General features: G+C 36.8%; 46 protein-coding genes and 2 pseudogenes (1 of these 48 running past the window's edge). 12 read left to right on the top strand and 36 right to left on the bottom strand.

Annotated features, from left to right (window positions below):
• From gyrA to AWV75_RS16235, 11 genes are all read right to left on the bottom strand, one after another.
• Window positions 1-1,225, bottom strand: partial view of a DNA gyrase subunit A gene (gene gyrA, locus AWV75_RS16285; protein WP_060875372.1) — the 5' portion only. The gene continues 1,337 nt to the left of window position 1, outside the view; 1,225 of the gene's 2,562 nt are visible here — the first part of the coding sequence; it begins with the start codon at window positions 1,223-1,225; its stop codon lies beyond the left edge, outside the window.
• 261 nt (window positions 1,226-1,486) lie between these two features.
• On the bottom strand, window positions 1,487-2,287 hold the full coding sequence (locus AWV75_RS16280) for an ABC transporter substrate-binding protein (RefSeq protein WP_060875371.1): 801 nt from the start codon (window positions 2,285-2,287) through the stop codon (window positions 1,487-1,489).
• Complete coding sequence (gene pyrF / locus AWV75_RS16275; RefSeq protein ID WP_060875370.1) at window positions 2,284-3,105, bottom strand: orotidine-5'-phosphate decarboxylase; 822 nt, start codon at window positions 3,103-3,105, stop codon at window positions 2,284-2,286. Before pyrF ends, AWV75_RS16280 begins: the two co-directional genes overlap by 4 nt.
• Window positions 3,106-3,164: 59 nt before the next feature.
• The gene (prfA, locus tag AWV75_RS16270) at window positions 3,165-4,238 is read right to left on the bottom strand and encodes a peptide chain release factor 1 (protein WP_060875369.1); all 1,074 of its coding nucleotides are present in this window, start codon (window positions 4,236-4,238) and stop codon (window positions 3,165-3,167) included.
• 94 nt (window positions 4,239-4,332) lie between these two features.
• Window positions 4,333-4,935, bottom strand: a complete 603-nt coding sequence (locus tag AWV75_RS16265; RefSeq protein ID WP_060875368.1) for a YceI family protein — start codon at window positions 4,933-4,935, stop codon at window positions 4,333-4,335.
• A 112-nt stretch (window positions 4,936-5,047) separates the two neighbouring features.
• Window positions 5,048-5,473 carry a hypothetical protein gene (locus AWV75_RS16260; protein WP_060875367.1) on the bottom strand — a complete coding sequence of 142 codons (426 nt, stop codon included), beginning with the start codon at window positions 5,471-5,473 and terminating at the stop codon, window positions 5,048-5,050.
• 207 nt (window positions 5,474-5,680) lie between these two features.
• On the bottom strand, window positions 5,681-7,153 hold the full coding sequence (locus tag AWV75_RS16255; protein WP_060875366.1) for an aminoacyl-histidine dipeptidase: 1,473 nt from the start codon (window positions 7,151-7,153) through the stop codon (window positions 5,681-5,683).
• A 142-nt stretch (window positions 7,154-7,295) separates the two neighbouring features.
• A complete protein-coding gene (locus AWV75_RS16250; protein WP_060875365.1) occupies window positions 7,296-8,138 on the bottom strand; it encodes an EamA family transporter in 843 nt (280 codons plus the stop codon).
• A 144-nt stretch (window positions 8,139-8,282) separates the two neighbouring features.
• Window positions 8,283-9,290: a hypothetical protein gene (locus AWV75_RS16245; protein WP_060875364.1), complete on the bottom strand. Its 1,008-nt coding sequence runs from the start codon at window positions 9,288-9,290 to the stop codon at window positions 8,283-8,285.
• Window positions 9,277-9,873, bottom strand: coding sequence for a nicotinamide riboside transporter PnuC (gene pnuC / locus AWV75_RS16240; protein ID WP_060875363.1), 597 nt, complete (start codon window positions 9,871-9,873; stop codon window positions 9,277-9,279). Before pnuC ends, AWV75_RS16245 begins: the two co-directional genes overlap by 14 nt.
• 222 nt (window positions 9,874-10,095) lie before the next feature.
• Window positions 10,096-11,511 carry an aminotransferase-like domain-containing protein gene (locus tag AWV75_RS16235; RefSeq protein ID WP_197429597.1) on the bottom strand — a complete coding sequence of 472 codons (1,416 nt, stop codon included), beginning with the start codon at window positions 11,509-11,511 and terminating at the stop codon, window positions 10,096-10,098.
• Between the two features lie 87 nt (window positions 11,512-11,598).
• Between AWV75_RS16235 and AWV75_RS16230 the strand changes: the two genes are divergently transcribed.
• The 4 genes from AWV75_RS16230 to lpdA all read left to right on the top strand — a co-directional run bounded on the left by AWV75_RS16230 (window position 11,599) and on the right by lpdA (window position 15,920).
• Window positions 11,599-12,474, top strand: a complete 876-nt coding sequence (locus AWV75_RS16230) for a DMT family transporter (protein ID WP_060875361.1) — start codon at window positions 11,599-11,601, stop codon at window positions 12,472-12,474.
• A gap of 172 nt (window positions 12,475-12,646) precedes the next feature.
• Window positions 12,647-13,240 carry a TetR/AcrR family transcriptional regulator gene (locus AWV75_RS16225; RefSeq protein WP_060875360.1) on the top strand — a complete coding sequence of 198 codons (594 nt, stop codon included), beginning with the start codon at window positions 12,647-12,649 and terminating at the stop codon, window positions 13,238-13,240.
• A 94-nt stretch (window positions 13,241-13,334) separates the two neighbouring features.
• Window positions 13,335-14,501, top strand: coding sequence for a thiolase family protein (locus tag AWV75_RS16220; RefSeq protein WP_060875359.1), 1,167 nt, complete (start codon window positions 13,335-13,337; stop codon window positions 14,499-14,501).
• Between the two features lie 15 nt (window positions 14,502-14,516).
• The gene (lpdA, locus tag AWV75_RS16215) at window positions 14,517-15,920 is read left to right on the top strand and encodes a dihydrolipoyl dehydrogenase (RefSeq protein WP_060875358.1); all 1,404 of its coding nucleotides are present in this window, start codon (window positions 14,517-14,519) and stop codon (window positions 15,918-15,920) included.
• A gap of 115 nt (window positions 15,921-16,035) precedes the next feature.
• On the opposite strand, the gene AWV75_RS16210 is transcribed toward lpdA, so the two are convergent.
• Window positions 16,036-17,139 carry a hypothetical protein gene (locus AWV75_RS16210; RefSeq protein ID WP_060875357.1) on the bottom strand — a complete coding sequence of 368 codons (1,104 nt, stop codon included), beginning with the start codon at window positions 17,137-17,139 and terminating at the stop codon, window positions 16,036-16,038.
• A 244-nt stretch (window positions 17,140-17,383) separates the two neighbouring features.
• On the opposite strand from AWV75_RS16210, the gene AWV75_RS16205 reads away from it, so the two are divergent.
• A complete protein-coding gene (locus tag AWV75_RS16205; RefSeq protein WP_060875356.1) occupies window positions 17,384-18,055 on the top strand; it encodes an endonuclease III domain-containing protein in 672 nt (223 codons plus the stop codon).
• A 15-nt stretch (window positions 18,056-18,070) separates the two neighbouring features.
• On the opposite strand, the gene AWV75_RS18910 is transcribed toward AWV75_RS16205, so the two are convergent.
• Together AWV75_RS18910 and AWV75_RS16200 are read right to left on the bottom strand one after the other, a co-directional pair.
• Window positions 18,071-18,226, bottom strand: coding sequence for a hypothetical protein (locus AWV75_RS18910; RefSeq protein ID WP_197429596.1), 156 nt, complete (start codon window positions 18,224-18,226; stop codon window positions 18,071-18,073).
• A 49-nt stretch (window positions 18,227-18,275) separates the two neighbouring features.
• Window positions 18,276-18,860: a sigma-70 family RNA polymerase sigma factor gene (locus tag AWV75_RS16200; protein WP_060875355.1), complete on the bottom strand. Its 585-nt coding sequence runs from the start codon at window positions 18,858-18,860 to the stop codon at window positions 18,276-18,278.
• Between the two features lie 222 nt (window positions 18,861-19,082).
• On the opposite strand from AWV75_RS16200, the gene uvrA reads away from it, so the two are divergent.
• Window positions 19,083-21,893 (top strand): excinuclease ABC subunit UvrA, encoded by a 2,811-nt coding sequence (gene uvrA / locus AWV75_RS16195; protein WP_060875354.1) that lies wholly within the window; start codon window positions 19,083-19,085, stop codon window positions 21,891-21,893.
• Between the two features lie 83 nt (window positions 21,894-21,976).
• Here the strand turns inward: uvrA and AWV75_RS16190 are convergent, their stop codons facing one another.
• The 4 genes from AWV75_RS16190 to AWV75_RS16175 all read right to left on the bottom strand — a co-directional run bounded on the left by AWV75_RS16190 (window position 21,977) and on the right by AWV75_RS16175 (window position 26,696).
• On the bottom strand, window positions 21,977-23,281 hold the full coding sequence (locus AWV75_RS16190; protein WP_060875377.1) for a glycosyltransferase family 4 protein: 1,305 nt from the start codon (window positions 23,279-23,281) through the stop codon (window positions 21,977-21,979).
• 25 nt (window positions 23,282-23,306) lie between these two features.
• Window positions 23,307-25,736, bottom strand: coding sequence for a YfhO family protein (locus tag AWV75_RS16185; protein ID WP_060875353.1), 2,430 nt, complete (start codon window positions 25,734-25,736; stop codon window positions 23,307-23,309).
• A 213-nt stretch (window positions 25,737-25,949) separates the two neighbouring features.
• Window positions 25,950-26,243: a DUF4834 family protein gene (locus AWV75_RS16180; protein WP_060875352.1), complete on the bottom strand. Its 294-nt coding sequence runs from the start codon at window positions 26,241-26,243 to the stop codon at window positions 25,950-25,952.
• A 78-nt stretch (window positions 26,244-26,321) separates the two neighbouring features.
• A complete protein-coding gene (locus AWV75_RS16175) occupies window positions 26,322-26,696 on the bottom strand; it encodes a rhodanese-like domain-containing protein (protein ID WP_060875351.1) in 375 nt (124 codons plus the stop codon).
• A 91-nt stretch (window positions 26,697-26,787) separates the two neighbouring features.
• Here AWV75_RS16175 and hemN point away from each other — a divergent pair, with 91 nt between their 5' ends.
• From hemN to AWV75_RS16160, 3 genes are all read left to right on the top strand, one after another.
• On the top strand, window positions 26,788-28,149 hold the full coding sequence (gene hemN, locus AWV75_RS16170) for an oxygen-independent coproporphyrinogen III oxidase (protein WP_060875350.1): 1,362 nt from the start codon (window positions 26,788-26,790) through the stop codon (window positions 28,147-28,149).
• Between the two features lie 8 nt (window positions 28,150-28,157).
• Window positions 28,158-28,358 carry a hypothetical protein gene (locus AWV75_RS16165; protein ID WP_002985014.1) on the top strand — a complete coding sequence of 67 codons (201 nt, stop codon included), beginning with the start codon at window positions 28,158-28,160 and terminating at the stop codon, window positions 28,356-28,358.
• A gap of 271 nt (window positions 28,359-28,629) precedes the next feature.
• Entirely contained in the window at window positions 28,630-29,034 is a 405-nt protein-coding gene (locus AWV75_RS16160) for a DUF5367 domain-containing protein (RefSeq protein WP_231738182.1), read from the top strand.
• Window positions 29,035-29,110: 76 nt separating this feature from the next.
• On the opposite strand, the gene AWV75_RS16155 is transcribed toward AWV75_RS16160, so the two are convergent.
• The 6 genes from AWV75_RS16155 to ychF form a co-directional block, all read right to left on the bottom strand.
• Window positions 29,111-30,037: a phospholipase A gene (locus AWV75_RS16155; RefSeq protein ID WP_231738181.1), complete on the bottom strand. Its 927-nt coding sequence runs from the start codon at window positions 30,035-30,037 to the stop codon at window positions 29,111-29,113.
• 63 nt (window positions 30,038-30,100) lie between these two features.
• Window positions 30,101-32,746, bottom strand: coding sequence for a DNA gyrase/topoisomerase IV subunit A (locus AWV75_RS16150; RefSeq protein ID WP_060875347.1), 2,646 nt, complete (start codon window positions 32,744-32,746; stop codon window positions 30,101-30,103).
• A 3-nt stretch (window positions 32,747-32,749) separates the two neighbouring features.
• Entirely contained in the window at window positions 32,750-34,603 is a 1,854-nt protein-coding gene (locus tag AWV75_RS16145) for a DNA topoisomerase IV subunit B (RefSeq protein ID WP_060875346.1), read from the bottom strand.
• Window positions 34,604-34,689: 86 nt separating this feature from the next.
• Entirely contained in the window at window positions 34,690-35,613 is a 924-nt protein-coding gene (locus AWV75_RS16140; protein WP_060875345.1) for a YihY/virulence factor BrkB family protein, read from the bottom strand.
• Between the two features lie 2 nt (window positions 35,614-35,615).
• Window positions 35,616-36,284 carry a TIGR02117 family protein gene (locus AWV75_RS16135; protein ID WP_060875344.1) on the bottom strand — a complete coding sequence of 223 codons (669 nt, stop codon included), beginning with the start codon at window positions 36,282-36,284 and terminating at the stop codon, window positions 35,616-35,618.
• Window positions 36,285-36,366: 82 nt separating this feature from the next.
• Complete coding sequence (gene ychF, locus AWV75_RS16130; RefSeq protein ID WP_060875343.1) at window positions 36,367-37,461, bottom strand: redox-regulated ATPase YchF; 1,095 nt, start codon at window positions 37,459-37,461, stop codon at window positions 36,367-36,369.
• A 190-nt stretch (window positions 37,462-37,651) separates the two neighbouring features.
• Between ychF and AWV75_RS16125 the strand changes: the two genes are divergently transcribed.
• Window positions 37,652-38,128 (top strand): GNAT family N-acetyltransferase, encoded by a 477-nt coding sequence (locus AWV75_RS16125; RefSeq protein ID WP_060875342.1) that lies wholly within the window; start codon window positions 37,652-37,654, stop codon window positions 38,126-38,128.
• Between the two features lie 96 nt (window positions 38,129-38,224).
• On the opposite strand, the pseudogene AWV75_RS16120 reads toward AWV75_RS16125, so the two are convergent.
• The 4 genes and pseudogenes from AWV75_RS16120 to aroB all read right to left on the bottom strand — a co-directional run.
• Window positions 38,225-38,521 (bottom strand): annotated as a pseudogene (locus tag AWV75_RS16120) (DNA primase); the annotation flags it as partial.
• Between the two features lie 98 nt (window positions 38,522-38,619).
• Entirely contained in the window at window positions 38,620-39,594 is a 975-nt protein-coding gene (locus AWV75_RS16115) for a deoxyhypusine synthase family protein (RefSeq protein ID WP_002985058.1), read from the bottom strand.
• A gap of 26 nt (window positions 39,595-39,620) precedes the next feature.
• The gene (locus AWV75_RS16110; RefSeq protein ID WP_060875341.1) at window positions 39,621-41,024 is read right to left on the bottom strand and encodes an arginine decarboxylase; all 1,404 of its coding nucleotides are present in this window, start codon (window positions 41,022-41,024) and stop codon (window positions 39,621-39,623) included.
• A 299-nt stretch (window positions 41,025-41,323) separates the two neighbouring features.
• Complete coding sequence (gene aroB / locus AWV75_RS16105; protein ID WP_060875340.1) at window positions 41,324-42,391, bottom strand: 3-dehydroquinate synthase; 1,068 nt, start codon at window positions 42,389-42,391, stop codon at window positions 41,324-41,326.
• A gap of 94 nt (window positions 42,392-42,485) precedes the next feature.
• On the opposite strand from aroB, the gene AWV75_RS16100 reads away from it, so the two are divergent.
• A complete protein-coding gene (locus AWV75_RS16100; protein ID WP_060875339.1) occupies window positions 42,486-43,658 on the top strand; it encodes a proline dehydrogenase family protein in 1,173 nt (390 codons plus the stop codon).
• An 80-nt stretch (window positions 43,659-43,738) separates the two neighbouring features.
• Here the strand turns inward: AWV75_RS16100 and AWV75_RS16095 are convergent, their stop codons facing one another.
• A complete protein-coding gene (locus tag AWV75_RS16095) occupies window positions 43,739-44,128 on the bottom strand; it encodes a hypothetical protein (RefSeq protein WP_060875338.1) in 390 nt (129 codons plus the stop codon).
• A 238-nt stretch (window positions 44,129-44,366) separates the two neighbouring features.
• Here AWV75_RS16095 and AWV75_RS16090 point away from each other — a divergent pair, with 238 nt between their 5' ends.
• Window positions 44,367-44,897, top strand: coding sequence for a DMP19 family protein (locus AWV75_RS16090; protein ID WP_060875337.1), 531 nt, complete (start codon window positions 44,367-44,369; stop codon window positions 44,895-44,897).
• 88 nt (window positions 44,898-44,985) lie between these two features.
• On the opposite strand, the gene AWV75_RS16085 is transcribed toward AWV75_RS16090, so the two are convergent.
• From AWV75_RS16085 to AWV75_RS18905, 7 genes and pseudogenes are all read right to left on the bottom strand, one after another.
• Window positions 44,986-45,855 carry an AraC family transcriptional regulator gene (locus AWV75_RS16085; protein WP_060875336.1) on the bottom strand — a complete coding sequence of 290 codons (870 nt, stop codon included), beginning with the start codon at window positions 45,853-45,855 and terminating at the stop codon, window positions 44,986-44,988.
• Window positions 45,856-46,119: 264 nt separating this feature from the next.
• A complete protein-coding gene (locus AWV75_RS16080; protein ID WP_060875335.1) occupies window positions 46,120-48,081 on the bottom strand; it encodes an OmpA family protein in 1,962 nt (653 codons plus the stop codon).
• 12 nt (window positions 48,082-48,093) lie between these two features.
• Window positions 48,094-49,026 carry a PorP/SprF family type IX secretion system membrane protein gene (locus AWV75_RS16075; RefSeq protein WP_060875334.1) on the bottom strand — a complete coding sequence of 311 codons (933 nt, stop codon included), beginning with the start codon at window positions 49,024-49,026 and terminating at the stop codon, window positions 48,094-48,096.
• A gap of 11 nt (window positions 49,027-49,037) precedes the next feature.
• Window positions 49,038-50,363: a gliding motility-associated C-terminal domain-containing protein gene (locus AWV75_RS16070; RefSeq protein ID WP_060875333.1), complete on the bottom strand. Its 1,326-nt coding sequence runs from the start codon at window positions 50,361-50,363 to the stop codon at window positions 49,038-49,040.
• Window positions 50,364-50,419: 56 nt separating this feature from the next.
• Window positions 50,420-50,968 (bottom strand): hypothetical protein, encoded by a 549-nt coding sequence (locus AWV75_RS16065; protein WP_060875332.1) that lies wholly within the window; start codon window positions 50,966-50,968, stop codon window positions 50,420-50,422.
• Window positions 50,969-51,037: 69 nt separating this feature from the next.
• On the bottom strand, window positions 51,038-55,561 hold the full coding sequence (locus AWV75_RS16060; RefSeq protein ID WP_060875331.1) for a hypothetical protein: 4,524 nt from the start codon (window positions 55,559-55,561) through the stop codon (window positions 51,038-51,040).
• Between the two features lie 64 nt (window positions 55,562-55,625).
• A pseudogene (locus tag AWV75_RS18905) lies at window positions 55,626-57,671 on the bottom strand (hypothetical protein); the annotation flags it as partial.

Below are 57,671 nucleotides of genomic sequence, written 5' to 3'. Positions count from 1 at the left end.
CAATTAATTTAGCTCTTGCTTCATCTGCATTGCTAGAAGAACGAATTAAAGCAATCACTTCATCAATATTATCTGATGCAATGATTAACCCTTCTAAAATATGCGCACGCTCTTCTGCTTTTCTCAATTCATACTGTGTACGTCTAACAACTACATCATGTCTGTGCTCTACGAAGTGATAGATTAACTCTTTTAAATTAAGCGTTTGCGGACGTCCATCAACCAAGGCGATATTATTCACACTGAAAGAGGATTGTAACTGCGTATATTTATATAGTGTATTTAATACAATGTTTGGAATAGCATCGCGTTTCAATACGTATACAATACGCATCCCTTTACGATCCGATTCATCGCGAATAGTAGCAATTCCTTCGATTTTCTTCTCGTTAACTGCTTCTGCCGTTTTCTTAATCATTTCGGCTTTGTTCACCTGGAACGGAATTTCCGTTACCACGATACACTCTCTACCATCCACTTCTTCAAAATTGGCCTTTGCACGCATAACTACACGTCCACGTCCCGTTTTGAAAGCTTCTCTTACTCCTTCATAACCATAAATAATTCCTCCAGTAGGAAAATCAGGTGCCTTGATGTGGTTCATCAATTCATCAATTTCTATATCGTTATTATCGATATAGGCTAATGTTCCATCAATAACTTCTGAAAGATTGTGTGGAGCCATATTGGTCGCCATACCTACAGCAATACCTGAAGCACCATTAACCAATAAAGTAGGAATACGCGTAGGCATAACCTTTGGTTCTTCTAAGGTATCATCAAAGTTTAATTGGAAATCAACGGTTTCTTTATCAATATCGGCAAGAATTTCTTCAGATATCTTCTTCATTCTAGCCTCTGTATAACGCATTGCTGCTGGGCTATCTCCATCTACAGATCCAAAGTTACCTTGTCCATCTACTAGCAAATAACGCATACTCCAATCTTGAGCCATACGTACCATAGCGTCATACACAGAACTATCTCCATGTGGGTGATATTTACCTAAAACTTCCCCTACAATTCTGGCAGACTTTTTATGTGCTCTATTAGACATTACACCTAACTCGTACATACCAAATAACACTCTACGATGCACAGGTTTTAAGCCATCTCTAACATCAGGAAGCGCTCGAGATACAATCACGGACATTGAATAATCAATGTAGGCTGATTTCATCTGTTCCTCAATGTTAATAGGAATCAACTTTTCTCCTTCAGACATAAGTATATTAAATTTAAATTGTCATTATTAAACGTGCTAATATACAGTTTTTATAGCGTTTTTCCATACTCCAGAACCATGAAAAATTTACTTTTTTAGTATTTTTCTAAATTTTATATTCCTTCAATCCAAATAGAGTCATTTTAAGGTAGAAATAAGCCACTTTTAAGATAGAGATGTACCCTTTAGGGTATGGAATGGCGGTGTGAGGTGTGGTACAATTTTCTTCATAAAAAAATCTCACCAAAAGGTGAGATTTTTTTATGCCAATCGATGGTGTATTTGTTTAAAATAATCAAAGGCTTTACCTACTCTTGTTCCATACCAACTAAACATTTCTCCTTCCACAAAGATGGTTTTACCATGGTGGGTAAATCTTCCTATTTCAAATGCATCTTCTTCTTGAAACGAATACGGAATCGAAGGTAGAAAAACCAACTCAGGATCACCCTGAATTCGAATCTTTCTTATTTCTACTTCAGGATATTGTTCCGTTCGTACTGCGTAAACATTCTCAAACTTGTTTAGCGTTAAAAGTTCTTGTACAAATGTTCCTTCTCCTGCTACGACAAACGGATCTTTACCTACAAAATAAGCCACTTTAAAACCTGGCTTATCACGGACAAAATCCATCAGGTCTTTTTGTCCAAATTGTAGTTTATCTATCCATTTACGCGCTTCTGTTCGCTTGTTAAACAATTGACCCAAGGCTTCAATTAACTGAATATTCTGATCCATTGTTCTCACATCCACTAGCCAGATGGGACAAATATCTTTTAAACGCTCAATTTCTTCCAACGTATTTTCTGTTGGACTCGCAATAATAATATCAGGTTGCAACAACTTAATCTGCTCTACCTCTACTTTGTTTACTTTTCCTATTGTTGCCTTCGTTACTCTCAGGTGATAAGGATGCATACAAGCAGTTGTAATTCCCACTAATTCATCTTCTAACCCTAGGTCAAAAAGTGTTTCTGTTAGCGCTGGCACAAGTGAAACAATGCATTTTGGCGTTTGCTCAAAACGATGCTCACGACCAAGTTGGTCCTTTACTACGATCATAATCTATTTTTTAATATCTCTTGCATTTCTTGTTGCATTTTCAACGCTTCTTCTCTTGCTCTTTCTGCAAAGTCTATTTGGTTGGATGCATAAATAATCCCTCTTGACGAGTTGATTAACAAGCCTACATTTTCTGCTAATCCATACTGACATACGTCTTGTAAACTTCCCCCTTGCGCTCCAACTCCTGGAACAAGTAAAAAGCTAGTCGGTGCCACTTGGCGAATATCTTTAAAGTACTCTGCTTTAGTTGCTCCAACCACATACATCAGGTTTTCAGCGTTTTTATATTGTTGTGACGTTCGGATGACTTTTTTATACAAAGGTTCTCCATCAATCAATTGCGTTTGAAAATCAAAAGCACCTTCATTTGAAGTTAAGGCTAATAAAATGGTGTGCTTATTTTCAAAAGCCAAGAAAGGTTCTACAGAATCTTTTCCCATATAAGGAGCAACTGTTACACTATCAAAGGCCATATCTTCAAAAAAAGCCTTGGCATACATCGATGCGGTATTGCCGATATCTCCTCTTTTTGCATCGGCAATCGTATACAATTCCGGGTATTGTTCCTTGATATACGCAATCGTCTTTTTTAAAGACTCCCACCCTTTCAATCCATAGGCTTCAAAAAAAGCAATATTGGGTTTATAAGCCACTGCCAAATCATGCGTGGCATCAATAATCGCTTTGTTGAAACTAAAAATAGAATCTTCCTCTTCGAGTAAAAATGCAGGAATCTTAGTTAAATCAACGTCTAACCCGACACATAAGAATGAGTTTTTACGTTTAATTTCCCCAATGAGTTGTTGTGTTGTCATGCTCTAGTACTTTTAAAAAAAACCACACTGCTTAGTGTGGTTTCTCTTTATCTTGCGTATTAATAAACTTCGCTTTCTTTTAATTTTTCCGTATTACTTACTAATTGTAACTCATCAATAATTTTCTGAATACCTCCATTCATCACACCATCTAGATCGTATAATGTCAATCCGATGCGGTGATCAGTAACACGTCCTTGTGGGTAGTTGTATGTTCTAATCTTAGCTGAACGGTCACCACTACTTACCTGAGAGTTACGTTTCTTCGCATCTTCTTCTTGCTTCTTCGCTAACTCCATTTCGTATAAACGAGAACGCAATACAGACAAGGCTTTATCTTTATTTTTGTGCTGTGATTTTTCATCCTGACATTGCGCTACTAATCCAGTTGGGATATGCGTCATACGCACGGCAGATTTTGTTGTATTTACAGATTGTCCTCCAGGACCTGATGAACAGAATAAGTCAATACGAACATCATTCATATCAATGTGCACATCGAATTCTTCCGCTTCTGGTAATACCATTACTGTTGCAGCAGATGTGTGAACACGACCTTGTGTTTCTGTTTGAGGAACACGTTGCACACGGTGTACACCTGCTTCAAACTTCAACGTTCCGTATACATCTTCTCCAGTTACTTCAAAGATAACCTCTTTGTATCCTCCAGAAGTTCCTTCATTCACATCCACAACAGATGTTCTCCAACCTCTAGATTCACAATATTTGGTATACATTCTGAACAAATCTCCAGCAAAAATACTCGCCTCATCTCCTCCTGTACCAGCACGCACTTCCACCATTACGTTTTTCGCGTCTTCTGGATCTTTTGGAATTAAAAGGAATTTGATTTCATCTTCTAATTCTGGCAAACGATCTTTTGCTTCTTCTAGTTGCATTTTGGCCATATCAACCATTTCAGCATCACTTCCGTCTGCTAAGATTTCATTTGCTTCCGCTATATTTCCTGTAAGATTTAAATATTCAGCACGTTTTTCAACCAACTGTTTTAAATCTTTATATTCTTTGTTTAATTGAACATAGCGTTTTTGATCGGAAATAACATCTGGTTGGATAATCAAATCAGAGATTTCATCAAAACGCTGTTTTATAATTTGTAATCGATCTATCATATCTTGAAAAGAGATAATTTAATTGGAATGCAAAGGTAAAAAAAAAGAGGAATATATCCGCATATTCCTCTTCATTTCGTGTATTTTATTACTTTTATTTTTTAATCTCTACAGCAATCTCTACATCAGACCATGTTTTCCCTTCGTGTAAAGCATTACAAGCTTCATGCAAAGCGTTGAAAGCATCTTGAGCAGTAAAGTCTGCTATAATATCAATTGAACCGTTTAATTTCACACCTGTTTCTGTAGCTTCGTATGTAAATTCTTTTTCTTTTGTAATTCCATTTAAGGTAAGATTCACTAAAACTTTACCATCTTTAAACTCACCAAAGAATCCGTTGATATTCCCTACTAATTTACTGAAGAAGTTTAAACGCAAGGTTTCATCTCTTGCAGGATCTCCTGTACTAGCAGAACTGGTAACAATTGAGAATTGCGCTCCTTTCAATCCCTCTGCTAATGTAGCTGCTTCTTGGTTTACTTCTGATAATTTCACTTGGTCAAAAGTTCCTTTTACTCCTACTTTTGCAGGTGTTTTAAAAGCTGTCCACTCAATTGAATAAGTCAACTCCTTTTGTTTAGGCGCTTCTGTTGTTTGCTCTACTGCTTCAGGCGCAGTTGTATCTGTTGATTTTTTATCTCCACATGAAATAGCTACCATGCTTACTAAAGCTAGTGCTAAGATTGATTTTTTCATAATGCTTTTGAGTTTTGTTTTCTTGAAGCAACTAATGTACAAAAAGCAATCCACAATTTGCTGTGCCTAAAAATTAAAATTTCCTTAAATAATTATGGCAGTTTTGGTCCCCCTAACGAACTAAAAACTTCGTTATATTGTCTTCATACTTTACTTTGAAACGCTCCATCGCATCTACGTCAATTGTCCCATCAGGTAAAACAATCCCTTCTTTCACCATTTTTTTAAAGACTTTTTTAAGTCCTTGCTGATTAAATTTTTGTGTTTCGAAAGAAACTTTTTGCTGTACAAAGGCAATAGTATAATACAACATATTAGCCTTACGGCTATGTGGATCATTTGTATATTGAAGATAAAGGATTTCTTCTTTAGAATTAAGCTTGAAAAAAGTCATATTATCAGACATAAAAGGCTGTTCATAATTAAGCACTTCATTCTGGTCTATCGACACTATTTTATTTTTGAATTTAACGTCTTGAGCTACGAGGACGGTTGTAAAAAATAACGTTAGTAAGGTAAAGTAAGTAGTCTTCAGCATAAATAATTTATTTAGTTATCAAGTAAAAATAAGAATATTTATCTAAAATCATAATTAAAACTTAATATTCTTAAATATAACTTAATTAATAACTCACCTTCTCACTATAAGCGCAAGCATTAAAACGATTTGCTCTCTTTTATTTACTCAAAAAAAAAAGCAGCAAACTAAAGTTTGCTGCTTTTCTATATCAAGTATATATATTCTTTATTTTTTCTCTGGGATTTGTTTTAAAATCTCTAAAACAAAGTTCCAGAATTTTTGAAGTGACTCAATATTTGCACGCTCTGCAGGAGAGTGAGCTCCTTTAATGGTTGGACCAAAAGAAATCATATCCATATCTGGATAATGTGTTCCTAAGATTCCACATTCCAATCCAGCATGACAAGCTACCACATTTGGTTTTTCGTTGTGTTGTTTTTCGTAAATATCAACTAACACATCTAAAATTGCTGAATCTGGATTTGGGCTCCATCCTGGGTATGAACCTGAAAACTCTACTTCACATCCCATTAATTCAAAAGCAGAACGCAAGCCATTCGCTACGTCCATTTTAGAAGATTCTACAGATGAACGCGTTAAACATTTTACAGTTAACTGTCCATTCCCTACCTCAACTTTAGCAATATTATTCGATGCTTCTACTAAATCATCAAAGTCAGGGCTCATACGGAATACACCATTATGCGCCGCATACATCGAACGCACGAAGAAATATTGTGCCATAGAAGGCATAACTTTTTTCGGTGTCTCTGCCTCGTCTAATTTTTCGAAAATAACTTCAAATCCTGGATCAACAGTATGCAATTCCGCTTTGATATCTTCAACAATTTGTGTCATATCATAAACGAAAGCCTCATCATACATTTGAGCAATAATCACAGTTGCAACGCTTTCACGTGGAATAGCATTACGCAAACTTCCTCCTTTGATTGTAGCAATTTGTAAACCAAAATTATCAAAAGCATCAAACAACAAACGGTTCATGATCTTATTTGCATTCCCCAATCCTTTGTGGATATCCATTCCTGAATGTCCTCCGTTTAATCCTTTAATTGTAATGCGATATCCTACCGAATTTTCTGGTGTATCTTCTTCATCGTACTCTGCTGCTGCAGTTACATCAATACCTCCAGCACATCCGATATCAATTTCATCATCTTCCTCTGTATCTAAGTTTAAAAGGATTTCACCTTCTAATAAACCTCCTTTTAATCCTTTTGCCCCTGTCATTCCAGTCTCCTCATCAATCGTAAAAAGCGCTTCAATCGCAGGGTGTGGAATAGTTGAACTTTCTAAAATTGCCATAATCGTAGCAACTCCAAGTCCATTATCCGCTCCTAAAGTCGTTCCTTTAGCACGTACCCATCCATCTTCAACATACATTTCAATTCCTTGTGTATCGAAATCAAAATCTGTATCGTTATTTTTTTGGTGAACCATATCCAAGTGCGATTGCATCACAATGGTTTTTCTGTTCTCCATTCCCGCAGTTGCAGGTTTCTTAATGATAACATTTCCTACCTCATCTTGGATTGTTTCTAATCCTAGTGACTTTCCAAAGTCTACCATAAACGCAATCACGCGTTCTTCTTTTTTAGAAGGACGTGGCACTGCATTTAAATCAGCAAACTTATTCCATACTTGTTTAGGTTCTAAGTTTCTTATTTCTTGGTTCATAATTTCAATATAGATTCTTATTATTCCTTGTTCCTCAAAGGTAAACTATTCTCTTTAAAAATGAGGTACTTCCTTTTATTTTGTTCGACTCCCTTTTCTTTGCTATTCAATAACACTAAAGTAAAAATTCAATCGATAAGCACTAACTAACTTTAGATGAGGTTATTGTAGTTCCTATACTTGCAAAAACAACACAAGCAACGGACAACCACTGAATCAAACTCAATGCTTCTCCTAAGAACAATAAACCGCTCAAAGCGGCAAATGCAGGATGTAAACTAGTTAAAATACTAAAGCTCTTTGCCGGCATGCGCTTCATGGCTACCAAGTCCAAGGTAAACGGAAGTGCACTAGATAAAATGGCAACGGCCAATCCCAATAAAAAAAGATTGAGTGTAAGGTGAACCAATCCTCCAGAGGCAATCCCTACAGGAACGATAATCATTGCGGCAAATAGTGTTCCAATCGTAACTGCCGTTCGTCCATCAATCAATTTAGAAACCTTGCTTCCCATGACAATATAACCAACCCAAAACATCCCGGCTGTAAAAGCCATTCCCAGTCCGATTAAATCCACATTATTACTCTTCCAAGGCACAATTAACAAGATCCCTGCACAAGCGAGCAAGGCCCAAAGCACATCGAGCACTTTTCTCGATAAAAATAAGGCTAAAAGTAACGGCCCTACGAACTCTACGGTCACTCCCAAACCTAAGGGTACTCGTTCAATTGCAAAATAAAACAGCAAGTTCATCCCTCCAATACTCACCCCATAACCTAAACAGCATAGCCATTGTTGTGTGGTTAATGCTTTAAAATTAGGTCTATTGATAAGTAACAACAAGATAGCGGATAAACCAATGCGCAAGGAGCTTGCACCTGCTGGTCCTAAAACAGGAAACAGCCTTTTTGCTAAAGACGCACCACCTTGCACACACATTATAGAAGTCAAAGCGGCTGAAATAGCAGTTCTTTTTTCACTCATTTCAAATAATTAAAAAAAATAAACTTTATCCTTCTTCAAGCATAAAGTTCAAATTTGATGCAAAAATAGTGCTTCAAGAGAAGTCTTACAATGGAAACAATCTTTTTATTTTAGAAGAAAACCGAATTAAATCCCCCTATTCTTTTATTCTACTCTAAAATTGGCATGTTGCGTTGCTGTAAAGAAATCACAGAAGATTTGATGTATCGGCTGATCGACTTGCGTTCCTTTAATTCCCAGTTGTACATGCACCTGAATAACCTGTTCAATCAATTGTTCGACAATTTGGGTACCAAACGCATGTATTTCCTCTTGTTTTTCTAGAGTGATAATGAAGTTATTCGCTAGATTATTTTCCAGCTGCTTAGCGTATTCTACTACTGTCTCAAAAGTTGCACTGATGTTTGTCTGATAAGCACTTAAAGTCGCTGTAGGAAGCAATAGAGCAGCTTCCTCCAAGAAGTGATAAGCAATGCCTAAATAGTTCACGAGAAGCGTTAAATCTGCAAACGCTCGAAAAGGAATTTTGGTTACCACATCATCTGTATAAAACGCATCATACTCAAAGTAATAATCCGCTGGAATAACCACTTGATTCACCTCAAAAGAGAAAGTCCCTGTTGCTTTCATCCCCATGGATTTCCAGTTTGGAATGATTTTCACCTTCCTTTGTTCTACAATAAAAGAGCGAATACAAGGATTACCTTCCACATCCAAACAGGGTTTTCCTTGTTTCAGCAGTCTCGCATTAAGAGTAAAATGGCTTAGATACGGTGCTCCCGTTGCATAATGCCAAAGCCCATTTAAAAGATACGTTCCATCTTCTTGTTCATCTGCAGTACCTCCCACCATGCCACTTCCTCCAAAGCAAGTATTTTCCTTTGCAAAGAGTGTAGCTGCAGTTTCAGGAAGCATATTACGAGCAAAATAATTCGCCCCAGAACACAACGTCAACATCCAGCCTAAGCTTCCATCAATCTTTGCCCATTCGTATAAATGGGTTAATCCCGTTTTAAAATCACATCCCAAACCTCCATACTGCTGGGGTACCCATATTTGCAACCATCGTTGTTTGTAAATATGTGCCAGGACCTCCTCTGGAATAGCAATCGCTCCCTGCATGGCAATTCTCAATGCACTAGCACTTAACATACACCTGTTCTTTTAAAATTTTACTCCATTGGATATACCCCAATACGGCTACAATAAACAAGAAAACAGTCAATCCTGCATAGAGATACAAATCCTTGTGTATCATCAAAGGCACTGAAATCAAATTGCTAATATTCAATAAAATCCAATTTTCCACCTTGCGTTTGGCCATCAACCACATCCCTGCCCAAGCAAAAGCGGACACTAAAGAATCCCAAATAGGCACATCTGAATCGGTATAATGCGTAAGGAAAAACCAGAATAATCCAAAGGTAAAACTGACAATGCCCACCGTAATAAGTTTTTCCTGCCCATTGGTAGTTGAAATCTTAGTTTCTTCTTTTTGTTTACCGTATTTCCAATACAGCCAACCATAAATACTCATCGCTAAGTAGTATAGATTGAGCGTAAATTCGCCATAGAGTTTTGCGGTAATCATGACATAGAGTGTCAAGGATATACCCGCAATACCGAAAAGATAGTTGTTGGAATTATTTCTCGATGCAAGTACAACTTGAATCATAGAAAAAAGTACACCGAGCCATTCAGCCCACGTTGTTTGTTGTAAAATGTCCTGCATCATATTAACTTAACTAAGGTAAATGATGAGATGATAAATTATAAATCCCTACGCTAGCATTACCTAGGTCAGGTGTGGAAACAAGTTCCAGGGTATCATCTCAGCCGCATAACAATGCAGCACCCCTTTCAGGACACAAAGTTGACGTTTTTTTTTGACACAAAAAAATTTAGGATTCTTCTTGTGCTAGAGAATAACCAAGCATCAGAGAACCAATACCCTAGACTAAAAGGTTTGCAAACTCAATGCTCCTACTCGCTTGAGTTGTTGCTCAATCTCTTCAGACCAAGGTAATCCAATACTAATTCGGATACAGTTTTGAAATTGGTGTTGTACCGTAAACATTCGACCAGGAGCAATACTAATCCCTTCCTTGATACATAAATCATATAGCTTTAGTGTATTCACTCTTTGGTCAAATTCCACCCACAACGACAATCCACCCTCTGGACGACTGACTTTCGTTCCACTAGGGAAGTTTTCCAAAATAACGGCTAGTATTTTCTGATAATTGACAAAGAGACTTTGCCTTAACTTGCGCAAATGTTTTTCGTATTTACCTGATTTTATAAAATTAGCTACGGCCTCTTGTACAATAGTTGGAGAGGAAATAGTGTGAATCAACTTTTGTTGAATTATTTTTTCTTGGTATTTTCCTGCACTTACCCAACCCACGCGATAACCTGGAGCTAATGTTTTAGATATGGAGCTACACAACAATACATTCCCTGTTGTATCAAAAGCCTTACAACACATCGGGCGTTTACCATTGAAATTTAAATCTCCATAGACATCATCTTCAATTAATGGGATGTGATGTGCTTCTAATAAGGCAACAATTTTCTTTTTGTTTTCAGTAGGCATACAGCTGCCAAAAGGAGTGCTATAATTGGATACCAACAGGCAAATATCAATGGTTGAACAAGCTTGCTCAAGTGCTTCAATACTTACTCCTGTAACGGGATCAGTCGGTAGTTCTACTACTTTAAACCCCAAATCAAGAGCCAATTGATAAATACCCGGATAACACGGACTTTCAATAGCCACCGTATCTCCAGGTTTTCCAATAGCTAATAAACAAAGGGAAATGGCATTAATACTCCCATTGGTTGTTACAATATCATCCTCCGTTAAATTCCCTCCCCAACTCATTGAACGGGAAGCAATCATACGACGTAGATTTAGATTTCCTTGCACGGATTCATAATCAATTCCCCCATAGGTTAATGCCTTACTCGCCTGGACAATTTCCTTTTTCATTTGTGCACTAGGGAGAAACTCGCCATACAATGAATTAAAAGAAAATAAAGTCAGTGCTTCATTCCCCATATTCGCATAAACTTTATTAATAATATCCTTTGGAATGGTACTATCCGCTAAAGGCGTAGGATTACTGGCCTGTGGTAAAGGAAAATGGGTATAATTGACGTGACTTACAAAATAACCTGATTGGGGAATAGATTGTACCAGTGATTCCGATTCCAATTCCAGGTAGACTCGCTTTGCTGTATTCATACTGATACTGTACGTTTTACACAACGTGCGAATAGAAGGCATACGATCACCTTCTTTTAATACCCCTTTTCGAATTTGATGGGCTAATTGATCTGCTAAGTCTATATAAATATATTTCTGATTCATATCATCAACTGTGTCCATCCAAATATACAAAACTGCGACTGTGTTTGTCTATAAAAACCATTTACTTTTGAAAAAAATAACAAACTAATGAAAACAACAGTAACTGCCACTACTTCGAATGGATGGATGAACGGATTAATTGGCGTACTTTTATTTAGTGGATCCATGCCTGCAACAAAGGTTGCTGTATTGAGTTTAGATCCCATTTTTGTAACCCTTGTACGCGCATTAATCGCCGCTATACTTGCCGCGCTTTTCTTGTTCTATACCAAAGCAACTTGGCCAAGCAAGCAAGAATCACAATCCCTTTTATTGGTATCTGCAGGTGCTGTTATCGGATTTCCTCTTTTATCTTCTTTGGCTTTACAACATATGACCGCAGCTAGGTCTTTAGTTTTTGTAGGAACCCTGCCTTTGAGCACCGCTATTTTTGCGGTATTACGAGGAAAAGAACGCCCTAAACCTTTATTCTGGCTTTTTGCTTTTTTAGGTAGTACACTCGTAGTAGGATTTGCTTATCTGCAACATGCGACAAGTTCCTTGACTGGGGATCTATTGATGCTCGCTGCTATTGTGTTATGTGGTTTAGCTTATGCAGAAGGAGCAGTACTGACAAAAACTATGGGAGGAAGCCAAGTGATTTCTTGGGCGATTATTTTTGCTTTACCCGTTTTAGTCCCTACTTTTTTCTTCTTTATTCCAGCTTCTCTTGAAACGATACAAATGGATACCTGGGTAAGTCTCCTTTATCTAGGGACAATGAGCATGTTTACGGGCTTCATTTTTTGGTATAGAGGACTCGCACAAGGAGGAATTGCAACAGTAGGACAACTGCAATTATTACAGCCCTTTTTCGGGTTAGCTTTAGCTGCCTTTTTCTTAAAAGAATATATCTCAATTGGCATGATTGGCGTTACGTTAGGGGTAGTTTTATGTGTTGCTGCAAGTAAGAAGTTTGCGTGAGACACAGTGGGGTGAATTTGTAAGATTGATCGATTAAAGAGGTACACCAAGGCGAATACCATTCACACAATCCTCATTTCTTTACCTTCCATCTTGTAAAAACTTTGCATTTTTTTAATATACCGATTGGTATTTTTATTATACCTTTGGTGTTCGAATACAGTACAACATCATGAGTAAAGCCGAAAAAACCAAACAATTTATTATTGAAAAAACAGCCCCTTTATTTAACACCAAAGGGTATGCTGCTACTTCGTTGTCAGATATCACAGCAATAACAGGCTTAACGAAAGGAAGTATTTACGGCAATTTCAGCAATAAAGATGAAGTTATTATCGAAGCATTTAAATACAATGTTTCTCTTTTGCGAAAGAAAATTGGCGGTGCCTTAAACCAAGGAGACAACCCCAAAGAAGCTTTATTAAGCTTTGTTGCTTTTTACCGCAACCATTGGGAATACTTAGTTCAAACGGGAGGATGTGTTTTACTCAATGCTGCTACAGAAGCGGATGATCACCTTTTCTTTTTAAAAGAAAGTGTTCAGCACAATTTTAAAGCTTGGGAAGATCGCTTGGTTGAGGTAATTAAAGCAGGACAAGCACAAGGGTATTTTAAGCCTGAAATCGCAGCAGATGACCTAGCTGCTTTGATGATTATGCTAATAGAAGGAGGCGTTCTACTTTCCCGTACTTTGGCCACCAAAAGATATTTGGATGTAGCCTTAGATCAAATTGAACGCATGATTACAGACGAAATGTCCTCTTAATCCCTGAAATCATTGGGTCATCAAACACAATGATTTTTTTTAAAACAAAAATATACCAATCGGTATATAATCATAACTAGAAAAATTAAAAAAGATGAAAGATGTATTTATTGTAGCCGCTAAGCGCACCCCCACAGGAGGATTCTTAGGAAGTTTAGAGGCTTTTACTGCTACAGAACTAGGGAGTTTAGTCGCACAAGAAATCAGAAAAGAATTAGACTTACCCGCTACGGCTATTGATTCCCTTTATATTGGCAATGGATTAAGCGCGGGTCTTGGACAAGCCCCTGCTAGACAGGTGGGTATTCTTTCGGGCTTATCTCCTGATACGGAAGCAACAACCATCAATAAAGTGTGTTCTTCCGGATTGAAAGCTGTATCACTAGCTGCCCAACAAATTCAATTGGGTCAAGAACACCTTGTTTTAGCTGGTGGTATAGAAAGCATGAGTAACGTTCCTTTTTATTCTTCCCATCGCCAAGCTCATAAACTGGGCCATATTCAAACGACGGATGGGCTTTTAAGCGATGGATTAACAGATGCTTATGCCCACTGCCACATGGGAAATGCAGCCGAAATTGGCATCCGTCACTTTGCTTTTACTCGAGAAGAACTCGATCAATATGCACTAGATTCCTACCAAAAAGCACAAAAGGCAACGGAAGACGGAAAGTTTACAGCAGAAATTATTCCTATTGCCTTACCAAAGCAGAAGAGCATCCTAAACACGGATGAGGATATTTATAAAATCATCGCTGAAAAACTACCGCAATTGCGTCCTGTTTTTGAAGAAGGTGGTGCTTTAACAGCCGCAAATTCAAGTAATTTAAATGACGGAGCCGCCCTACTGCTACTTGCTTCAGCAGAAGCTTTACAAACACATGGGCTCCAGCCTCTGGCTCGTATTGTTTCTTACGCGGATGCTGCCCAAGACCCGCTTTGGTTTACTACAGCTCCTGCTTTAGCAATTCCCAAAGCCTTAGAAAGAGCCAATTTATCCCTAGAGGCGATTGATCTCTTTGAGATAAACGAAGCCTATGCTTCCGTTCCTTTATCTATGGCCAAACTCTTGAATATTCCACTCAACCGCATCAATATACATGGTGGTGCAGTTGCGTTAGGACATCCTATTGGAGCATCTGGTGCTCGTATTTTAGTTACCTTAACGCATGCGCTCCAACAAGAGAACAAACAATATGGTTTGGCGGCAATTTGCAACGGTGGCGGTGGCGCAACTGCTTTAATTATTGAGAAATTATAATCAAATACAACAAAAATGGAAAAATTTGATCTTGTCGTTATTGGCTCAGGACCTGGTGGCTATGTAGCAGCTATACGAGCCTCCCAATTGGGATATAAAACAGCTATTGTAGAAAAATATGAAGGATTGGGTGGAACTTGTACGAATGTAGGTTGCATCCCAACTAAGGCCTTATTGGATAGTACCCATCACTTTGCAGATGCACAACATAAATTCAAATCACATGGAATTGACATTCAAGACATTAAACTGAATTTCCATCAGATGTTTCAGCGCAAAGATGAAGTAATTCTGAAAAATACGCAAGGCTTGGACTTTTTAATGCAAAAGAACAAGATTACTCGATTACTGGGTACAGCGAGCTTTCAGAACAATACCGCTATTACCGTAACTTCTCCAAAAGGAGAGCGTATACAGGTGGAAGCTGATCGATTCATTATTGCAACAGGTTCTAAACCAGCTAGCTTACCTGGTATCACACTCGATAAAAAACGCATCATTAGCTCAACAGAAGCGCTATCCTTACCCCAAAAGCCGAACAGTATGATCATTGTTGGTGGTGGCGTAATTGGTGTAGAAATGGCTTCTATTTATCACCGTATGGGAACTCAGGTTACGATACTAGAATATGCAAGCAACCTAATCTCGACAATGGATACGGAGCTTGGAAAAACTTTACACAAAATACTCAAGAAAGAAGGTATAACCGTCCACCTTGAACAATCAGTCTACCAAGTAGAGAATCTAGGAGAACAAGCCCTTGTTAAATTCAAAAATAAGCAAGGGGAAGATTTTGAACTCCAAGCAGATTATGTATTAATGGCTGTTGGAAGACGTCCCTATACGGAAGGGCTAGGCTTAGAACATACCGCTGTTACATTGAATGCGCGTGGTTTTATTGAAACCAACGAAAAACTGCAAACGAATGCGCCAAACATTTATGCAATTGGAGATGTCATTGGTGGTGCTATGCTCGCACATAAAGCGGAGGAAGAAGCTGTATATGTTGTGGAAACCATCAACGGACAAAAACCACATATTCACTATAACCGCATTCCCAACGTCGTCTATACCTGGCCTGAAGTTGCTGCTGTAGGTGCGACAGAACAAGAGTTAACACAGCAAAATATCCCGTATAAAGTAGGTAAATTTCCATTTTCAGCCAATGCTCGCGCTCGCGCTTCAATGGATACAGATGGTTTTGCTAAAGTATTGGTTGATCCAAAATACGGAGAGGTTTTAGGCGTGCACATCATTGGAGCTCGTGCTGCAGATTTGATTGCACAAGCCGTAATTGCCTTAGAATATGAGGTAACCGCTCAGGATATGTTCTCCATTTCTTATGCTCATCCTACCTTTGCTGAAGTTTTAAAGGATGCCTATCGAATGGCCTATGGACATCCTGCCATCAACATTTAATTCATCTGGTATATCAACTAAAAAAGAGCTCTTTGAATCAACAAAAGAGCTCTTTTTACTAAAAAATAATATTCCCCTTAAACTACTATCTTTTTATTTTTTTCTACTAGTGCGATTACTGTAATCCATTTAAAATCTGAATAACTTCTTCCGTAGTCCCCGTTTTTAAATCTTCCAATTTAATTTCCACCATTTGATTTTTACTCACCTTAATATCCTTGATTGCATATACAACCTTATTGGTATCTGGATCCACTGAAATAAAGAATACATAGCCTTCTAATCCAACTGGAACCCACCCATAATGCTCGGTAAATACATCGCCTAGCTCTGGGTGATTCAAAAACACATCCAAGTGAGCTAATCCTTGTTCATTCTTTACACCTAAATAAACAGCCGCATTTTCGTAATTGTATCCTTGTGGAACTTTGACAAAAAATTGCGTTTGTTCTCCTTCATAATCAGCATATTTATCAATATTAGACCATCCTATTTCGGCGGGTAATTCATTCCATCCATTTAAAAACAACACATAGTTTTCGTTGTCCTCATCGCTACCTAAAAATCCCAGTTCTGTTTGGATTGGAATTTCCGTAAAAGTCAAATCATCCTTAGCATCTAAATTTCCTTGCCATAGAACCATATCTTCTTGGAAACCCTTGGTATTTTTAGTAGGAACCTCCATATTAATTCCATAATTGGTGACTTGTTTTCCCTTTAGCTTGATGTCAAAATAAAATTCTCCACCTGTAATGATAAATGCGCGATATCCTACTGTAGACAAACGGCCATAGGCGTCTTTCTCTACCTCAAAATACCCATTTTCATCACGATCGGTTGGATATACCCCCATCGTTGGACGGTTCGCTAGAGCCATAGTTCCCTTATCATATAGTTCAATAAACGTACATTCAATTGCATCGCCTGCTTCTCCCCAATGTTCTGGGGTTGCCAAAGCCGTAACCTGCACCTTTACGCCTTGTTTACTGATAAAACTAAAAGAGCCATCTTCCCCAAGGGTCGTTGTAATCTTTTGTTTGAGTCCGTCGAGTATTTCTTTTCTAAAATTAGTAAAATCTGTAGCGGCTGGTACTTTTATCTCTACAGGAGGTAAAATAGGAGGCGGATTTGATTTGTTGTCATCACTACTACAAGACATTACTCCTAACCCTCCCAACAGCAAAAGAATAGCGATTGAGCCTTGAATCTTTCTTTTCATACTTTTAGTTTTAATTTTAATCAAAAGTATTAAATAATATGCAATAAAATAAAAAATAACTATACCATAAAGCACTATAAAAACAACATAATCATTTAGTCAACATTAAAATATGTTAAAACAAAAATAATAATTCATCCATAAAATAATTCTTTAGCATCGATGTGTTCTTGAGCCTAGGAGCTCTTCCTTTTTTTAGCGATATTTGTACAACAGATTTGTTTTTCATTACTGAACATTTATTATGACAAAAACGGAAAAAATAAACTTTGTTTTAGAAACCTTAGATGCCTTGTATCCTGAAATTCCGGTTCCTTTAGACCATAAGGATGCCTATACTTTACTGATAGCGGTGTTGTTATCTGCTCAATGTACGGATGAACGCGTGAATAAAATTACCCCTATCCTATTTGCTAAGGCGGATAATCCGTATGATATGGTTAAAATGACGGTAGAGGAAATTCAGGAGATTATTCGTCCTTGTGGCTTGTCTCCAATGAAAAGTAAAGGTATTTACGGACTGTCTAAAATTCTAATTGAAGAACACAACGGCGAGGTACCAGCAGATATGGAGGCCTTAGAGCGTTTACCTGCAGTGGGACATAAAACGGCCTCTGTGGTGATGGCTCAAGCCTTTGATATTCCAGCTTTTCCCGTTGACACCCACATTCACCGTTTGCTTTATCGCTGGGGATTTTCAAATGGAAAAAGTGTCCAACAAACGGAAAAAGACGCCAAGCGCTTATTTCCTAAAGAGCATTGGAATAAACTGCACCTTCAGTTGGTATGGTATGGACGTCAATATTCTCCCGCACGAGCTTGGAAATTGGAATTGGATGTAATTACGAGTGTAATCGGTCGTAAAACCGTACTCAACGAATACTATAAAAAACAAGAAAAAAAAGCATCGAAATAAATTCGATGCTTTTTTTTAGTTCGCTTTTGAAGTCGTTAAATTGGGCTCCATAAAATCGCTCAGTGCTAAATGAGACCAAAACTTAGAATACGTCAATAATTTCTCAATTATTTCAGTCTTGGGTAACTTAGCTTCTTTCGCTTTTAAAAGGGATTTGTAATTTTTTTCCATATAAAATCTGTTAGCTTCCACTTTTAAAAACGCACGAACTGAGATTTTATTATAGACTTAGTGAAATTTGTTTCTTTTCCATCAATCTTCTCAAATTGATAATGGCATAACGCATTCTTCCTAAGGCTGTATTAATACTAACATCCGTTACTTCAGCAATTTCTTTGAAGCTCAAATCCTGATATAAACGCATGCGAATTACTTCTTGTTGATCTTCAGGTAATTCCAAAATCAACTGTTGTAAATCTTCTGTGATTTGGTTGCTGATTAATGTCTCTTCTATGGTTTCACTATCATCTTTTAAAAAAGTAAAAAATGGCGTTTGTGCAGTATCATTGTGAATGACCACACGCTTTTCTCTGCGGTAGTGATCCATAATCAAGTTGTGCGCAATACGCATGACCCAAGAAATAAACTTTCCTTCTTCGTTGTACTTTCCTGTCTTGAGGGTATTAATCACCTTGATAAAGGTATCTTGAAAAATATCATTGGTCAATTCAACATCGTCTAACTTACTGAAAATAAATCCAAAAATTTTAGCTTGATGTCTTTTGATTAAAATTTCAAGCGCCTGTTCATTGCCTCCTACATAATGATGCACTAAAGTTGCATCTGGTAATTGAATTAATTCCATAACAAAATTCTTTTATAGCTGTTTTATTCATTTCTAAAAAAGTATTTCTGTTATATAGGCACTTGTATTTATCGATTAAGTGTTACAAATATATATAAAATATTTTGTTAAAAACAATAGTTTAAAAAAAATGTTAAACGCCTGACCTATTCTTTACTACCAAAAGCATTTCATAAACAAAGATAAAAGCGTATTTTTGTGTTTCAAATACACGAATCTCCTATGTCTAAAATAGATTTTTCTAAACTAGATCCTAAACACAATATTATAATTAAAGGAGCACATCTACATAATTTAAAGCATATAGATGTTGTCATCCCGAGAAATCAGATGGTGGTTATCACAGGGCTTTCTGGCTCTGGTAAATCATCTTTGGCCTTTGATACACTTTATGCAGAAGGGCAACGCCGCTATGTAGAGAGTTTATCTTCTTATGCGCGTCAGTTTTTAGGCCGTATTGATAAGCCAAAGGTGGAATACATCAAAGGGATTGCTCCTGCTATTGCCATTGAGCAGAAGGTCAATACAACCAATGCACGATCAACCGTAGGAACTTCTACAGAAATCTACGATTATATTAAATTATTATTCGCGCGAATTGGACGCACCTACTCTCCTATTTCAGGGCAAGAGGTGAAAAAAGACACCGTAACGGATGTGATCCAGCTGATTCAATCACTGCCTTTAGAGAGTAAATGGCTCTTGTTAGCCCCTTTACTGTTTGAAGAAGGTCGTACCTTAGCAGAGCACTTGGCTGTTTTATTAAAACAGGGATATGCCCGTTTATTGGTGAAAGGAGAAACGGTTCGATTAGACGAATTTTTACAACTAGAAGAAGACTTAATCAATCAATTTGCAATTGCAGATGTATTGCTCATTGTGGATCGTATTGTAGTTAAAGATACAGATGAGTTTTTCAATCGCTTGGGAGATGCTATTGAAACTGCCTTTTTTGAAGGAAAAGGCACGTGTTATGTCCGTGCTTTAGAAAGTACTACTCAACATGAATTTAGCAATCGCTTTGAACTTGATGGATTGACCTTTTTAGAGCCCAATATTCATTTATTCAGCTTTAACAACCCATATGGAGCTTGCCCAACCTGCGATGGCTACGGTAATGTCATTGGTATTGATGAAGAACTCGTATTCCCTAATACAGGATTATCCGTCTATGAGAATGCAGTATTTCCTTGGCGAGGAGAATCCATGGGATGGTATCGCGATCAATTGGTACAACACGCCTATAAATTCGACTTCCCTATTCACCGTCCCATCTTTCAGCTTACTGCGGAAGAAATGGCCTTGTTGTGGGAAGGGAATGAATACTTCACTGGTTTACATACTTTTTTTGAGGAACTCGAAGAGAAAAATTATAAAATTCAAAATCGCGTCTTGCTATCAAGATACAGAGGAAAAACAAAATGTCCGACTTGTAAGGGAAAACGCTTGAGAATAGAGGCTAATTACGTCAAAATTGGGGGTAAAACCGTTTCTGACTTAGTGGATATGCCAATTGAAAAATTGTTGGGGTTCTTTAAGGACTTACAATTAAATGAATATGAGCAACAAGTAGCGAAACGCCTGTTAATCGAAATCAATAACCGTTTAGGTTTTCTATTGAATGTGGGATTGGCTTACTTAACATTGAATCGAAATTCATCTACGCTATCGGGGGGAGAATCTCAACGTATTAATTTAGCCACTTCTTTAGGAAGTAGCTTAGTAGGTTCCATGTATATTCTCGATGAGCCAAGTATTGGATTACATCCTAAAGATGGAGAGAAATTAATTCATGTCTTGAAACAACTTCAAGCCTTAGGGAATACGGTTATTATTGTTGAACACGACGAAGAAATCATGCAAGCAGCAGATCAAATTATCGATATTGGACCTGAAGCAGGTACTTTTGGTGGAGAATTAGTCGCACAAGGAACACTGGCGGAAATCTTGAAATCAGATTCCTTAACGGCTCAATACCTCAATGGAACAATGGCGATTGAAGTACCTAAAAAACGAAGAAGTTACAAGCATTATATTGATATTATTGGGGCAAGAGAACACAATTTAAAAAATATTGACGTTCGCTTCCCATTGGATTGTTTAACTGTGATTACAGGGGTATCTGGAAGTGGAAAAAGTACATTAGTCAAGCGTATTCTATTTCCTGCTTTACAGAAAAAACTAACGGGTCTAAGTGATAAACCTGGGCAATTTACTGCTTTAGAAGGTAAATTTGATCACATCAAACAAATTGAATACGTGGATCAAAATCCAATTGGACGAAGTTCACGCTCTAATCCAGTAACCTATATCAAAGCATACGACGAAATTCGTGATTTATACGCCAAACAAAACACCTCTAAATTAAGAGGTTACCAACCGAAACACTTCTCTTTTAACGTCGATGGCGGTAGATGTGAGGTATGTAAAGGGGAAGGAAATGTAACGGTAGAAATGCAATTTATGGCAGACGTTCATTTGGAATGTGAAGCTTGTCATGGAAAACGCTTTAAAAAAGAAGTACTTGAGGTAAACTTTGAAGGAAAGAACATTGACGATATCTTATGTATGACGATTGATGATGCTTTAGCCTTTTTCAAGCAGTATAACCAAACTAAAATTGCTACGCGTTTACAGCCATTACAAGATGTAGGATTAGGCTATGTCCAATTGGGACAATCGTCTTCTACCCTTTCAGGTGGTGAGGCACAACGTATTAAATTAGCCTCTTTCTTACTTGCAGGATCAACAAGAGAAAAAGTGCTCTTTGTCTTTGATGAACCGACAACGGGATTGCATTTTCACGATATTAAAAAATTATTGACTGCCTTTAATGCATTGATTGATAAAGGCCACTCCATTCTCGTTATCGAACACAATTTAGACCTAATCAAATGCGCAGATTACGTCGTTGATATCGGTCCTGAAGGCGGTGAAAATGGCGGTCAGCTGATTGCTTTTGGAACACCAGAAGAAATTGTTCAATGTGCTGCATCTAGTACAGGACAGTATTTAAAGAAAAAATTAGAATAAGAAAAAGGAGCCGATTGGCTCCTTTTTCTTTTCTTATTTTAATTTCAAGTAATTGATAAAAATAACGCATTACCCATAATCCATCACGCATCCCCCTTCTCCAACACACTCACCAAGCGTTCCGTCAAGCGTTTACGACCAAAATACTGTAAACCCATAGCGTGTACTTGTAATTGCTTATTCTGATATTGTTCAAAATACTGCATTAAAATTTCGCTTATTTTATCTTTCTCACTGTATAATGCATTTCGCCCAACATTGGTTTGTTGAATAATCTCAAAGAAATCAGATTCTTCGGGTCCAATTGCAAGAATCGGACGTTCTGCTGCCATATATTCAAACAGCTTACCAGGAATAATTGCTCTTGTATCATCTGAATCAATTTCAACAAGTAATAACACCTGAGAAGCACGCATTTGTCTCAACGCTTCTTGGTTTTCAACATACCCCCTATTATCGGTGCATTCCAATAGTTTAAACTCTTCTAAAGTATGCAGGATATCCTCACTTACTTTTCCTATGAGCTTCAGTTCAAACGCTTCTTTGAATGCTTGATTTTCTCTTCGTAACTCACTGATTGCTTTCCACAATACTCTTGGATTGCGATTTGAAAGAAAAGAACCAATATGCGCCAAGGTAAATTTTTCATCTAACGGAATCTTCCCTAAATGCGCAACATCATATCCATTGGTAATAATCGCAATGGGTTTATCTGTTTTGGTTTCAAACTCTTTACGCGTCGTTTTACTCGTTACAATGAGCTGATCAGCTGTATTCAACACTTCGCGTTCTAGGGCAAGATGCTTTTCTTTTGCTTGATCTGATAGTTTAAGCTCCTTATGATAACCTATTGTTGTCCAAGGATCTCTAAAATCGGCAAACCATTTGATGTTCATTTTTTTCTTCAGCGCCAATCCAATCAAGTGCACACTATGTGGAGGTCCTGTTGTAATGATTGTGTCAATATCCGGATGCTGTTTCAAGTAGTCTTGTAGGTAAGCTACGGAAGGTTTAACCCAACCAATACGCGCATCTGGAATAAACATATTTCCTCTAATCCACAACAGTAATTTATCCCATTTGGATTGATTGCGCACTTGCGGAATCATACCCGAACTCATCGTTTGTGCTCGTTGTCCCGCTAATTTCTTTGCTAGTCCATAAGGTTCCTTAATTTTATGTCGAAGAATCGTAATCGAAGGATCTACTTCTTGTTCTAGCTGTGTATCAATCAGTGGATAATTAGCTCCATCTGGCACATACACAATGGGTTCTATATTAAAATCAGGGAGATACTTGACAAACTTTAGCCAACGTTGTACCCCTGGGCCACCTGCTGGAGGCCAATAATAACAGATAATTAATACTTTCTTCTTTTCTTTTTTCATGTCCATTTTATCTCCTACATTCTATTTATTCTTCTTTTCTTTTTTTTCTCATTGACCAACCTATTGCACCAGCAGAAGCTAGTAAAATCAACACAGCACTAGCCAAGGCAATTCGACTTCCCGTTTTGACTACCTGAGGTTCAAACGTAAATTCAATAGTATGTGACCCTTGAGGTAATTCAATTGCACGCAATACATAATCTACTGCCAAAATAGGCACTTCCTGTCCATCTACTTTGGCTATCCATCCCTGTGGATAATAAACCTCTGAAAACACAGCTAAACCGTCATTTGTATTTTTTGCTTCATACACGAGCTGATTCGCTTGATAAGACACTAGTTTAATAGAAGCTAACGAATCAACGGTATACGTATCATTTACTGCTTGTGTAAACACATTTGTATTCAGTACTGCTGTTGTTTTTGTATTGAGGTCACTCAAAGCTTTCATCTCTTGATCTGCAGAAGTTACTTTTTGAACCGCTGAAACAAACCAAGCATTTCCATTTGCTTCGTTGTTCAACATAGCTACACTACGTCCTTCTTCATCCGCTTGAATCACATATTTAACGTTCATCATATTAAATACAGGCATCGGATTTTTACTCATTTGGTAATCTGCTAATTGCTGAATTCTTCTTGGTTTAGCAGCATGATATCCTCCCAACGAATGATGGAAATAAGACGCTTTCGCACTATTTAACCCTCCTTGAGCATCAAATACTCTAAAATGAGTTGGGTCATTTAAAATTTGTTTATCTGCTTGTGTAATATCAAAAGGTTCTTGCATTTTTCTCGCCGCTACAAATGATTCATCATTCACGTATTTGCGATCAACCATTACTAAATCTCCCACTAACAAACATCCAATGATCACCAAAGCATACATTTCTTTTATTTTGTCTTTTGCAAACAAAAATAGAATGGCAGCTGTAGCTAAAATCAACAAGAATGAACGAATCAAATCGCTCGTATACATTGCTTTTCGCTCTTCAATCAAGGCGCGAATGAATCCAGGACCTACTTCTCCATAAGCCATGCGATAATAATCGTCATTTGAACCAACAAAAGAAAGTGTTCCTTTAATGGCAAACAAGAAGACCAAGATTCCACCTGCAATGAAACCCGATTTCTTCAGTGCATCCATTTGCTGTTTTTGATCTAGCTTAAAGAAGCTATAAAGTCCTAATACAGCCATTGCAGGAATACACATTTCCAAGATAACCTGAATAGAAGATACAGCTCTAAACTTATTGTACATCGGTACAAAATCGATGAATAGGTTTGTAACAACCGCAAAATTTTTACCCCAAGATAGGATTAATGCCATAAACGCTCCAACAAAGAAGATGTACTTTAATTTGCGTTTTTCTGTAAACATCCCCAAGACAAATAAGAAGAATACAACAGCTCCAATATAAGCTGGTGCAGCAACAATAGGCTGATCTCCCCAGTATGTTGGTGCTTGTTTACTCATCTCTTGTGCTTGTTGTGGATTAGCTCCAATCGAAGTAAAATAACGGTATACCGCATTGTCTTTTTCGAGTGTTTCATTGTTTGCTCCCCCAGTTAATCGAGGTGCAATAAGGTTTAAACTCTCAAAAACACCATAACTATATTCTGTAATATAATCATAGCTCATTGCGTTTGAAGACGTTTTAGGAGAACCATCGGGCTCATACGTCAACTCACTTGAACTACGGGTGCTAAACTTCGTATATTCTGCAGTTGCCATAATATTGGTTGCATTCGCTCCAATACTCAATATCCCTGCTCCTACAAGAATGGCATAAGCGGTACCTAAGCCTTTCCAATCTTTGGCTTTGCTATATTCATAGGTATAAGCGATTGCAACTACAACAAGAAACAACAGCAAATAGTAAGTCATTTGAAAGTGATTGGCACTAATTTCGAGGGCTGCGGCAAGGACCGTTAAGATCCCTCCAGCAACATATTTTTTTCTAAATACGAGTAGCACCCCTGCAACTACCATGGGCATATAAGCAATAGCATGGGCTTTAGCATTGTGCCCCACTCCTAAAATAATAATTAAGTAAGTAGAAAATCCAAAAGCTAAAGATCCTATAAACGCTTTTAATGGACGAACTCCTAAGGCCATCATTAAGGCGTAAAATCCGATGAAGTAAAGAAATAAATAATCGGCAGGACGCGGTAAAAATCGAATCGCTGTATCTAAATGCTTAACGAAGTTATAGGGATACTTGGCTCCCAACTGATAGGTTGGCATTCCACCAAATGCGCTATTGGTCCAATAAGGCTCTTCATTAAATTCGGCTCTAAAATTATTTTGCTCTTTAGCCATCCCAGTATACTGTACAATATCAGACTGATAAATGACTTTATTTTGCAATACTGGAGAAAAATAGAGTAAAGCTACTACGATAAAACCCACCAACACCAAGAGATGTGGTACATACTTTTTTACTGCATTCATGCTATAAAATTACTTTGCGAGATTTGAATTCTGTTCAATTAGCTAAAGTAAGTAATTTTAGGATTAGATGAGTAGTTTTGTGTTTTGCTTTTTCGCTTTTTTGTCGGGGTTCTTCTATCAATGTGTGTAAATATTATCTATGTTCTATTCCTATTCTAAAAAACACCCATTGATAAACAGCATAAAAAAAGCTCCTTCTATAGGAGCTTTATATTATTTTTTTTCAATCTCTTCAAAATCAATGTACTCGCCAACGACTTTAGTCGAACGTGGAAATTTGTCTTTTCCTTCTGACGATTGATTAGTAAAATTAGGTTCTTGTTGAGTTGATCTATTATTTTGTTGATAAAAATCTTGCTGTTGCTGTTGAAAATTTCGTTCTACTTTTTTTGCCATTTTATAGACAAAAAGTGGAAATAAATAACGCATCGCAAATTTAAAAGCATAATAAATCACTACAATGATGACTAAGGTTCTTAAAAAACTTCCAAATGATGCTATATCCATACTTTACCTTTTTTTCAAAAATAACAATTTTTTCAATCATCTACTGCCCTCAATTCTTAAATAATTGATAAATTAAATCTAGTCTTTTTCAGCCTTCCACGCTTTATAACCGCCAGCTAATTCAACTACATCAAATCCCGCTTCTTGCATTTTTTCGGCTGCAGCTGCACTTCGCTTTCCCGATTGACAAAAAATATAAACGGGTTGTTTCTTATCTAGCTGCTCCAGCTTTTTTAAAAAGCTTTCATCTAAAAAATCAATATTGATGGCATTCAAAATTGTTCCTTCTTTGTATTCTTTTGGTGTACGCACATCAATTAGCTGTACTTTTTTATTTGCGATTTGCGATTCAAAGGCAACGGGATTGACCAACGCTTTCGCTTTAACTTCTTGAGCACTAACCTTAAAAAATGAAAACATTAGTAAGATAGCTGTTAAAATTATATTCTTCATCCTATTTTTAATCTAAATTTTTTTAATCAAGTGACAAATATCAGTATTCTTCTTTTTGATTCCTGTTACATTTGTTACAAATATACGAAAAATGGCTACCCCTTTGATACAAAAATACAATGTACCTGGACCTCGTTACACGAGTTATCCTACTGTACCCTATTGGGATGAAACAAGTTTTTCCCGTGATAAATGGCTGAAAAGCGTAAAGGAAACCTTTGATCAAACAAATGAAAAAGAAGGTATTAGTCTATACATACACTTGCCCTATTGTGAGAGCTTATGTACGTTTTGTGGTTGTCATAAACACATCACCAAACGCCATGAAGTTGAGATTCCCTATATTCAAGCCTTACTAAAGGAATGGGAACTGTATTGTAACGTATTGGTAGACAAACCGATAATCAAGGAAATCCACCTAGGAGGAGGAACCCCTACTTTTTTTGATCCTAAGCATTTACAAACCTTAATTGAAGGCATCGTATCTCGTGGAATCAAAGCAGAGGGATATGAATTTAGTTTCGAAGGACACCCTAATAATACCACAAGAGAACATTTACAAACTTTATATAACCTCGGTTTTCGAAGAGTTAGCTTTGGCGTACAAGATTATAATCGCGAGATACAGAAGGCCATAAATCGTAATCAAACGTTTCACGATGTCGCTAAAGTAACTCTTTGGGCCAAGGAAATGGGATATACTTCTATCTCCCATGATATTATTTTTGGCTTGCCCTTTCAACAGATTGAGCACGTAATTGATACGATTGAGAAAACAAAATCACTTTCTCCTGATCGTTTGGCTTTTTACAGCTATGCCCATGTGCCTTGGATCAAAGGAAATGGACAACGTGGGTTCAAAGATGAGGATGTTCCAAAAGATGAAGAAAAAAGAAAGTTATACGAAATTGGAAAAAACCTTTTAGAAGAAAAAGGCTATATTGAAATTGGTATGGATCATTTCGCTTTGAAAACAGATTCTTTATACAAAGCAATGAATACCAATAGCATTCATCGAAACTTCATGGGGTATACTTCTTCTAAAACAGATTTGATGATTGGCTTAGGCGTTTCTTCCATTAGCGATAGTTGGACGGCTTTCGCTCAAAATGAAAAAAACATAGAAGCGTACTACACCGCTTTAGCTAATAATGAAATTCCAGTAGTCAAAGGTCACATTTTAAATGAAGAAGATTTGATAATTAGAAAACATATCCTACATTTAATGTGTAATTTACAAACGGATTTAACTAGCGATTTGCATTTGATTGATTTTACCCCCATGTTGGAGGAATTAAAAGAAATGGAAAATGATCAGCTCATTACAATTAAAAACAATGTAATTACCATCAACAAATTAGGACGTGCCTTTGTACGCAACATTTGTATGGCGTTGGATTTGCGCTTACAACGCAATAAACCAGAACGCGCTTTATTTTCTATGACTATTTAAGCTATACTATGAATAAAAAAATTGAAAAAATAACCACCTATCTTGTTTTATTACTGCTGGTATATGGTATTTATCAGTTGGATATCGACCAATTATGGTCTATACAAGTCAATTGGTTTTCCTTCCTAGCTTTTTTGGTTTTCTTCTGCTATTTGATATTTTCACTGAAGAAAGCGGCAAAACAACAAGATTTAGAAAAAGGAAAGTAAGTAATGTAGGTAGCTCTTTGTCGTTATGACAAAGGACCTACTACTAAAATAATAAGACGACGATAAAATAGGCTTTTATCGTCGTTTTTTTTATTTCTAACCTTATTCGAATGGATTTATTCCTGTTTTTTTTCTTACTTTCGTTCTGTAAAATTGAGATAAACATGTCCCCCAACTAGGCCAAAAAAGAGACTCTCTTGACACAAGAAAGGAAGAGAAAAACAAAAGTTACAGTTGGTAATTCATGTTGTATCACACCAAAAAAGCAAACATGAACAAAGCAACACCCTCGTTTATCTTTCCCGTTCTTCTTATTGGATTTTTAGTTTGGCTTCTAGCCACATTAGCCTTTCGTCTAGCTGGACAGTTTTTCTTTCTCACAGAATCACCTATAATTTTATCAATCTTGTATGTAGTTGTCATTCCTTCCATGGTTTTTCTTACTTTGTTTACCTTTAAGAAATTCCATTTATCAGGATTTGAGAAAACAGCAGCGGGAATTCTTTTAGTACTACCAGGAATGCTTATCGATACATTTGCTATTCAGTTTTTCGAGGCAATCTTTCCCAATATGCCAGCAACGCGAGCTGCTTCTTTTGGTTCTTGGTTGATGTGGGCTTATTCTATCGTATTAGTAACCGCTATTATTAGTGGAGTACGTCCAAAACAAGGGTAAATACTTATAATTTAACATTAAATACATACAAAAAAGGAGAGCGATATCGCTCTCCTTTTATTTTTATAGCTGTATTTTAATACCATTCTACTAGTGAAATTCCGATACCAATGGTGGTTTGATTCCAATTGTAATCAATCATGGATTCCCCATACCCATTATTCATCACGAAAAATGCTTTGAGGTTATTTTTGATGGGATAGGTATAAGTAAATTCATGAAATCCTTTATAGTGTGAATTCAAACGCATATTGTTTCGCATCATAAAAGTAAAGACTTGTCCATTTCTTTGGTAAGCAACCGTTACTTCTCCTTTACCTGCATATTCTGTGATACTTGCATTATCGTCACTTTTGTTCTTTTCTTTCAATCGCATCCAAGGTTTAACCATGAATGTCCAATCATTATATTCCATACCCAAATGGAAAATTAAACGATTCCAACTTCGAGAACTCGGTTGACTTTTCCCATTGGATTGATGATTAAAAGCTACTCCTGCCATCTTGAATTTAAGATTTGACAAAGCCAGATCCAGTGGATAGTTAAAAATAACCTCTGGTTCGTAATTAAGCTCTCTAAAAGGTCGAGATACTTTTTCATTATACGCTTGCCAGTTTGCGGTTTGCGTAAATGCCAACCAGATATCCCCTTTACCAAACAAAAGTCCTTCTGTCACTTTTGTTTTAAAACTCAATTGAAAACGTATTTCAATCTGGTTGTAATCGATGGCATCTGGTTGTCCCATATGCTCACTAAAGCTAAAAGGCTGATCATTGGGTTTACTACTCCAACGCGCAGGAAGTAAATACACCGGTTTATAAGGAGCAATCGTAAACGTTTTACTCCTTGCTGTAGGAGCTAAATCCCATCGCTCAGTTAACGAGTGTGATTCTGGGACACCAAATAGATTATCACGAACAGATTCTTGTTCCTGTCCATAAGCACTTCCTATTGTGGCTAACGCCATAAACCCACTTATTATCTTAGCTGCATTTCTAATCATCTCCTACTCTATTTCTTTTTCTATCTTATTTTAATACCCTGTCACATGCAAGTCTTTCTCTTGTTAAAACAAGCTACTTTGTCCATCTTCGTCTATCGTAATATCTGGTAAATTTTCCAGATCATAGGTAATGGTTTCCTCCTCTTCCACTACTTCTTCATAGGGTAAAGACTCTAAATGATCGATTTGTTTTACCTTGTCTGCCGTTAATTGATTACCTAAAGCTTTAATTCCCTTAATCGTTATAAATTGCTCTAAATCAAGAACTAAATTTTCTTTCTGCACCCCTTTAACCTTAGAAAAAACAACTTCTACTACAGGGCGATAATCTGTAGAAATCAACTCTAATTTGGAGTTCTCATGCTCGGAAATAAAGACATCTTCTCTATTTTCATTTTCCACTACAAATCGCTTCACATAGTATCTTGCTTTTTCACCATCATAATAAATAGCAGAAATTGGTTTTGCAGGTTTCCATTTTTCCAATACAATCATATCTTCCTCAAAATGCGTGGTCAATTCAGGAACAACTGTTTTAACCCTTCCGCTTTGGGTGATAATGAGCAAGCGATCTTCTGGTTTGAATTCGCCTAATAAATCTCCTCTTCCTTCAACATTCAACCTTCTTACCGTATCATCGTACCAAATTTTGCGCGGACGCAAAGTAGAAATTCCTTTTTCTTTGAGTTCGATTTTCTTGATGGCGTATTTCGTTACCAAGTTTCCTTTCGCGATACGTCCTTTAATTAAAAGATCCGCGAAATCAACATCAAATTTTAATTTCTTCACATTACTCAATTGGCGCAACAAAATAGTGACAACTTCTGCTTCTCCATTTGGATTAGCTGAGAAATACAAGATTTGTGAACCTGCATTTCCTTGCGTTAAGTCGTACACTTTATCACGAGTAATACTCATTACATTGAAACGTTTGATATACGTTGGCCCTGATTTTCCATCACGGTAAATCAAGTTATAAATGGTGCGTTTATCATTTTTGGCAAATACGTCAATGTGAATGATGTCTTTACCAACAAAACGCTTCTCTTCCACTTTTGAGATAACCATTGACCCATCACGTAAAAAGACAATGATATCATCAATATCAGAACAATCGCAAACATATTCATCTTTGCGCAATGAAGTTCCAAAGAAACCTTCCTGTCTGTTGACGTATAATTTTGTATTTCTCAAAACCACTTTCGTTGCTTCGATAGTATCAAAACTTCTCAATTCTGTTTTGCGCTCCCTTCCTTTACCATACTTCTCTTTCAAGTTTGTAAAGTACTTGATAGCGAAATCAATCAAGTGCTCTAAATTGTATTTCACTTGTTCAATTTCTCCTTCTAGGGATTCAATTTGTTGATTAGCCTTATCAATATCAAAACGAGAAATGCGCTTGATTCGAATTTCGGTCAATCGGATAATATCCTCTTGTGTTACTGCTCTTTTCAGGTGAATAACAAATGGTTTTAGCCCTTCATCAATAGAGGAAAGTACCCCTTCCCATGTTTCTTCTTCCTCAATTGCGCGATAAATTCTATTTTCAATAAAAATGCGCTCTAACGATAAGAAGTGCCATCTTTCTTCTAACTCCCCTAATTCGATTTCCAGCTCTTGCTTCAATAAATCAACCGTTTGATGTGTTGATCGTTTTAGCATTTCTGAAACCCCAATAAACAGTGGTTTGTTGTCTTGAATGATACAAGCTAATGGTGCGATTGATGTTTCACAACCTGTAAAGGCATATAAAGCATCAATTGTTTTATCTGGAGACGTTCCAGGAGGCAGGTGAATTAAGATTTCCACATTTGCCGCTGTATTGTCTTCAATTTTTCTAATTTTTAATTTCCCTTTTTCATTGGCTTTCAATATACTATCAATCAAGGAAGTCGTAGTTGTTGAAAAAGGAATCTGTGTAATAACTAAGGTATTCTTATCTAACTGGGAGATACGAGCACGTACTCGTACACGTCCTCCACGCAATCCATCATTATAGACAGAAACATCGGCGATTCCCTCCGTTGGAAAATCAGGGTATAACGTAAACGATTTCCCCTTTAAAATTTTAACCGAAGCATCAATAAGTTCAATGAAGTTATGAGGCAATACTTTGGTCGATAAACCTACGGCAATTCCTTCTGCTCCTTGCGCCAACAGCAAAGGAAACTTCACTGGTAAATTCACAGGTTCATTACGACGGCCATCATAAGACAACTGCCATTCTGTAATTTTAGGAGAATACAATACCTCTAAGGCAAACTTACTCAAACGCGCTTCAATATAACGCGAAGCTGCTGCCCCATCTCCTGTTAGGATATTTCCCCAGTTCCCTTGCATATCAATAAGCAATTCCTTTTGCCCTAACTGCACCATTGCATCCCCAATACTCGCATCCCCGTGTGGGTGATACTGCATCGTATGCCCTACCACATTGGCTACTTTATTGTATCGTCCATCATCCAATTCTTTCATGGAATGCATGATACGACGTTGCACTGGCTTAAAACCATCCTCAATAGCGGGTACCGCACGTTCTAAAATTACATAAGAAGCATAATCCAAGAACCACTCCTTGTACATGCCTGTAACCTTAGTAATCGTTTCTTTTTCCTCTTCTTCTTGTAATTGCGTATGATCTTCTACAAACTCCCCGTTTTCTAGGTTATTTGGTTGGATATCTTCATTCAAATTATCTTCCGTACTCATAGTCTATTCTTCTACAACATCAAGTTCAACTTTCAAATTATCAATAATAAACTCTTGTCTATCTGGGGTATTTTTACCCATATAAAATTCTAACATTTTTTCAATAGACATCGATTTATCAAGCATAACAGGATCTAAGCGTATACTCTCACCTATGAAGTGTTGAAACTCATCCGGGGAGATCTCTCCTAATCCTTTGAATCGAGTGATCTCTGGTTTAGGTTTTAGCTTTTCAATAGCTGCTACGCGCTCTTCTTCACTGTAACAATAAATCGTTTCTTTTCTATTTCTCACACGGAATAAAGGGGTTTGCAAAATATACAAATGACCTTCTTTGATTAATTCAGGGAAGAATTGCAAAAAGAATGTGATTAACAGCAAGCGAATATGCATACCATCGACATCGGCATCCGTTGCGATTACGATGTTGTTGTAGCGTAAGCTTTCAAAGTCTTCTTCAATATCTAATGCTGCTTGAAGCAAGTTGAACTCCTCATTCTCGTATACAATTTTTTTAGTCATTCCATATGAGTTTAGTGGCTTACCACGTAAACTAAATACGGCTTGGGTATTCACGTCTCTCGACTTGGTAATTGATCCAGAAGCCGAATCCCCCTCTGTAATAAAAAGTGTACTTTCTAAATATCTTGGATTTTTGATATCCGTAAAATGAGTACGACAATCGCGTAATTTTCGGTTGTGTAAACTCGCTTTCTTTGCACGTTCTTTGGCTATTTTACGAATACCTGACAATTCCTTACGTTCTCGTTCTGCTTGCAAGATTTTGCGCAATAATGTATCGGCAATTTCAGGGTTCTTGTGTAAAAAGTTATCTAGTTGTGTTTTGACAAAATCATTAACAAACGTTCGTACTGTTGGCAAATCAGGCCCCATATCAGTTGAACCTAATTTTGTTTTGGTTTGCGATTCAAAAACAGGTTCTTCTACCTTCACGGAAATAGCAGCCACGATGGACTTTCGAATATCTGAGGCTTCGAAATTTTTATTGTAGAACTCTTTTAGCGTACGAACCACAGCTTCTCTGAAGGCACCTAAATGCGTTCCTCCTTGGGTTGTGTTTTGTCCATTAACAAAAGAATAATACTCTTCGGAATATTGTGTTTTACTATGGGTAATTGCTACTTCAATATCATCACCTGTTAAGTGAATGATTGGATATACTTGATCTTCTTGATCGATATTTTCGTTCAAAAGATCCATTAATCCATTTTCTGAATAAAATTTTTCTCCATTGAAGATAATGGTTAATCCTTTATTCAGGTAGCAATAATTTTTGAGCATACGCTCAATATATTCTTTGCGGTACTTGTAGTTTTTAAAGATTTTCTCATCCGCAATGAAAGACACTTTGGTTCCTTTGCGTTTGGTAGTTTCCGTTAATTCCTCCTCGTTCACCAAATCACCTGCTGAGAATTCAGCTGCTTTTTGTTGATTATCACGAACAGAAACAACGCGAAAATAAGTAGATAAAGCATTTACTGCTTTTGTACCTACCCCATTCAGACCAACAGATTTTTTAAACGCTTTTGAGTCGTATTTTCCTCCTGTGTTCATTTTCGATACTACATCGATCACCTTTCCTAATGGAATACCACGTCCAAAGTCACGAACCGTAACCATTTTATCTTTTAACGTAACTTCAATAGTTTTTCCTGTGCCCATTACAAACTCATCAATACTATTGTCAATTACCTCCTTAATCAGGATATAAATCCCGTCATCTGGAGACGATCCATCACCAAGCTTACCGATATACATACCCGGACGCATACGGATATGTTCCTTCCAATCTAAAGAACGAATATTGTCTTCAGTATACTGATTTTGATTTTGCATATAATTTGTTGGAATTTGTGCTAAAATACTACTATTTAAACTAAAATAAAAATGATAAAAATTTGTAATTATCGTTTTTTTGCTACCTAAACTTTCTGTTCTTCAACTGTTTTGACAGCATTTTTATCAATTTCTAAAGAAAATTGCCCTGGTCTGATTCGCTCACCGAATAACAATGCATAGTTTTTGGTAAATTCTGCCCCAAAATACAAAATCATCGCGGAATAATAAACCCACATGAGCATCACTATAATTGACCCCGCTGCACCATATAAGGACGAAGTAGCCGTTGTTCCTAAATAAATTCCGATTCCCCATTTCCCGATCATAAATAACACGGCTGTAAAAGCTGCTCCTACAAAAGCATCTTTTAAACGGATAATACCGTTAGGTAAGGTTTTAAAAATAAGGGCAAATAAAAAGGTAATAAGAACAAAGACAATGACATTATTCAACACTTTCACCAAGTAAATCGTTGATTCTGCAAAAAACTCAGCCAAGTAGTCGTATAAAATACTAGCGAGGGAATTGATAAGCAAACTCACAAGCAACAAAAAGCCCACAGAGGCAATCATAGCAAAGGAAAGCAAGCGATTTTTAATCATTCGAATGACGCTTTTTTCTGGTTTTGCAACAAATCCCCAAATGTAATTAATGGAACTTTGTATTTCTGCAAATACCCCAGAAGCACTAAAAAGCAACATGGCTATCCCAATTATAGTAGGCAAAACACCTGATCGATTCAGGGTAACATTGTTCATGGCATTCTCTACTTCTCTTGCCGTATTTGGTCCTACCAAATCAGACACTTGTTGGTAAAAAAATGCAGAGACATCTTTTTCTTCTATAAAAAAACCTGAGGCTGAAATAATTAGAATAATTAAGGGTGGTAGGGCAAAAATGGTATAGTACGATAAGGCTGCACTAAACTTAGTTGCTCGATCATCTAAAAAATGCATCACGGAATCCTTCAATAAAGTTCCTATTTTCTTAAAGGGTATCTGTATCATAATTATTTATAGTGCCTAAATATTCCTTGATCATGCAAGGTCCACAAGGCTGCTTTTTGGTTAATTTGTTTCAATCCTTGATTTACCCAGGTATTACAAGTATAGAATAAACTATAGCTTCCCCTAGCTTCATAAAACGCATCTGATTGATGATATCCTTCAACTTCAATGCGTTGATACGCTTCTTGTTTCTTGTCAAAACTAGCATCAATATAGTGTACTAATGCTTGATATTCCTTTTTAGACAGTTTTAATTCTACTGTATGTTCATCCTGTATCCATGTGGTATAAGCCGTCACATGCATCGCCGATTCTCCGACTCCTGATAAGGCGCTCAAAGCTGTGGTCATACGCAAATCACTCCATGAAGGGGTATCAATATAAAACCCTTTATCTCCCCAACCAAAAGCCAACCACTTGGCTCCATTTAGGGGTTGCTCCACTTTTGTATGCCAATCCATGACTTCATGTACCACTGGCACAACAAAATCGGTATGTACCCCATTGGTGGACAAGTAGATAATCACTTCGTCTTCTGTTGATGGTATTTTTTCATTTACGCTCTTACTAGGCACAAAAGACAATCCATAAAAAACGGCTACGTAAACCACAACAAATGTAAAAAAACACAGGATAAACACTTTTAAAAAACGTGCGATTTTTTTTAGCATATTCTACACAATCAAAACCTAAATATACAAAAAAAGAGAGGCTTTGTTAACCTCTCTTTCTTCTATTCTTCTTTTATTATCCTTATACATTAAAGCGGAAATGCATCACATCACCATCCTTAACAATATATTCTTTTCCTTCTACTCTAAGTTTACCAGCTTCTTTTACTTTTGCTTCAGAACCGAATGTTACATAGTCATCATAAGCAATTACTTCCGCGCGAATGAATCCTTTTTCAAAATCAGAGTGAATCACACCTGCTGCTTGTGGTGCAGTATCGCCAATATTAATCGTCCACGCTCTTACTTCTTTTACACCTGCTGTAAAATACGTTTGCAATTTCAACAACTGATACGCTGAACGGATTAATTTTGACGAACCTGGTTCTTCTAATCCTAAATCTTCTAAGAACATTTGACGCTCTTCGAATGTTTCTAGTTCAGTAATATCTGCTTCAGTTCCAACAGCCAATACAATTACTTCTGCATTTTCGTCTTTCACTAGCTCTTTTACTTGCTCAACATAGGCATTTCCATTTACTGCTGCCCCTTCATCTACGTTACATACGTATAATACTGGTTTGGTCGTAATCAACTGGAAAGCTTCTAGCAATTCTTCTTCGTCTTGATTTTTTGCTTCGACTACACGAGCTGATTTTCCAGCTAATAATGTTTCTCTGATTCGCTCTAATAAATCAGCCTCTACTTGTGCTTCTTTATTTCCTGTTTTAGCAGCTTTTTTTACTTTTTCCAAGCGTTTTTCTACTGTTTCAAGATCTTTCAATTGCAATTCAATATCAATTGTTTCCTTATCGCGAATTGGATTTACTTTTCCATCTACGTGTACAATATTATCGTTATCAAAGCAACGCAACACATGAATGATAGCATTACACTCGCGAATATTTCCTAAGAATTGATTTCCCAATCCTTCTCCTTTACTTGCTCCTTTAACTAATCCAGCGATATCAACGATTTCTACTGTTGCTGGTAAAACGCGCTCTGGGTTTACCAATTCTTCTAATTTTAATAAACGTGGATCTGGAACGTTTACAACCCCTACATTGGGCTCGATTGTACAGAATGGGAAGTTAGCACTTTGTGCTTTCGCGTTTGATAAACAATTGAATAGAGTTGATTTTCCAACATTAGGCAATCCTACAATACCTGCTTTCATATCTTTAGTAACTTAGTATCTTTTTATAATGGTTGCAAATATATTCAAATTTTACAGAAACTCTTCTATAATCCGCTACATTAAAAGGAAGAATAGCATCTAAAAACGCAAAGTACTCCTTTTTTGACCCTGAAGTTTCCCTGAACCAGCAGAAAGATTGTATTTTTACCTTTGATTCAATTTATAGTCTATGTTACTGGAAACCCTTCAAATTAAAGAGATTCACACTCCTCCCTATCCCATGCACTTACTTTTACTTGCAGATGAAACAGTAGAGGCCATTGAAAAGTACGTGTATGATAGTCGCGTCTATAGCGTTTGGAAAGACGAAGAAGAACTGGCAGTTTTTTGCCTCTATCCACATGATGCCGCTTGTTTAGAAATTAAAAATATAGCTGTTAGCACCGCCTATCAAAACCAACATATTGGCAGTTTTTTACTTGAGAAGATTAAAGAAATTGCACGCCAACAAAACTACCAAACCTTACTCGTAGGGACTTCTGACACTGGAGAAGCTCAGATTCGCTTCTATGAGCGCAATGGTTTTGTGCTATACGACAAGCGAAAAAACTTCTTTATAGACCATTATCCTGAACCTATTTTTGAAAATGGCAAACAGATGATCGATATGGTTTTGTTGAAATATACTATTGGAGATAAGCCATAAACAGTAAGAGGATGCTTATATTCTCAGGCACATTTTCAAAAAAAAGGCTATCGCATTGCGATAGCCTTTTCTATTTTATATGACTTGAAACTGTTAATCTTCTTCGTCAGCAATTTCTAAATCCTTCAATGCATCTAATGAATCATCTGCAGGATCTACAAAATCATCTTCATCTTCGTCATCGAAATTTTCGATACGATCGGCTAACTTAGTACTTACTTTAACTAGATAGATGGTGTCTTCTGTTCTCACTTCTACAGCCTCAACAGTTTCGTTTTTAATATTTTTAAAACGAATAATATCTGAATCGTCATAACCATCAGGAAATTTCTCCACTAAAAGTGTCAAAATTTCGTTTGTTAATTTCGCGTAATCAACAATTACTCTCTTCATTTTATATTTATTGCTTTATTTCGTTTTCAAATGTAATAGCTAAATCCTAATTAACAAATAAAATGCCAATTATTTTATCAAGATTTTTTATCTATTCATTACTGACCTAAAATGTATGCAAACACTAATGGAGCCACAATTGTTGCATCTGATTCAATTACGTATTTTGGTGTATCAACATCTAGTTTACCCCAAGTAATCTTCTCGTTTGGCACTGCCCCAGAGTAAGATCCGTATGATGTTGTAGAGTCAGAAATTTGACAGAAATATGCCCAGAAAGGAACATCTTCCCACTCTAAATCTTGGTACATCATTGGTACAACACAGATAGGGAAATCTCCAGAGATACCTCCAGCGATTTGGAAGAATCCAACTCCTTTACCTCCAGAATTAGCACGGTACCACTCTGTTAAGAAGATCATGTACTCGATTCCAGATTTTACTGTATGTACGTTTAATTTACCTTTAATTACGTTTGACGTAAAGATATTACCACAAGTTGAATCTTCCCATCCTGGAACTACAATTGGCAAGTTTTTCTCAGCAGCAGCAACAATCCAAGAATCTTTAGGATCGATTTCATAGTATTGCTCTAATACTCCAGAATTTACCACTTGGTATAAGAATTCATGTGGAAAATAACGCTCTCCTTTTGCTTCAGCAGCATGCCATACGTCTTCTAAGTGTTTTTGTAAACGACGGAATGCTTCTTCTTCTGGAATACAAGTATCTGTAACGCGGTTATAGTGATTGTCTAATAATTCTCTTTCTTGCTCTGGCGTTAAATCTCTATAGTTTGGTACTCTTTTGTAGTGAGAGTGCGCTACTAAGTTCATTACGTCTTCCTCTAAGTTTGCTCCTGTACAAGAAATAAAGTGAACTTTATCTTGACGGATCATTTCAGCTAATGAAATACCTAATTCTGCAGTACTCATTGCTCCTCCCATAGAGATAAGCATTTTTCCACCTTCTGCTAAATGCAATTCGTATCCTTTTGCAGCATCTACTAATGCAGCAGCATTAAAGTGTCTATATTGATGCTCAATAAACTGACTAATTGGTCCTTTACTCATTTTATTAATCTTTTATATTTTATTGTTTATTTATTTTTGTTGTAACCTAATATTTCTAAAACTTCATCTGCCGTTTGCTGTTCAGAGAACAATTCAGAAGCAATGATTCCATTCTCGTCTTTATCAATCAAGATGTGTTTTGGCTGAGGGATTAGACAGTGGTGAATTCCACCAAATCCTCCAATCGTATCTTGATATGCTCCTGTATTAAAGAACCCGATATACAATGGCTTCTCTTTGTTATACTTTGGCAAATAAATTGCGTTCAAGTTCTGTTCTGAGTTGTAGTAGTCATCGCTATCACAAGTCAATCCACCTAACAAAATACGCTCATAAGCATCGTTCCAACGGTTAATTGGCAACATAATAAATCTTTTGTTAATTGCCCATGAATCAGGTAATGTAGTAATGAAAGAAGAATCAATCATATTCCATTTCTCTCTATCATTTTGTTGTTTTTGATACAAAATTTCATAGATCGCACCACCACTTTCTCCTACGGTATAAGATCCAAACTCAGTAAAGATATTTGGCACATCTACTTCTGCTTCTTCACAAACAATTTTAATTTGATTGATGATTTCATCGACCATGTATTGGTAATCAAATTCAAATGCCAATGAGTCTTTAATTGGAAATCCTCCACCGATATTCAAACTATCTAATGTTGGACACTCTTTTTTCAGTGTAATATACACTTTTAAACATTTCACTAATTCATTCCAATAGTATGCCGTATCGCGGATTCCAGTATTGATGAAGAAGTGAAGCATTTTCAATTCTACTTTTGGATTCTCTGCAATTTGCTTTCTATAAAAAGGCAAGATACTTTTATATCCAATTCCTAAACGAGACGTATAAAACTCAAATTTAGGAGATTCTTCTGATGCAATACGAATACCAATTTTGAAATTTTTCTCAATTTGGTCTTGCAACAATTCTAATTCTTCGTAATTATCAATAATTGGAATTGTTTTTTCGTGTTTGTTGTTGATCAGATTTGCAATATTATCGATGTATTGTGAACGTTTGAAACCGTTACAAATAACGAAAGTATCTTTGTTGATTTTACCTGTCTCCAATAATCTTTCTACGATGTTTACATCAAAAGCAGAAGACGTTTCTACGTGAATATCGTTTTTAAACGCTTCATTTAACACATAAGAAAAATGAGAACTCTTTGTACAATAGCAGTAGTAGTAGTTTCCTTTATACTTGTTTTTTTCCATTGCCTTTCTAAACATTCCTTTTGCTTTTGCAATGTTGTCTGAAATTTTTGGCAAGTATGTAAATTTTAATGGAGTTCCGTATTTTTCAACTAATCCCATTAAATCGATATTGTGAAATTGAAGGTTATCTTTATTCAATTTAAACTCCTCTTGCGGGAAGTAAAAAGTTTGGTTGATTAAGTCAACATATTTTGTATTCATTTGAAAAGTCAATTTTAAAAGTTATTAATTATTGTAATTTAAACGGTACTACAACCGCTTTTCAAACTCTAATATTGGCAAATACAATAGGAAGCTTGTTTCTAAAACGGAATGAGTTCAGAGCTTCCTTTGAATATTTAATAATTGTATATACAAAATTAGCCTTTTGTTTTCTCACAAAACGCTTAATGTTCCTTCGAGATGAAACACATAATCTAATATATAAAACATCTATTTTCACGAGCGCAAATGTAACAAAATATTAAATCGAATTTCCAAAAACACGATTAAAATCGCGACTATTTTAAATAATCCTCAAACCCTTTCACTATCAAATCCTTAGACACCTCCCTATCATAAGAACACTGCCCGATATTTGCTAGTAAAACCATTCGAATCTCTCCTGCCCTATTTTTCTTATCAAACTTTAACCATTCAACTATTTCTTCAATGTCTGTTTGGGTAAATAATTGTTTACCATAAATATATTGTATAGACTCTTTGATTTCTTGATAAGTGGTGGGATTTAACCCTAAATCAACAGTTGAAATATACGCTTCTACAACCATACCAACCGCAATGGCCTCTCCGTGCAACATACGATTTTTTGTTGGATTTGTCAAACAATAACTTTCCACTGCATGTCCAATGGTATGCCCAAAATTCAATATTTTGCGTACCCCTGCTTCTTGAGGGTCTTCTTGTACAATTTGATTTTTGATTACAACCGAATGGTAAATCAACGTTTCAATATCGCCAAAATCAACTTCTGCAATAGCCGCCAAGTGATTAAAATAGGTTTCATCATAGATTAAACCATGCTTCAACATTTCAGCATATCCTGATTTTAGCTCCCTTGGATCCAAGGTTTCTAAATAGGAGGCGTCAATGATGACCATTTGAGGCATTGTAAACGTACCAATTGCATTTTTTACTCCTTGGAAATCTATACCTGTTTTTCCTCCAATAGAAGCATCAACCATAGCGAGAAGTGTTGTTGGAACTAAAAAGCAATCAATCCCTCTCATATATGCAGCGGCTACAAAACCACCTAAATCAGAGACTACTCCCCCTCCAACTGTAATAACCGCACTGTGTCTATCCAGTTCCAAATCGAGCATTGCAGACCAAACCCCTTCACAGGTTGCTAGGTCTTTGGCTGTTTCACCTGGTTCAATTTCTATAATTTCAAAGGGAATTGTTGTCGGAAGGTTGGCTAAAAAATGAGGTAAACAAAGTTCGTTACAAGTTGAATCTGTTAAAATCAGCAACTTACTGTATTGTTTTTCGTTCAAAAAGTTACCTAAAATCGCATAACTTTCTACGCCAAAATAAATAGGATAATCCGCTGTTTCTACTTTTATCATTTAAATTCATTTTTCTATACAAAGTAAAGTATAAATATTTGAATAAAAACTAAAAGAGTAGCTATATTTGCACAACAGTTATTATTAGCAAATAATGAAAAATTTATTTAACAATACAGAAGTAGCTTTTGCACTTAAGAATAATAAGGAGTTGAAGAGAGCTCACTTTTTATTTAAAATGATTAGCAAACCCGCACTTGTAAAAATGGGGTCCTCTTTAGCTAATTTTGCCATCAAAACTCATTTACCTGTGACGGGATTAATACGATCGACAGTTTTCGACCATTTTTGTGGGGGTATAAACGAAGAAGATTGTTTGAGTGTAGTTGATAAAATGTACAACCAAGGAGGAGTTGCATCAGTATTAGACTATTCTGTAGAAGGAAAAGAAACAGAAGAACAGTTTGATGCAGCCTTAAACATGACCATTAAAACGATTGAATTTGCTAAGGCTAGACCTGACGCTATTCCATTTGCGGTTTTCAAACCAACTGGATTTGGTCGTTTCGATATGTTTGTTAAAAAAGGAGAAGGTAAACCATTTACTGCTGAAGAAGAAAAAGAATGGGAACGCATTGTATACCGTTTTAATATGGCTTGTAAATTTGCCTATGACAACGACGTTCTTTTGTTAATTGACGCAGAACACAGCTGGATGCAAGATGCAGCGGACGCTATTGTACTAGATATGATGCGTAAATACAACAAAGAAAAAGCATTGATTTACAATACGGCTCAAATGTATCGTTGGGATCGATTCCAATTCTTGAAAGATTTACACGTAATTGCAAAAGCTGAGGGCTTTCATATTGGAATGAAAGTGGTTCGCGGTGCTTACATGGAAATCGAAAGAGAACGCGCTGGGCAAAAAGGCTATAAATCTCCTATTTGCGTAGATAAAAAAGCAACTGATATCAATTATGATGCTGGTGTTACTTTCATGTTAGAAAACATGGACTGTATGGCTTTATTTGCAGGGACTCACAACGAAAATAGTTCAAAATTAGTGATGGAGTTGATGGAAAAACACAACATCGCTCATCATGATAAACGACTTTTCTTTGGTCAATTATACGGAATGAGTGATAACATCAGTTTCAACTTGGCTAAAGCAAACTACAATGTAGCGAAGTATCTTCCATTTGGTCCAGTACGCGACGTCATTCCGTACTTAATTCGCCGAGCACAAGAGAATACATCGGTAAAAGGTCAAACAAACCGTGAGTTAGATTTGATTGAAACAGAAATGAAAAGACGCAAAATTTAATTGCTGCTTACTAGCTTATATACCAAGAGGGTGCCCCAAAAGGGCCCCCTCTTTTTTAAACCAATTTATATAAGTACAAACTATCTACTACAATTAGCTGACCAAATTTTGCCCTCTTTTGTATAGGCAATAATCAAAGTACTCGCATCAATTTTGATGAGATGCGCTTCATCTGAACCAATATTAATCACTGTATTTTCACCGTCTTTCTCAAACTTAACTCCTGTTAGATTGGGAATCTTATCTGAAAAGATAAAATTATAATCCTTGCCAATCTTCACAACTTCTACATTGCCATTTTCAGCATCAATATGCGTTTCTCCTTCTGTATAGGTGATATGTCCTTTATATTTCCCAACAAAAAGATCATTATCTGTGGGATCATCATCCTTACTACATGATAAGGATACAAAAGCGATAATACTACATCCTGCTAGTACCATTCCAATTCTTTTCAGTGTGTTTTTCATAATATTTTTGTTTTTAGTTACTTAATAATGAAACAAGAATCACACTATTCCCCTCTTTGTTATATTTTTTAACATTTACCACCTATTAATCAACCATACAAGCATTATCTTTTAACAACCTCTATTTTAAAACTGTGGAATCTCTGTAGAAATATTCTACAAATCACACTAAATCCATGCTACTCAATTGTGATTTCACTTGCAATTCTTTTACCTTTGTTTTTTAAAGAAACAGACCATGAGAGAATTTCCCTCTATTTTGATATCTAAAGATGCCCTTGAAAGCAATACAGCCCTTGCCGTTGTACATTCAAATATTTCGGTTATTAACTATCTGCGCCATTCAGAAGTAGGCGATGATGAATTACATCCAGACGCCTTTTCAAGTTATTGTGTTGATTATTATTACAATACAGTAAAAAATGAAGGGTTAGCTGCCTTTATACACAAAACGAAATGGGATTTGGATTTGATTGAGATTATTCAAGCGGGATTAACAGCCATGAATGCGACAGAACATGTAGCTTACTTCGAAAAGCAAATGCGTCAGATGAAGCTTTTTAGTAAAATCAAACTAGCTAAGTTTCTACAACATCCTTTCGAACAAGGCAAAGAAACAGCACAATTAGTAGAAGATAAGAATTTCCCTCAGGAAGATTTAGTTTTATTAAATGCCAATTGGCTCAAACAACATCCCGATACACAAGTTGTTACTATTGAAGAAATGCAAGAAATGATAACTGATTTTTTAACTGAAGAAAAAAATTAGTACACAATTAAAGCGGAACATCTATTATCTGGTGTTTCGCTATAGATTTTGATTGTACAGTCGTTTGACTCTTGTCTCTCACTAATAGCTAACTATTTCGTCTGTATTCATCTGGTGTTTGGCGTACATATTTTTTAAAAAAACGCGTAAAATAAGAGCTGTCTTTAAAATTTAGCCGATAAGCAATTTCACTAGCCGATAAATTCGTGGTCATCAACAACCTTTTGCTTTCCAATAAAATGCGATCACGAATTAAATCACCTGCAGATTTACCTTTCATCTTTCGACAAATGCTATTTAAATAGTTGGGAGTTACCCGTAAGTGTGTCGCATATTCTTTTGGAAACTTATATTCGTAAAAATGATTTTCAATCAACTGTTCAAAATGATCCACGAGAATATTAGAATTAACACTTTCGTGTTTGATTTGATTTTTTCGGTCAATTTTCCGCTTAGATATTAAAAGTATTTCTAGTAAATAGATGCGAATCAAATTGATATTTTTATTTATTTCAAGTTTTAGTTCATGTAAAATACTTTGAATTGCATGCTCTACTCGATTACCTACAGCATTATTATCCAATAAATTATGTGTAGTGAATCGATTAAAAAAAGCTAATTCTTGAACAAATAAATGATTCGTAATGAATTTGGTCAAAAAAACAGATTTAAAATTAATGATGTACCCTTTAATACTCTTGCTTACACTCCAACGTTGTTGTTCAGCATTACCTACAAAACAGATATCCCCTTTTTTCAACTCAAATGCTTGCCAATCGGCGTAATATACCCCCTCTCCTTCTGTAATGTAAATCACCTTAAAGAAGTCTTGCTGGTTTAGGTCAGTTAAACTGGTTGTTCCTAATTGCAAGGCTTGATCAATTTCCATTAATACAAAATCATGCCTATTTCCACTTGCATCATATAAAGCATAGGTATCAAAAACAGTGTTTTTCATTATAAAGCAATTTTTCACATAAATTTATAAAAATAAATAACAAAAATCAATAATATTTAAAAATATTAAATATTTTTTAGTTAAATAAACCCAAAAACACAAGCAACCAATCTGTTTCTATAGGAAGGGAGATAAGAGATTCCTGTGTTGGAACAAAAAATGATTCAGCTGTTCAAGGGGTAGAACAGCTGAATACACTTTGTTAAAAATTAAATTTTCAAGCAGATTCTTCGAGTAACTATAAACTCTTGGGTTGTCTCCCTTTTATATGGCAACAATGATGAATTCACTGCGTCTATTGACTTGATGCTCAGTTTCTGTACAACGTACACCATTGCTACAAGAATTGAGCAATTGTGTTTCTCCATAGCCACGTCCAGTTAAGCGACTTGCTTCTATTCCTTGTTCTTTCATCCACTGAATGGTGGCTTTTACTCGACGATCTGATAAGTTCAAATTATAGGTATCATTTCCTCTGCTATCTGTATGAGAGCGTACATCAATTTTCATGGTTGGATGTGCTCGCATAACTTCGACGATCTTCATTAGTTCTATTGCTGCATCTCGACGAATAACCGCCTTATCAAAGTCAAAATAGATAGGTTTCAGCTGTAATCGCTTAAATAAATCATCGTTGACCTCTAATGGCTTTATCTTGCGTTCTAATCCAATATCAAACGTTTTAGTTCCAGAATCGCGATTAGGCGTAAAAACTAACTCTACGGTATTGTATGCTTGCTTTTCTGCTTTTATACGATACTTCACCTCACAATTTAAATCTGAAAGAGCATAGCGCCCTTCGTTATCTGTGTGAAGTGTATCCCTTTTTTGATATAAGGCATCTGAAACGATAATAGATGCATTGGCAAGTAATTCTTTTGTAGCTAAGTCATAGACGGTTCCTTGAATACTTTGTTTACAGGGTCTTTCAGTGAGTAGATAAATATCATCTGCCCCTATTCCTCCTGCTCGGTTGGAACTTACAAAACCTTTACCCTCTTTTGGATTCAAATACAATCCGAAATCATCCAGGCTACTGTTGATTGGCTCCCCCATATTAACGACAGGACCAAAACTACCATCAGGATACATTTTAGCAACAAAAACATCCATTCCACCTAGTCCGGGATGTCCATCTGAAGCAAAGTACAACTGATAATCTGAAGAAATAAAAGGAAAGCTTTCTCTTCCTTCGGTATTGATTGCCTTACCTAAATTCTCTACTGGACCATATCCATCATTTTGATACAAAGCAACGCGATACAAATCGGATTGTCCCACACTTCCTTTTCGATCTGAAGCAAAATACAACCATTTTCCATCAGGAGTTAAAGCAGGATGGGCAGTATTGAAATTATCCGAATTGATTGGCAATTCCAATACTTGTCCCCACGTCCCATCCGTTTGCTTTAAAGCGCTGTATATTTTTAGTGAAGAATTATGCGCTTTATTCTGTTTGCTTTTCCCACTTGGTTTGGCATTATTTCTTGTAAAGAACATTCGATTGCCATCTGCTGTAAAAACAGCAGTAGCTTCATTGACATAGGCCGCTTCATCCAAAGGAAAACGCTCGGGGCGTCCCATGCCGTTTTCATCAATTTGCGCTTGATACAAGTGCGTATAGCTTTCATTGGTCCACGAGTGAATCTTACCTTTACTTTGATTATCTGTATCTCGAGCGGTTGTGAATACCAATTGATTGCCAAGTAGCGTACCGCCATAATCAGAATATGCACTATTGATAGGCAACAACTGCAGATCATAGCGATTGGAGTGCTTATCAATATGGGTAAGATAATCTCGATTCTTATTGTACTTCGTTCCTCTTTGATCTTGTTTTTCAAGGAGTGAAAATTGATTCATCAATTCTTGAGATTTCTCGTAGTCCTTAACAGCCTTTAAGGTTTGGCTATAGCGATAGTAGTATTCTGACGGAAGTTCGCTTACATTTTTATTCTCATATTGCCCTTCAAATAATTCAGTATACCATTTATTCGCTTCTGTCAATTTTCCGTTGAAATAGTAGGCATCGGCCAAATTCTGTAAAATAGAACCATTGATGTAGCCCTTTTCCGCCATGCGTTCATAAATCTCAATAGCATCGATATAGGCCGTTCGATCAAAATGCTTATCGGCTTGTTTCTCTTTTTTAATCTGACCATAGCTTAGGTTTCCAAGACTTAAGCTAAGGGTTAATAATCCAACTTGTATGATTCGTTTTACCATAATACTTTCTTTTTAGAAGAACCTCGGCGCAGCAACGCGCTTGTAGCTGTTAAACAAACTAAAACGCATAAATATTTCGTGAGAGCCTGAATTGTAGCGAGCTAACTTACTCGTTTCAGCATCATAGCTGTACCCGACAAAAATGTTATCAGACACTTGAAATCCAACTAATCCACTTATTGCCGCATCCCAACGATAAGCCGCCCCAAGCGTAAACTTATCTAAGAACATAAAGTTGGCACTGACGTCCATTTGCAAGGGTGATCCCTGTTCCATTTTCACCATAGCAGCAGGTTTGAATTTCAAATTGGGATTTAGGTCAAAAACATAACCTCCCGTTAGGTACATATGCATTTTTTGGCGAAGTGTTCTCACCTCATTGTCATCATACCGCGATCTCGTCAAGAGATGAGGCGCGGATAATCCAACATAAGCTTTCTCAGAATACAAGAATAATCCAGCTCCAATATTGGGTGAAAATTCATTCTTAATATCATCTTCTGCCACCGGGCCTGTTGGATTGTAAATGTGTAATTTACTGTAATTTACATCTAGTAAGTTCGCCGATCCCTTTAACCCAAAGGCCAACTTATATTGGTGATTCAAATCAATGGCATAAGATAAATCAACGGACAAGGTATTATCATCCATGACTCCCAAATGATCATTGACAAAATTTACACCTAATCCCAATCCAGAGTCTCCCAAGGGTGTATTGACAGATAAGGTAGCTGTTTTAGGTGCGCCCTCTAGTCCCACCCATTGCGTGCGATATAACCCGAAGATCTGTAATCCTTCTCTACTTCCTGCATAAGCAGGGTTGATATTGGAATGATTATACATGTATTGGGTATATTGTGGATCTTGCTGTGCATACGTTTGCGTTATACCAACCAAACCTAAGCTTAGAAGAAATACGGTACGTGTTGTCTTTTTTAGTCTCATGTTTTTGTGGTTTAATTGGTCTCTAAATGTAAGTTAGCCGCTTTCTTAATCATGCGACTACCATTGGCATCTGTATATTCATAGGTTACAATATAGTAGTACGTTCCGCTCGGTAATTTTTTCTTTTTGTCTACCGTAATTTTACCTTCTGAATATCCATTAAATACATTCATACTTCCATCTCCATTTGGATCATATCCTGTCGTTTCATATACTTTTACTCCCCAACGGTTGTAAATTTCCACTCGGTTATTCGGGTATTTTCGGATGTTATCTATGATAAAATAATCATTTTTACCATCGCCATCTGGTGTTACTAAGTTATAAATGACTACATCTTCTTCTAAGATCCAATCTGCTTTTACCGTACCCAAGGTGAAGTATCCAAAATTTTTAATTTGTGCTGGTGTAGAAACCGTTCTCGTTGACATATCTACTACCCCACCTTCATCAACCCATAGCTGTTGTTTTTCATCCCAACGAAGAATATGAAGGTCGCGCTCCACATCAGTCAATAAGGAAGGTAACGTTGTGCGTTCATCCCAACTTAAGCTCAAGATTACCGTTTCCACCTCTTTGGACTTTCCTTCTAATTTCCAGTACTCTCTGTTGTTCAATTCTTTCACAACACCTGTCGTGGTTTTATGGGTTTCAAAAAAAGCAGTATCATTGAATCGATATTCTGCTACAACGGCATCTGTTTTACTCTTAGGTGCACTAATCATCGCTTGTCGAAAGTAGGTTTGATCTCCAATTGGAAACTCAAATCGTTCATTTCCAATTTTTTCCACCTTTCCTTCTGCATGTGAACGATCACTTGTACCAGCAGCAGTTGCTCCTTCATGGAACGTCAACATACCATAAGAACCTTCTGTTATCGGATTGAAGGATTCATCTACTTTTACAATTCCATCTTTAAACTCAAGCGTACCAAAAACATCCATGTTGTTTTTGAGATCAAAAGCAACCAAAGGCTTACTATTATCTAATTCGATATTATAAAATTGAGAGAATGCATTCCCACTAATAAGCTGAGTGCCTTCTTCACCTTCATATCGCTTAAAAATGGCTTTACTGCTATTTGTCGTTCTACTTTTACTCCCACTATAACCATAGTGACCATCATTATTAAAATTTCGAAAAAAGTAAACCGTTCCATCGTTAATTACTTTTCCATCTGCTGTATTGGTAAAGTCAAAACGAGTAGCGAGTGTTTCATTGGATGCTACAAACATTACTCCTGTATTAACCATTACCTGTTGCGCTGTATTTTGTGCCTGAACTACGCCAGCCAAAAGGCCAAAGGCAAGTCCTATCGTATACTTTTTCTTTTTCATGTTCTAGAATTTTAAACTGTACTTGCTGTTTTTACCAAATTTCCAAGGAAATATCCTCATTTGACTTTCCAAAAAGACCATTCTTTTCCATTAAAAATGCACAGCATTTTTGATACGGTATCAAAGGCCATTGTTCCCGCTTTTGGGCTTAAAATGTTCAAATGTGGGCTCTCCATTTTTGGTAAAACCATCGCTTTACTGTTTGATTCTAAAACAAGAACACCTGATGCAGTTGAAGTTCGACTTCCTAAAACGGAAGGCACTACGGTTGCCTGTTCAGCAAAGGGTTGTTGAATACCTAGGTCAACATTTCCTTCTTGGATCGATAGATCTACCCAAGTGGACTCCGTGCCTCCTTTATAGTACTTTACTTTTTTGTCGTTCGAATCAAAAATTAAAGTACCTCCAACAGGTGTTGTTACTTGTTGTGCACCCGTTACCCAAGGCAAGATGATCCCTCTATTATCATTGACTTTAAAATCTAGGATTACATCGCTTCCTTCTACCATCTTTTTTCCAATAGCTGTTTGTCCAACAGCTGAAGCAATGCTGAAGCAAGAACAAACGATAAAGAAAAAGAATGATTTATTTATAATATTTGTCATAGCAATTCAAATTTAGAATAGTGGAAAAAGGAATTCACACCTGTTCCTTCCCTTTTCCACAGTGATTAACTATTCATCCACACATCCTTGATCTAAACAGCCCCAATTGGTTCCGTTATACATCTTTAGACAATTGATTGTTGTATCATATACTAGCATGCCTTCCACAGGACTTAGTCTTTCGATTTGAGCCGTAGTCAAACGCGTGATGACAAATCCTTTTGTTTTTGATTCTAGTATCATGAAGGCATTTCCTCGATTCGGAATCCATGTTTTATCTGGTCTATTTAACGTTGTAATTGCCAAATAACCTGCTGAATCCAATATATTTCCACTGTCCCCTTCTACTGGATCGTAGTAACAAACAGTACAGTACTCTACTTCCAAAGACCCATATACTTCTGACGTTATTGCATTTAAACATAAATCATCCGATTCATTCAACAATTCAAAATCAAGGTATAAGGGTGATTCACGTTGTCCTAAAGCAGGATTAAGTGGATCAATATCTTCCATGACGATTCCTGCGCGATTTGGTGCTTTCACTTTGAATGTCAGGGTATGCTCTCCTGGAGGGAGTACAAAATCTTCAATAATCAAACTACCTAATTCAGACGTATCTACAATCACAGCACCACCAAAATTAAGTGAGGCTGATGTCAAGGAATTATTTACATAGGTAAATTCGTCATTGAAGTTGAATTCTGACATCATATCCTGAATACTAAAAGCATTTGGATTTTTCACTTTAACAGCTACAGTAACGACATCATTTTCAACATAACATCCTTTATCTGTTAAGGCGCTCACCACTTCTATTGGCAATGGTCTTTCGGTTGGATCTCCGGTTGCTAACGTACGCGTTGGTTCGCATCCCGTAGACAAGCGATCACAACTCAGTAATTCTACTGTTCTAGCTGGACCATCAAGTGGTTGATAACTCAGTTTCCCTCTGTTTTCATATACTCCTGCTGGTGCATCAAGGTCAAAAATCGCCTTCGCTCTAAAGGTCAAGGTTGATGTACCTGGTACTTCTATATTTTGAATATCAAGTGTACTGCTTTGTGCATACGCGTTAATCGTTGCTTGAGCAACTGCAGTATCATCAATTGACAACGACTCGCTTACCCATTTCATCCCTGCAGGTAATACATCAGAGAAATTCACCTTGTATGGCGCACAGTTTGTATTTGCGATGCGGAACGTATACGTTGCCTCTTCACAAAGTAATATTTCTGGTGGACCTTGTTTGGTGAAGATTAATCCTTCTTCATTTGGTTCTGGTAATGGAGGTAAACAATAGAAATCCATAGGACCAATTCCCATGCGCATATTTCCAGCTCCTGCTCTTCCTGTATAGGTATGAACAACATAGATTTTTTCTACAGGAACATCAAATTCTACATACATTCTTCCTTTCGGAGACGCATAACTAGATGATTTATGTCCTTTTGCTCTATTTTCCTCAATTTTATAAGTTGGTTTAGCAGAAACATAACTTAGATTTGGCATGACGACTCCCGCTCCACAAACTCCATATACTTCGATATTACTATAGCGATGGCCATAGCGGTCAACTTCAAAAATTTCAAATGAACTCGCTGCTGCTTTTAAAGAACCATTCTGTTTGAGCACAACTTCAGTCACCATTTTCTTATCCCCTGAACCTCTTCTTCTGTATTCTCTTAAAGAGCGATACGTTGAAGGTCGAGGGTAACGGCTTCTCAAAGAAGAGGGTGTTTCTACGGTTACTTTTACATCAGCTGTAAATCCGTCGCCTAAATTAAACGTTTGTGTAGTGGCTCCTTTTGCCCAGCTATTCTTTGTAAACTCTAATCGTTTTACGCCACTGAAATCACAAGACTCACATATTCCTGGCAATGCTTTTGCTGCAAATGTAAAATAGGTAAATTGGTCTTTCGGAAATTTATAATTCACTTGGTGTCCATCGTATAAGTATTCCATTGGAATAACGCGGTCCCATTGGTTAGCCGTTAATTTACCTGGAGAATCTGCAACCAACAAGAACACTTGCCAGTTGGGTCCATTAAAAGGAAATTGTGAATCTGCTGCGCGTACGAGTATACTTTGATCGAAATCCGTATTATCGACCATCCAAATTCTACCACTTAATTTGGAATCCATTTCTCCACAAATCGTTTGATTTCCAGCAAAAGAGAAACGCGTTAATGCTCCATCATTATGCCCCCAAGTTACTGCCGTTCTGTCTTTTTTAATGACGCCTAATTCGGGATCATTCCCTAACTTAGTTCCCACTCCCATGTGGACAATCGAACCTAGATCAGTTGATTTTGATTGGTAGTTGTACAAATCGGCATCATCATCACGTACAACAGACGCCACATTGTGATGGAAATTTCTGTGTGATGCATCATTCCCATTCCAAATAGAGGTATTATCCGAAAGTAGGTAATTGAAGTTTGGCGAAACGCCTGTTCCCAATTTAATGGTAATAGCGTATTTAATTCCCAAGTACGAGTTTACTCTTGATCGTTCATTGGCTGTCAGCACACCTTCATATAAAATCACCTCTGGCATTACCCCTTTTAAGGTGTAGCTTTTAGAGGAACTTCCTAGTCCTAACATTCCAGGTCCGTTCATCAATACGTTGGTGTATTTATGCGTTACAGATTCGGAATGTCCTCCATCGAACTCAAAAGTAACACTCGTTCCAACATCCCAGTGATATCCGGCAATGGTAGTTGCTCCTGTATTAAACAATCGGCTTGGGCTATTTGTCAATCCAGAAGAACCGATACGTCCTAATCCATCAACATTACTTGAACCTCCTTTATACACTCCAAACGAAGGTCGTCTTGCGTTGGTTCCGATTGTCTGTTGACCAAACCCTATAAAATAGGATCGCGATGAACTTTCAAAGTCGTGATTTACTACCGCATAAAAGGCCACATCATCAGGCACAGCCCTAGACATAGCGGCTTTATCGGTAATCAAATAATCTTCCCATTTACGGAAATAAGGTGTTGGGTGGAAGTTTGTTCGCTCTTCCGCTTCCAAGTATAAAGGTGCAGATCCATTTGCTCCTCTTTTTCTATAGGTTGTTCCCATCCCCGAGTGATCTACCCAGTTCACCACCTCTCCTCGACTATCTACTGTAATGGTATTTTTCTTTGACGCATTTAACCACATTCTCAGTCCGTTGCTTACTCCTCCTGGAGCTACAAATTCAGAAGTAAATCCAATATAATCTCCATCGTTAATGACCACGTTTTTGGCCACTCCATCAACTACTTTATAAATACGCGATTGACTTGGAGGGAAGTTTGGATTGGCACTAACCAACAACCAAGTTCCAATTCCTATACGGGCATTCACTGTATAAGAGCTCTGCCCTGTTGCTTTGGCCTTGAGTTTATAATTAAATAAAGTCGTTAATTTTTCTTGTTTTACCACTCCAGTAACGGGATCTGTATGTACCTGTAAGGTATAATTCATAAAGGCTGTTCCTGCTAAATGTGCATACGGTTGATTTCCTTCTAGTCCATTACCCCCAAACATCAAAGCGTTTTTATCTGGTAATGTTGAAGTATTCTCAGCATTATTTTCCTGAAAATCTCCTAATGACACAGCTAAAACAGGATTATCCGTACTCATAGCTTGCTTTTGATACAATCCACTTTGATCATCTCTGGCGATACCAAACACATCTTTTGCATAGTCATAGTACCCTGGTAAAATGCTACTATAAATAGGAGTTCCATTGGATAAAATATAGTTATCATATATACTTACCCCATACTTAACACCAAAATGAGTATTGATTTTACGCAACTCATCTGTAGTTAAAACCGCTCCAGAAGTTCCCGCTGGTTTAGACAAAACAATAACCTCCATGATTTCTCCATAGTAGTAATAAGGATTGGTTGTTCCTGAACTCGCTCCTCCAATTACACTTTTTGTTTGTCCTGTTGCCATCGTTCTCCCTGCCATGGTTGAGGTACTCACGACACCATTAAGTATTTGACTCTGGGGTGTTGCTGTTTTATTCGGCATCATTGCAATACCAATTCCATAAATATTCCCATCATTACTGTGGGTATAGGAGCTTCCTCTCGTTTCATGCCACAAACGTTGAGCCGTTGACCCCGTACCTGCTGTCCAACCATAGTTATCACCACTAGAGGCGGTATTCAAGGTAAAAACAGGAGCATATTTTAATGAACCTGAAAACGATTCATTTTCCAAACGGGAAATCCAAATGACAAAATAGGATTTATTGGGATCCATCTGAAAATTTCCAACCGATTCTAATCTTCGTCTTTCATTATTAGCTGTAGTTGCATCTTCGTCATTATAGAACTCTACAGCTGGATGAAAGTTCATCGCCGATTTAATAAATCTAGGATAATAGCCTGTGGTATTCGCAAAATGTCTTGAGTTTCCTGATTTGTCCATCCAAATTGACACATCATCCCCATCATGTATCGGGGTGGTTGTCAATTCATCTGCTTTTAACCAATATTCTATGGTTGTTCCAGTTACTCCTCCTGGAGTTTGAGCCATAACCAACATAGAACATAGGAAAAACATTATTAAATATACTTTTTTCATACATTTTTCTTTTTTTAACCCTTGCTAAAATTGCTTTCAGCAAGGATCTAGTTACTGATGTTGCTTATTTTTTCTCCATTAATTGCTCCAGTTTCTCTAATCGCTCTAAGACTGTCGCTTGCTCTTTTTTCATTTGATCAATTTGGTCTTGTTGCTCGATTGTATGTAGGAATAATTCTTCTACTTTTTCTAATAACTCAACAGAAAGATTAGTTAAATCAAATCCATATCCACTTTCGTTTTTATTTAACTCACTGATTGGTGTAACACCTGGTAAGTGATGGTTCTCTTTGACGAATCTTGCGATATCCGTTAATGTATTGAACTCATAAGTCAGCTTGATATCTGAGCTACCTGTAAAATACTTTTCAAATACATAATCCGCATATACTGCATTGGTTGTAAAATACTTCCCTGTTGTAACTACATCTCCAGCTACAAATAATTTAGCTGTCGTTTCGGTAGCTGGAATTTGATTGGCTCCAATAGCAATCGTACCAGTTTGGTAAATATTTTGTGTATTCAATGTTGCTATAGTAGATGATCCTTGTACCAACCATGGTGAAGCTGATAGTAAAGATTTATCCGCCCAGCTTGGAATATTGCTTCCATTCGTTACTAACACTTGATTTGGTAAAAGAGATTTAGCCATATCTTCTAGTAGGATTGTTCCATCTTTGATATGTGCCGTTGTAATTCCATCATCTGCAACCTTAATACTCGCTTCTTTTAATAGCGTTCCTGTACCGTCTGTTACTGTAATTGAAGCGTCTGATTTCAACTCTTTTCCTGCCGTAATCTTTGTTACATCCACCTCAGGTGTACCAGGTACCCATGAAGTTCCATCAAATACTAAGGCTTGCCCAGCTGCTGCTACAGCTGCACTTACAGGATTACCCTGGATTTTAGACAAGGTTGTCGCTCCTGCTGCTCCTGTTACATCTCCAGCTAAGGTTACACTTCCTAAATCAACTTCTTCTTTCGATCCGTCGTCTTTGATGTAATAATATTTGTTGTTTGTTACATCATAGTAAACATTTCCATATTGATTTTTTAATTGATTAATGACTTCCGTAATGAAAGTGTCATTCATCGCAATTTCTTTGACATCTAATTGTACTTTGTTTCCATCAGAATCCGTAACAGTTAACATATCAGCATCTAACGTGAAGCTAGTATTCGTGGTGTTAATTGCTGACCAGTCTACTTCTCCTTTCGTTCCATCTTCTTGGATATAGTAAAATTTATTATCTGTTACATTATAATATACATTACCATATTTACCCGTTAATTTGTTTACTATCTCTGTAATTAAGGTTTCGTTAGCTACTAATTCCGTAATGAACGTAGCATTATTCGCAATCTCTTTGACATCTAATTGTACTTTATTTCCATCAGAATCCGTAACGGTTAACATATCGGCATCCAATGTAAAACTTACATTGGTTGTATTTAACGTTGACCAATCTACTTCTCCTTGTGTTCCGTCATCTTTAATGTAATAGAATTTGTTCTCGGTTGCATTGTAGATGACATTACCGTATTTACCAGATAGTTTATTGACGATTTTCGAAATCAACGTTTCGTTTTCTGTCAAGTTGGTGATAAACTCATCGTTATTCGTTAGTTCCGTAATGAATGTTGAATTATTTGCAATCTCTTTAACATCCAACTGTACTTTATTTCCATCAGAATCGGTAACTGTCAACATATCTGCATCCAATGTAAAGCTTACGTTGGTGGTATTTAACGTTGACCAATCTACTTCTCCTTGTGTGCCGTCACCTTTGATGTAATAGAATTTGTTCTCGGTTGCATTGTAGATGACGTTTCCGTATTTACCTGATAGTTTATTGACGATTTTCGAAATCAACGTTTCGTTTTCTGTCAAGTTGGTGATAAATTCATCGTTATTCGTTAACTCCGTAATGAACGTAGCATTATTTGCGATCTCTTTAACGTCCAATTGTACTTTGTTTCCATCAGAATCCGTAACGGTTAACATATCAGCATCCAATGTAAAGCTTACGTTGGTTGTATTTAACGCTGACCAATCTACTTCTCCTTGTGTGCCGTCATCTTTGATGTAATAGAATTTATTCTCGGTTGC

Source organism: Myroides odoratus (genome assembly GCF_001549985.1).
In the GTDB taxonomy this organism is placed as follows: Bacteria; Bacteroidota; Bacteroidia; order Flavobacteriales; family Flavobacteriaceae; genus Flavobacterium; species Flavobacterium odoratum_A.
The sequence above is the reverse complement of the archived record's forward strand: the minus strand, read 5'-3'. Positions and strand labels throughout refer to the sequence as shown.

Coding starts and splice junctions, on each gene's coding strand:
- AWV75_RS16225 (WP_060875360.1), top strand. CDS start 12,647: ATGAGTAAAGCCGAAAAAACCAAACAATTTATTATTGAAAAAACAGCC.
- AWV75_RS16160 (WP_231738182.1), top strand. CDS start 28,630: ATGAACAAAGCAACACCCTCGTTTATCTTTCCCGTTCTTCTTATTGGA.
- AWV75_RS16220 (WP_060875359.1), top strand. CDS start 13,335: ATGAAAGATGTATTTATTGTAGCCGCTAAGCGCACCCCCACAGGAGGA.
- AWV75_RS16150 (WP_060875347.1), bottom strand. CDS start 32,746: ATGAGTACGGAAGATAATTTGAATGAAGATATCCAACCAAATAACCTA.
- AWV75_RS16180 (WP_060875352.1), bottom strand. CDS start 26,243: ATGGATATAGCATCATTTGGAAGTTTTTTAAGAACCTTAGTCATCATT.
- AWV75_RS16250 (WP_060875365.1), bottom strand. CDS start 8,138: ATGAGTGAAAAAAGAACTGCTATTTCAGCCGCTTTGACTTCTATAATG.
- lpdA (WP_060875358.1), top strand. CDS start 14,517: ATGGAAAAATTTGATCTTGTCGTTATTGGCTCAGGACCTGGTGGCTAT.
- aroB (WP_060875340.1), bottom strand. CDS start 42,391: ATGATAAAAGTAGAAACAGCGGATTATCCTATTTATTTTGGCGTAGAA.
- AWV75_RS16140 (WP_060875345.1), bottom strand. CDS start 35,613: ATGATACAGATACCCTTTAAGAAAATAGGAACTTTATTGAAGGATTCC.
- AWV75_RS16265 (WP_060875368.1), bottom strand. CDS start 4,935: ATGAAAAAATCAATCTTAGCACTAGCTTTAGTAAGCATGGTAGCTATT.
- prfA (WP_060875369.1), bottom strand. CDS start 4,238: ATGATAGATCGATTACAAATTATAAAACAGCGTTTTGATGAAATCTCT.
- AWV75_RS16260 (WP_060875367.1), bottom strand. CDS start 5,473: ATGCTGAAGACTACTTACTTTACCTTACTAACGTTATTTTTTACAACC.
- AWV75_RS16155 (WP_231738181.1), bottom strand. CDS start 30,037: ATGATTAGAAATGCAGCTAAGATAATAAGTGGGTTTATGGCGTTAGCC.
- AWV75_RS16065 (WP_060875332.1), bottom strand. CDS start 50,968: ATGACAAATATTATAAATAAATCATTCTTTTTCTTTATCGTTTGTTCT.
- hemN (WP_060875350.1), top strand. CDS start 26,788: ATGGCTACCCCTTTGATACAAAAATACAATGTACCTGGACCTCGTTAC.
- AWV75_RS16070 (WP_060875333.1), bottom strand. CDS start 50,363: ATGAAAAAGAAAAAGTATACGATAGGACTTGCCTTTGGCCTTTTGGCT.
- uvrA (WP_060875354.1), top strand. CDS start 19,083: ATGTCTAAAATAGATTTTTCTAAACTAGATCCTAAACACAATATTATA.
- AWV75_RS16205 (WP_060875356.1), top strand. CDS start 17,384: ATGACAAAAACGGAAAAAATAAACTTTGTTTTAGAAACCTTAGATGCC.
- pnuC (WP_060875363.1), bottom strand. CDS start 9,873: ATGATGCAGGACATTTTACAACAAACAACGTGGGCTGAATGGCTCGGT.
- AWV75_RS16075 (WP_060875334.1), bottom strand. CDS start 49,026: ATGAGACTAAAAAAGACAACACGTACCGTATTTCTTCTAAGCTTAGGT.
- AWV75_RS16200 (WP_060875355.1), bottom strand. CDS start 18,860: ATGGAATTAATTCAATTACCAGATGCAACTTTAGTGCATCATTATGTA.
- AWV75_RS16115 (WP_002985058.1), bottom strand. CDS start 39,594: ATGAGTAAAGGACCAATTAGTCAGTTTATTGAGCATCAATATAGACAC.
- AWV75_RS16135 (WP_060875344.1), bottom strand. CDS start 36,284: ATGCTAAAAAAAATCGCACGTTTTTTAAAAGTGTTTATCCTGTGTTTT.
- AWV75_RS16245 (WP_060875364.1), bottom strand. CDS start 9,290: ATGTTAAGTGCTAGTGCATTGAGAATTGCCATGCAGGGAGCGATTGCT.
- AWV75_RS16095 (WP_060875338.1), bottom strand. CDS start 44,128: ATGAAAAACACACTGAAAAGAATTGGAATGGTACTAGCAGGATGTAGT.
- pyrF (WP_060875370.1), bottom strand. CDS start 3,105: ATGACAACACAACAACTCATTGGGGAAATTAAACGTAAAAACTCATTC.
- AWV75_RS16210 (WP_060875357.1), bottom strand. CDS start 17,139: ATGAAAAGAAAGATTCAAGGCTCAATCGCTATTCTTTTGCTGTTGGGA.
- AWV75_RS16080 (WP_060875335.1), bottom strand. CDS start 48,081: ATGGTAAAACGAATCATACAAGTTGGATTATTAACCCTTAGCTTAAGT.
- AWV75_RS16085 (WP_060875336.1), bottom strand. CDS start 45,855: ATGAAAAACACTGTTTTTGATACCTATGCTTTATATGATGCAAGTGGA.
- AWV75_RS16125 (WP_060875342.1), top strand. CDS start 37,652: ATGTTACTGGAAACCCTTCAAATTAAAGAGATTCACACTCCTCCCTAT.
- AWV75_RS16090 (WP_060875337.1), top strand. CDS start 44,367: ATGAGAGAATTTCCCTCTATTTTGATATCTAAAGATGCCCTTGAAAGC.
- AWV75_RS16185 (WP_060875353.1), bottom strand. CDS start 25,736: ATGAATGCAGTAAAAAAGTATGTACCACATCTCTTGGTGTTGGTGGGT.
- AWV75_RS16235 (WP_197429597.1), bottom strand. CDS start 11,511: ATGAATCAGAAATATATTTATATAGACTTAGCAGATCAATTAGCCCAT.
- AWV75_RS16255 (WP_060875366.1), bottom strand. CDS start 7,153: ATGAACCAAGAAATAAGAAACTTAGAACCTAAACAAGTATGGAATAAG.
- AWV75_RS16190 (WP_060875377.1), bottom strand. CDS start 23,281: ATGAAAAAAGAAAAGAAGAAAGTATTAATTATCTGTTATTATTGGCCT.
- AWV75_RS16145 (WP_060875346.1), bottom strand. CDS start 34,603: ATGCAAAATCAAAATCAGTATACTGAAGACAATATTCGTTCTTTAGAT.
- AWV75_RS16110 (WP_060875341.1), bottom strand. CDS start 41,024: ATGAATACAAAATATGTTGACTTAATCAACCAAACTTTTTACTTCCCG.
- ychF (WP_060875343.1), bottom strand. CDS start 37,461: ATGAAAGCAGGTATTGTAGGATTGCCTAATGTTGGAAAATCAACTCTA.
- AWV75_RS16280 (WP_060875371.1), bottom strand. CDS start 2,287: ATGATCGTAGTAAAGGACCAACTTGGTCGTGAGCATCGTTTTGAGCAA.
- AWV75_RS16165 (WP_002985014.1), top strand. CDS start 28,158: ATGAATAAAAAAATTGAAAAAATAACCACCTATCTTGTTTTATTACTG.
- AWV75_RS16100 (WP_060875339.1), top strand. CDS start 42,486: ATGAAAAATTTATTTAACAATACAGAAGTAGCTTTTGCACTTAAGAAT.
- AWV75_RS18910 (WP_197429596.1), bottom strand. CDS start 18,226: ATGGAAAAAAATTACAAATCCCTTTTAAAAGCGAAAGAAGCTAAGTTA.
- AWV75_RS16175 (WP_060875351.1), bottom strand. CDS start 26,696: ATGAAGAATATAATTTTAACAGCTATCTTACTAATGTTTTCATTTTTT.
- AWV75_RS16060 (WP_060875331.1), bottom strand. CDS start 55,561: ATGAAAAAAGTATATTTAATAATGTTTTTCCTATGTTCTATGTTGGTT.
- AWV75_RS16230 (WP_060875361.1), top strand. CDS start 11,599: ATGAAAACAACAGTAACTGCCACTACTTCGAATGGATGGATGAACGGA.